This is a genomic window from Streptosporangium sp. NPDC023615 (assembly GCF_040640155.1).
In the GTDB taxonomy this organism is placed as follows: Bacteria; Actinomycetota; Actinomycetes; order Streptosporangiales; family Streptosporangiaceae; genus Streptosporangium.
In genome coordinates, this window is sequence record NZ_JBFABE010000037.1 from 30549 (window position 1) to 75469 (window position 44921).

Annotated in this window: 29 protein-coding genes; 15 read left to right on the forward strand and 14 right to left on the reverse strand. The window is 73.9% G+C overall.

What is annotated here, in order from left to right:
* The 8 genes from AB0G16_RS23945 to AB0G16_RS23980 form a co-directional block, all read right to left on the reverse strand.
* The coding region (locus AB0G16_RS23945; protein WP_362808870.1) for a condensation domain-containing protein at positions 1-1383 on the reverse strand (1383 nt) is incomplete at its 3' end.
* A complete protein-coding gene (locus AB0G16_RS23950) occupies positions 1380-3467 on the reverse strand; it encodes a non-ribosomal peptide synthetase (protein WP_362808873.1) in 2088 nt (695 codons plus the stop codon). The genes AB0G16_RS23945 and AB0G16_RS23950, both read right to left, overlap by 4 nt.
* Entirely contained in the window at positions 3464-4984 is a 1521-nt protein-coding gene (locus AB0G16_RS23955; protein ID WP_362808876.1) for a condensation domain-containing protein, read from the reverse strand. Before AB0G16_RS23955 ends, AB0G16_RS23950 begins: the two co-directional genes overlap by 4 nt.
* The gene (locus AB0G16_RS23960; RefSeq protein ID WP_362808879.1) at positions 4981-6525 is read right to left on the reverse strand and encodes a condensation domain-containing protein; all 1545 of its coding nucleotides are present in this window, start codon (positions 6523-6525) and stop codon (positions 4981-4983) included. The genes AB0G16_RS23955 and AB0G16_RS23960 overlap by 4 nt, the downstream gene beginning before the upstream one ends.
* Positions 6522-8234, reverse strand: coding sequence for a condensation domain-containing protein (locus AB0G16_RS23965; protein WP_362808883.1), 1713 nt, complete (start codon positions 8232-8234; stop codon positions 6522-6524). The genes AB0G16_RS23960 and AB0G16_RS23965 overlap by 4 nt, the downstream gene beginning before the upstream one ends.
* A 1-nt stretch (position 8235) precedes the next feature.
* Positions 8236-9885, reverse strand: coding sequence for a class I adenylate-forming enzyme family protein (locus tag AB0G16_RS23970; RefSeq protein WP_362808886.1), 1650 nt, complete (start codon positions 9883-9885; stop codon positions 8236-8238).
* Complete coding sequence (locus AB0G16_RS23975; protein ID WP_362808889.1) at positions 9882-10130, reverse strand: acyl carrier protein; 249 nt, start codon at positions 10128-10130, stop codon at positions 9882-9884. The genes AB0G16_RS23970 and AB0G16_RS23975 overlap by 4 nt, the downstream gene beginning before the upstream one ends.
* On the reverse strand, positions 10127-15973 hold the full coding sequence (locus AB0G16_RS23980) for an amino acid adenylation domain-containing protein (RefSeq protein WP_362808892.1): 5847 nt from the start codon (positions 15971-15973) through the stop codon (positions 10127-10129). Before AB0G16_RS23980 ends, AB0G16_RS23975 begins: the two co-directional genes overlap by 4 nt.
* A 505-nt stretch (positions 15974-16478) precedes the next feature.
* Between AB0G16_RS23980 and AB0G16_RS23985 the strand changes: the two genes are divergently transcribed.
* The 5 genes from AB0G16_RS23985 (at position 16479) to AB0G16_RS24005 (ending at position 21547) form a co-directional block, all read left to right on the forward strand.
* Positions 16479-17408: a thiamine pyrophosphate-dependent dehydrogenase E1 component subunit alpha gene (locus tag AB0G16_RS23985; RefSeq protein WP_362808895.1), complete on the forward strand. Its 930-nt coding sequence runs from the start codon at positions 16479-16481 to the stop codon at positions 17406-17408.
* The gene (locus tag AB0G16_RS23990) at positions 17405-18391 is read left to right on the forward strand and encodes a transketolase C-terminal domain-containing protein (RefSeq protein WP_362808899.1); all 987 of its coding nucleotides are present in this window, start codon (positions 17405-17407) and stop codon (positions 18389-18391) included. The genes AB0G16_RS23985 and AB0G16_RS23990 overlap by 4 nt, the downstream gene beginning before the upstream one ends.
* Positions 18388-19800, forward strand: coding sequence for a 2-oxo acid dehydrogenase subunit E2 (locus AB0G16_RS23995; RefSeq protein ID WP_362808903.1), 1413 nt, complete (start codon positions 18388-18390; stop codon positions 19798-19800). Before AB0G16_RS23990 ends, AB0G16_RS23995 begins: the two co-directional genes overlap by 4 nt.
* A gap of 122 nt (positions 19801-19922) precedes the next feature.
* Positions 19923-20516, forward strand: coding sequence for a copper resistance CopC family protein (locus AB0G16_RS24000; RefSeq protein ID WP_362808906.1), 594 nt, complete (start codon positions 19923-19925; stop codon positions 20514-20516).
* Positions 20513-21547 (forward strand): CopD family protein, encoded by a 1035-nt coding sequence (locus AB0G16_RS24005; protein WP_362808909.1) that lies wholly within the window; start codon positions 20513-20515, stop codon positions 21545-21547. Before AB0G16_RS24000 ends, AB0G16_RS24005 begins: the two co-directional genes overlap by 4 nt.
* On the opposite strand, the gene AB0G16_RS24010 is transcribed toward AB0G16_RS24005, so the two are convergent.
* Complete coding sequence (locus AB0G16_RS24010; protein ID WP_362808912.1) at positions 21505-22665, reverse strand: hypothetical protein; 1161 nt, start codon at positions 22663-22665, stop codon at positions 21505-21507. The genes AB0G16_RS24005 and AB0G16_RS24010 overlap by 43 nt on opposite strands.
* 242 nt (positions 22666-22907) lie before the next feature.
* On the opposite strand from AB0G16_RS24010, the gene AB0G16_RS24015 reads away from it, so the two are divergent.
* The 4 genes from AB0G16_RS24015 to AB0G16_RS24030 all read left to right on the forward strand — a co-directional run bounded on the left by AB0G16_RS24015 (position 22908) and on the right by AB0G16_RS24030 (position 29852).
* Positions 22908-25640: an alpha/beta fold hydrolase gene (locus tag AB0G16_RS24015; protein WP_362808915.1), complete on the forward strand. Its 2733-nt coding sequence runs from the start codon at positions 22908-22910 to the stop codon at positions 25638-25640.
* Positions 25637-26587 carry an ABC transporter permease subunit gene (locus AB0G16_RS24020; protein WP_362808918.1) on the forward strand — a complete coding sequence of 317 codons (951 nt, stop codon included), beginning with the start codon at positions 25637-25639 and terminating at the stop codon, positions 26585-26587. Before AB0G16_RS24015 ends, AB0G16_RS24020 begins: the two co-directional genes overlap by 4 nt.
* Positions 26588-26637: 50 nt before the next feature.
* The gene (locus tag AB0G16_RS24025; RefSeq protein ID WP_362808922.1) at positions 26638-27405 is read left to right on the forward strand and encodes a class I SAM-dependent methyltransferase; all 768 of its coding nucleotides are present in this window, start codon (positions 26638-26640) and stop codon (positions 27403-27405) included.
* Positions 27406-27752: 347 nt separating this feature from the next.
* Positions 27753-29852 (forward strand): glycosyl hydrolase family 28-related protein, encoded by a 2100-nt coding sequence (locus tag AB0G16_RS24030; RefSeq protein WP_362808925.1) that lies wholly within the window; start codon positions 27753-27755, stop codon positions 29850-29852.
* 130 nt (positions 29853-29982) lie between these two features.
* On the opposite strand, the gene AB0G16_RS24035 is transcribed toward AB0G16_RS24030, so the two are convergent.
* The gene (locus AB0G16_RS24035) at positions 29983-30147 is read right to left on the reverse strand and encodes a hypothetical protein (protein WP_362808959.1); all 165 of its coding nucleotides are present in this window, start codon (positions 30145-30147) and stop codon (positions 29983-29985) included.
* Positions 30148-30308: 161 nt separating this feature from the next.
* On the opposite strand from AB0G16_RS24035, the gene AB0G16_RS24040 reads away from it, so the two are divergent.
* On the forward strand, positions 30309-32417 hold the full coding sequence (locus AB0G16_RS24040; protein WP_362808927.1) for an ATPase: 2109 nt from the start codon (positions 30309-30311) through the stop codon (positions 32415-32417).
* A gap of 64 nt (positions 32418-32481) precedes the next feature.
* Here the strand turns inward: AB0G16_RS24040 and AB0G16_RS24045 are convergent, their stop codons facing one another.
* Entirely contained in the window at positions 32482-33483 is a 1002-nt protein-coding gene (locus AB0G16_RS24045) for a 4-epi-cubebol synthase (RefSeq protein ID WP_362808930.1), read from the reverse strand.
* Between the two features lie 460 nt (positions 33484-33943).
* On the opposite strand from AB0G16_RS24045, the gene AB0G16_RS24050 reads away from it, so the two are divergent.
* A complete protein-coding gene (locus AB0G16_RS24050; protein ID WP_362808933.1) occupies positions 33944-34852 on the forward strand; it encodes a PAC2 family protein in 909 nt (302 codons plus the stop codon).
* Positions 34845-35936, forward strand: coding sequence for a Gfo/Idh/MocA family oxidoreductase (locus AB0G16_RS24055; RefSeq protein ID WP_362808936.1), 1092 nt, complete (start codon positions 34845-34847; stop codon positions 35934-35936). Before AB0G16_RS24050 ends, AB0G16_RS24055 begins: the two co-directional genes overlap by 8 nt.
* Before the next feature lie 33 nt (positions 35937-35969).
* Here the strand turns inward: AB0G16_RS24055 and AB0G16_RS24060 are convergent, their stop codons facing one another.
* On the reverse strand, positions 35970-36815 hold the full coding sequence (locus tag AB0G16_RS24060; RefSeq protein ID WP_362808941.1) for a tyrosine-protein phosphatase: 846 nt from the start codon (positions 36813-36815) through the stop codon (positions 35970-35972).
* 157 nt (positions 36816-36972) lie between these two features.
* On the opposite strand from AB0G16_RS24060, the gene AB0G16_RS24065 reads away from it, so the two are divergent.
* Complete coding sequence (locus tag AB0G16_RS24065; protein ID WP_362808944.1) at positions 36973-37887, forward strand: hypothetical protein; 915 nt, start codon at positions 36973-36975, stop codon at positions 37885-37887.
* 18 nt (positions 37888-37905) lie between these two features.
* On the opposite strand, the gene AB0G16_RS24070 is transcribed toward AB0G16_RS24065, so the two are convergent.
* Both AB0G16_RS24070 and AB0G16_RS24075 read right to left on the reverse strand, forming a co-directional pair.
* Positions 37906-40506: a tetratricopeptide repeat protein gene (locus AB0G16_RS24070; protein WP_362808947.1), complete on the reverse strand. Its 2601-nt coding sequence runs from the start codon at positions 40504-40506 to the stop codon at positions 37906-37908.
* 186 nt (positions 40507-40692) lie between these two features.
* Positions 40693-42789, reverse strand: a complete 2097-nt coding sequence (locus AB0G16_RS24075) for a M6 family metalloprotease domain-containing protein (protein ID WP_362808950.1) — start codon at positions 42787-42789, stop codon at positions 40693-40695.
* A 165-nt stretch (positions 42790-42954) separates the two neighbouring features.
* On the opposite strand from AB0G16_RS24075, the gene AB0G16_RS24080 reads away from it, so the two are divergent.
* Both AB0G16_RS24080 and AB0G16_RS24085 read left to right on the forward strand, forming a co-directional pair.
* Positions 42955-44124 carry a hypothetical protein gene (locus AB0G16_RS24080; protein ID WP_362808953.1) on the forward strand — a complete coding sequence of 390 codons (1170 nt, stop codon included), beginning with the start codon at positions 42955-42957 and terminating at the stop codon, positions 44122-44124.
* A gap of 213 nt (positions 44125-44337) precedes the next feature.
* Positions 44338-44829: a nitroreductase/quinone reductase family protein gene (locus AB0G16_RS24085; RefSeq protein ID WP_362808956.1), complete on the forward strand. Its 492-nt coding sequence runs from the start codon at positions 44338-44340 to the stop codon at positions 44827-44829.
* The last annotated feature ends 92 nt before the right edge of the window (positions 44830-44921 follow it).

The window sequence follows — 44921 nt, forward strand, 5'->3', positions numbered from 1 at the left end:
CGGGACGACGTCCGAAGGGACCGGGACGACGTCCGAAGGGACCGGGACGACGTCCGAAGGGACCGGGACGACGTCCGGGGAGGCCGGGAGGGGGCCGGTCGCCAGGGTGTCGACGTCGGCGTGGTCGGCGCCGGTCCAGACCGGCAGGGCCGACAGCGGGGCGTCCGGCCGCGCCGCGACGGATCCGAGCAGGACGGCGAACCGTGCGGCCAGCCGGGCGATCTCCGCCGTGTCGAACAGGGCCGTGTCGTGGCAGAAGGACAGCTCCAGGCCGTTCTCGTCGGCCCACGCCTCGACGAGGAGGTCCACCTTGGCCTGCTGGAAACCGGCGTCGGCGTCGGTCACGGTCAGGTCGCCGAAGGGCCGCCGGGGACCGGTGTCCTGGGTGTGCAGGATGAGCATGGAGGGCAGCAGCGACTCGGCGGGGTGGCTGAGCTGCTCGAAGGGGACCGCCGGGTTGCCCAGCGCGCCGAGGACCTCGCCGCGGGTGCGGCCGATCAGCGCGGTGAAAGGCGGGTCGCCCGACAGGTCGCCGCGCAGGATCAGCGTCTGGGAGACGTACCCGACCATCGGCTCCAGCTCGACCCGGTCGCGGCCCGCGACGACGGTGCCGACCAGGACGTCGTCCTGCCCGGTGTGCCGCAGCAGCAGCGTCTGGTAGGCCGCCACCAGCACCGTGAACAGGGTGGTGCGGTGCTCGGCGGCCAGCGACTCCAGCCTGCGCGCGGTGGCCGCGGGCAGGCGGACGCGCTGCGTCTGGCCGCGTCCGCCGCCCTGCCCGCCGCGCCGGAACGGCAGCTCCGACGCCGGCGGGGAGGCGAGCTTCTCGCGCCAGTACGGCACCGCCCGCCCGGCCCTGCGCCGCTGCCACCGGGCGTAGTCGCTCGCCTGCACGGGCAGCGGGCGCAGCCGGGGCTCGGTCCCGGCCAGCCGGGCGGTGTAGCAGTCGGCCAGGTCGTCGAGGAGGACGTTGAGCGACCAGCCGTCCGCGACGATGTGGTGCATCGTGAGGCAGAGCACGTGCTCGTCCTCGGCGATCCGGATCACCGCGACGCGCAGCGGCGGCCCGTCCTCCAGGTCGAACGGGGCGTTGACCCGCTCGGCCACCAGGCGTTCCGCTTCGGCGCGGCCGTCGGCCTCCAGCCATCGCACCGCGGGCGGAGCGGGCTCCACCACGGCCCAGGGAACGCCCTCCTCCTCGGTGAACCGGGTGCGCGGGCTCTCGTGCCGGGTCAGGACGTCGCCGAGCGCGAGCAGCAGCGCGGGCCGCTCCAGCGGGCCCTCGATCCGGCGGACGAGGTACACGTTGTAGGAGGCGTTGCCCGGGTCGAGACGCTGCAGGAGCCAGAGCCGCTCCTGCGCCGGGGACAGGGGCGCCCTCACGAGCCCGGCGCCAGTTCGTCGAAGACGGCGGCCAGTTCCTCGGCGTCGAGCCCGTCGAGCTGGTCGCGCAGCGCGGCGATCTCTGCGAGGTCCAGGTCGTCGTCGTCCAGGTCGTCCAGGCACCGGGCGAGCCCGGCGACGGTCGGATGCTCGAAGAGGAGCACGATCGGCACGGCGGCCCCGAAGCGCGACTGCACCCTGGCGATGATCTGGGCGGCGGTCAGGGAGTGCCCGCCGAGCTCGAAGAAGTCGTCGTCGACGCCGATCGGCCGGTCCACCCCCAGCACCTCGGCCCACATCGCGGCGAGCTCGTCCTCGACGGGGGTCGAGGGCGCCCGGTAGGGGGTCGTCGGCGACGCCGCCCAGTCGGGCGCGGGGAGCGCCGCGCGGTCGAGTTTCCCGTTCGGGGTCAGCGGCAGGGCGTCGAGCGTGACGAGGTGCGCGGGGACCATGTACTCGGGCAGGCTCTCCCGGAGCCTGCCGCGAATCGCCTCCCACAGTCCCTCCGGCGCGGGCGCCGGGGCGGGCGCGGGGACCACGTACGCCACCAGCCTCGGCAGGCCGTCCGGGCCGTCGCAGACGCCCGCGGCGGCCTGGCGCACGCGCTCCGCCGAGCGCAGCACGGTCTCGATCTCGCCGAGCTCGATGCGGAAGCCCCTGATCTTGACCTGGCGGTCCGCCCGGCCCAGGTACTCCAGGCGGCCGTCCGGGGTGTTCCTGACCAGGTCCCCGGTGGCGTACATGCGGGCGCCGGGGCGACCGGCGAAGGGGTCGGGCAGGAACCGGTCCGCGGTCCGGGCGGGCATCGCGCGGTAGCCGCGGGCCAGACCGGCGCCGCCGATGTGCAACTCGCCCGCCTCGCCGCCGGGCACCGGCAGGCCGCGGTCGTCGAGGACGTACAGGGACGTCCGGGCGATCGCCTCTCCCAGGTCGATCCCGGCCGAGGGGGGCCCGACGATCCCGGCGGTGGACCACACGGTCGTCTCGGTCGGCCCGTACACGTTCCACAGGTCCGCGCCGGGGGCCAGGAGCGCGTCGGCGAGGTCGCGGGGCAGCGCCTCTCCCCCGCAGAGCCGCAGGCGGATCGTCTCCGGAACGCCCCCGGCCTCCAGCAGGATGCGCCAGGTCGCCGGGGTGGCCTGCATGACCGTGATCCGCTCGGCGAGCGCCAGTGCCCGCAGGGCCGGGCCGTCGGCGGCCTGCTCGGCGGAGGCCACCACGACCCGCGCCCCGCACGCCAGGGGCAGCAGCAGTTCCAGCACGGAGATGTCGAACGACAGGGTGGTGACGGCGAGCCAGCGGTCCCCGGGGAGGAGTCCCGGCCGGTCGGCGAACGAGGCGAGCAGGTTCGCCACCGCGCCCCTGGGCACCTCCACGCCCTTGGGGCGGCCGGTGGAACCCGAGGTGTAGATCACGTACGCCAGCCCGTCCCGGCCGGCGGCGGCGAGCGCGGCGTGCACCGGCCCGGACGGAGCGGGAACCGGACCGGACAGGGCCGGAACGGGTCCGGGCGGGGTGCCGCCACGCGATGCGGTCGGGGCGCCGTCACCGGCCGCCAGCGGGGTGGTGGCGCCCGCTGCGGGCGGGGCGGCTCCCCCCCGCGTGGGCGGGACCTCGCCGCCGGCCGTGAGGGAGAGCACGTGGGGGACGCCGGCCGTCAGTCGCCGGTCCACGCCGGGCTGGGTCAGCACCAGGCCGATCCCGGCGTCCTCGCGCATCAGGCGCAGCCTGTCCTCGGGGAAGGCCGGGTCCAGCGGGACGTAGGCGCCGCCCGCGGCCCAGACCGCCAGGAGCGCGACGACCATCCCCGTGGTCCGTTCCATGCACAGCCCGACCGGCACCTCGGGGCCCACGCCCCGTTCGCGCAGCACGGCGGCGAGGTCGTCGACCCGCCGGTACAGCTCCCGGTAGGTCAGCTCGCCCCCGGGGCCGCTGACGGCCACCGCGTCCGGCGCGGGCGCCGGGCCGGACCCGGGTCGCGGGGACCACATCGGGGTCGCCGCCGGGGTCGCCCGCGACGTCGGCTCCGGGGACGGGTTCGGGGACGGGTTCGGCGTCGGTGGCAGGGTCGGCACGGTCGTCACCACGGTGTTGTACCTCTCAGGTCGGACAGCCGGAGATCCGGGTCGGCCCCGGCACGCTCCACCACGCCGGTGAAGGACCGGGTCAGGCGCCGCGCGGTCTCGGCGGAGAACAGGTCACTGCTGTAGTCGAGGACACCGCCGAGGCCCTCGGGCCCCCGCCAGGCGTCCACGGACACCTCGGCCTTGGTACGGCCGACCGAGGGGACGGGACGGGACTCGGCCGACAGGTCGCCCATCGTGGTGTTCAGCAGGTGGCCCTTGGGCAGGTTGTGCAGGTTGAACATGGCCTGGTAGAGCGGCGGCCTGCCCAGGTCGCGGGGCAGGCGCAGCGCGCCGAGGATCCGCTCGAACGGCGTCCCGGCGTGCTGCAGCCCCCTGAAGAGCGCCAGCCGGGTGCGCTTGAGCAGCTCGCGGAAGGTGGGGTCGCCGGACAGGTCGGCGCGCATCACCATGGTGGTCGCGAAGTAGCCGATGAGCGGCTCGATCTCGGTCCGGTCGCGGCCGGCGACCGGCACCCCGACGCAGAAGTCGTCCTGCCCGGAGGCCCCGCCCAGCGTCACCTGGTAGGCGGCGAGCAGCGCGATGAAGAGCGTGCAGCGCGCCGCCCTGGCGACCTCCTCCAGCCGGGTGATCGTCTCGTCGGGCACGAGCAGGCCCTCCTGCGCGCCGCGCCCGCTCCAGCGGGCCGGACGCGGGTGGTCCGGGGGGATGTCGAGGGAGGGTACCCCGGCGAGCGTCCTGGTCCAGTGCTCCAGGTGCGAGGCGTCCTCACCGCGTTCGGCGCGGCGCCTTTCCTCCTGGGCCACCAGCGGGTACTGGGTGGGAAGCTCCTCGAGCCGCGGCGGCCTGCCCTCCCGGTGGGCGGCGTAGCACTCGGTCACCTCCCGCATGAGGACGTCCAGCGACCAGCCGTCCACGACGATGTGGTGCAGCACGATGCAGAGCAGGACGTCGTCCTCGCCCAGCCGCAGCAGCGCGACCCGCAGCGGCGGGCCGTGCTCCAGGTCGAACGGCCGGTTGACGAACTCCACCACGGCGGGGTCGGGGTCGCCGGCGACGTCCGCCCGTTCCACCGTCACCGGCGCGGCGGGCACGACGACCTGGACGGGGCTGTCACCGGCCAGCAGGTAGCGGGTGCGCAGCACGTGGTGCCGCTCGACGACGCGGGTGAAGGCCGCGGCGATCGCGTCGGCGTCGACCGGCCCGCGCAGCCGCACGCACCAGGGGGTGTGGTACGTGGTGTCCTCGGGATAGAACCGGCTGAGGAACCACAGGCGTTCCTGCCCGAACGAGAGCGGCCGGCTCTCACCGGCCTCGACGGTGCCGGCGGTGCCGGCGGTGCTGCCGGTGCCGGCGGCCGTGCTCCCGGCCGTGTCCTCCGCCGTCTCGCCGGGATCGTTCCCGCCCCGCTTACGGATCTCCCTCAGCAGCGCCCTGCGCCGTTCGGGGGGGAGCCGCACCAGCCGGGCGAGCAGCGCCGCGTGCGGGTCCTGCGGCGCCTGCTCCTCCGCGGTCACCGGCCGCCTCCCGGTGCCGCGGGCACGGCGGTCGCCCGCCCGGCCTCCACCGGACCCGCGTCCGGCGCGTCCGGGTGCTCCCCGGTCGCCGCGGGCCCTTCCCCGGTCGCGGCGGGACGCTCCCCGGTCACGGCGGGACGCTCCACCGGCGTGATGCCGCACAGGTCGGCGATCTCGGCGAGCGTGACGTCCCGGGCCACGGCGGTGACGAGCAGGGTCTCCATGCCGAGCAGCAGCGTGTGGGTCGTGGAACGCGGCACGTAGGCCGTGTCGACCAGCAGGTAGAGCTGGCAGACGTCGGTGGCGGGGCCGGTGGAGAACATGGCCGTGGCGTCCACCTGGTCCCAGGCGTCGACGTGGAAGACCCTGGTCCGCCCGGTGAGGGCGGCGATCGCGGCCGGATCGCCCGGCGGGTCCACCGCGGGCAGGTGCGGCCAGTCGGTGATGGTCCTGGCGTCGTTGAAGTAGGCCGACAGGTCCATCGGCCCGCCGCGCTCGCGGCCGATCTCCTCGCGCAGCGCCATCATCCGGTACGCGTCGTACTGGGCGTGCCGGTAGGCGGTCAGCGCCTGCCGGTGCCCGGCGCGGGTGGCGTCGGCGAACGTCCCCTCCGGCAGGTCGAGGACGAAGAGCCCGTCCTGCGCCGAGGTGCCCGCCATGCCCGACACCCGGGGGTCGTGCCGGTTGGCCACGACGAGCTGCATGACCATCCGGCGGTGCCCGGTGAGCGCGCTCAGCAGCACCGCGCCCGCCGTGGTCAGCACGGTGGACGTGCTCACCGACCAGCGCGCCGCCAGTGCCTCGGTCGCGGCCGCCGTGGCGGCCGACTCCATGCCGAGCCGGATGAAGCGCGGCTTCTCCGGCGTCGTACGGGGGAAGTCGAACATGGTCCTGGGCGCCCGCTCCAGTTGCGTGCGCCAGTACCGCAGTGCCCGCTCGCCACGGGCGGCACCCGCCCCCTCCTGTTCGAAGGCGGCCTGGTCCATCGGCTGCCACACCGGTCCGGGCGGCTCGTTCCCGGCCAGCAGGCTCCGCCAGTCGCGTGCCAGCACGTCCAGCGAGCCGCCGTCCACGGCCAGGTGACAGAAGGCGAACGCGACCATCCTGGGGCGCCCGTCGACCGTCACCACGGCGGAGCGGAACGGAAGCTCGGCGGTGTGGTCGAACGCCGTGGCGGCCAGGGCGGCGGCCAGGTCCCTGGCGGCGGCGAGCGGTTTGACGTTGGTGTCGAACACCTCGACGGTGAACCGGCCCCGGTCGGCCACGCGCTGGACCAGCCCCTCGGGCGTCTGCTCGAACGTCGTCCTCAGTGCCTCGTGGCGCTCGACGAGCGCGCGCAGGACCGACAGGACGGCGTCGAGGTCGCGCTTGCCGAAGACCGGCAGCACCCAGGCCATGTTGTAGAACGGGTCGTCGTCGTCCAGCCACCGGGCGAGCCGCCAGAAGGCCAGCTGGCCCCAGGTGGACGGTGACTCGCCGCCTCGCGCGCCCGTGAACTCCACCGTCCGGGAGGGCAGCGGCGCCGGCCCGGCCGCCGTCATCGGGACCGGCCGATCTCCTCGACGACGCCCGCGACGGTCGGGGAGTCGATGAACACCTCGAAGGAGAGCTCGACGCCGATCCGGTCCCGGACCCGGGCGATGATCTGGGTGATGGTCAGCGAGTGCCCGCCGAGGTCGAACAGGTCGTCCTCCGGTCCGACCTCGTCCGTCCCGAGCGCCTCGCACCAGATCTCCGTCACCAGCGCCACGAGCCCGGCGTCGGCCCCCTCGGCGGGCGCGGTCGCCGGGACCGCCGGGGACGCCGGGGACGCCGGGGACGCCGGGGACGCTGCGGCCTCCGGGGGGGCCGGGACGACGCGGGCGGGCAGGGGGAGCTCGTCGATCGGGGTGCCGGGGCGGGCGGCGACGCCCTCCAGCAGGACGCGCAGGTCCTCGGCGACGCTCTCGCAGGCGGCGCGGCCGATGGCCTCGGGGTTGAACCGCAGGTGGGCCCGCATCCCGCCGCCGCCGTCGGCACCGTCGACGACGTGCAGGTGCAGGGTGTTGCGGACCGCGCCGCTGAACGCCGACCACTCGACCGAGGTGTCGAGCCCGGCGAAGGAGGGGTCGGCGCCGGAGCGTCCCCGGTAGCTGAGCGAGACCGGCGTGAGCGCGGCGCGCGGGCTGATCCCGCCCAGGGCCCTGGCGAGGGGGACCTCCCGGTGGCGGTAGACCGCCCGCGCCTCCTCCCGCACCGACCGGGCGAACTCGGCGAACGTGCCCGTGGGGCGGGACACCACGGGCAGCTCGTTGACGAACGCGCCCACGTGGTCCCGCGTCTCCTCGGTCCTGGTGGACAGGTCCACGGCCACCGCGACCGTGGTGTTGCCGTACCCGTACAGCAGCGTGTGCAGGACGGCCAGCACCACCTCGAAGCGGGTCAGGCCGAGCTGACCGGCGACGGCGGCGACCTCGTCGCCGAGACGGAGCTCCACGGTGTCCCCGGGGGCGGCGCGCAGCGAGGGGCGGGCCGGGCCGGGCAGCGCCACCCGCTGCTCGTCGTGCCAGCGCGGGCGCCAGAACTCCGCGGCCTCCTCCAGCGCGGCGGCCACCCGCTCCCGCTCGGCCCGGACCGCCTCGCCGTACGAGATCGGCAGGGGGTTCTGCGCGGACCCGGCGTAGGCGGCGGCGAGGTCGCGGAGCAGGACCTCCTTCGACATGCCGTCGAAGACGGCGTGGTGGGCGACGATCTGCAGCAGGTGACGGCCGGGGGCGAGCCGGAACAGGGTGAACCTGGACGGCGGGCCCGTCTCCAGGTCGAAGGCGCGGGCCACCTCGGCCTCGAGGGCCGCGGCGATCCGGGCCGTGTCCGAGGAGGCGGCCGTGTCCGAGGGGCCGGAGGCCTCGGGGAGACCCGGAGCTTCGGGGAGGGCCGCGGCGTCGGGGAGGGCCGCGGCTTCGGAGAGAGCCCCGGCTTCGGAGAGGGCCTCGGCTTCGGAGAGGTCGGCGAACCGGATCGGGGGCGGTGCCTCGCCGGTGAGCAGCCGGATCTCGCCGTCCCGCTCCGCCAGGACCGCGGCGAGCACGGGGTGACGCCCGACGACGGCGGCGCAGGCGGCGAGCATCGCGTCCACGTCGAGCGGGCCGTCGAACCGCACGGTGAGCGGCATCGCGTAGGCCCGGCCGCCGGCCCCCGTCCGCTCGGTGATCCACATTCCCTGCTGGGCGAAGGACGCCCTTTCCCATCCGTCTATCAGCGGCAGCGACATTTCAGGTGCCCTCCGTACGGCCTGCCGCGGCGGCCTCGAACAGGCCCCGCAGCTCCCTTTTGATGACTTTTCCCGACTGGTTCCTGGGCAGGGTGTCGACGACGAGCACCCGCTCGGGGAGCTCGTGCCCGGCCAGGCGTTCCTTCAGGAAGGCACGCAGCTCCCCGGTGAACCCACCGGCGGCGGCGGGGCCGGCGGCGTCCTCGCCGGGACGCGCGGGCCCGGTGGGGCGCAGGACCACCGCGGCGGCGACGACGGTGCCGAGCACCGGGTGCGGGACGCCGACCACCGCGGCCTCGGCGACGTCCGCGTGCTCGTGGAGCGCCGCCTCCACCTGGAGTGTCGAGACCTTGAACGCGCCCGACTTGACCACGTCGCTCTCCCGGTCGACGAGGTGGAGGTAGCCGTCGTCGTCCAGGTAGCCGAGGTCCCCCATCCGCACCCAGCCGCCGCGGAACGTCCCGCCGCCGGAACGCTCGTCGCGGTAGTAGGAGCGCGGCGCGGTGGGGGAGCGCAGCCAGACCTCGCCGGTCTCGCCCCTGGGCAGCGCGCGTCCCTCCGCGTCGGCGACGTGCAGCGCCCCGCCGGCGGCGGGCCTGCCCAGCGCCCCCGGCCGGGACGGATCGAAGATCATGATGGTCTGGGCGGGGGCCGCCTCGGTGGAGGTGTAGTAGTTGGTGATCGTCGCCTTGGGGAAGGCGGCGGCCAGCCGCGCCGCCACGGCCGGGGGGAGGGCCGAGGCCGCCGAGCCGAGCAGCAGGACGCTCGACATGTCGTGCCGCTCGTGCAGGCCCGCGTTGAGGAACTCGATCGCCATCGCCGGCACCACGAACACGGTGCCCACCCCCCGCGACTCGATCAGCCTGGCGAAGCGGGCGGGGGTGAAGCGCGACAGGGTGAGCATGGCCGGGCGGGCGTCCAGCGCGTTGATCAGCATCGTCTGGCCGGCGTTGGTGCCGATCGGGAACGCGTGCAGCAGGTGGCGCGAGTGGCCGAACCTGCGGCGGTTCGGCCGGGTCTCGCAGCCGTACGCCAGGTTCGCGTGGCTGGCGCCCACCCCCTTGGGCAGGCCGGTGGTGCCGGAGGTGTAGAGGATCTGGGCCAGGTCTCCGGGCTCGACCCGCACGTCCGGCGGGGTGTCGGTCGCGCCCTCCAGGTCCGCCACGTGCGCGCTCCAGCGGTCACCCCCGGCGGCGCCCGCGGAAGGACCGCCGGAGGATCCGCCGGAGAGGCCTCCTGGGGGACCGCCGGGGAGGCCTCCGGAGGGACCGGGAGGGACGAGGCCGTTCCCGCACAGGACCGCCGAGGCCGAGCAGTGCTCCAGCATGTGCCGGACCTCGGCCGGGGCGAGCCGGTCGGACACCGGCACGGCGACCGCCCCGGCCTTGTGGACCGCGCAGAAGGCGACCGCGAAGTCGGCCCAGTCGCGGCTCCCGAAGAGCAGCCCGATCCGGTCGCCGGGCCGTACCCCCCGCTCCAGCAGGCCGTGGGCGACCGCGTTCGAGCGGCGCTCCCACTCGGCGAAGGTCAGCTCCTGGCCGCCCTCGACGATCACCGCCGCCCGCTCCGGCTCCTGCGCGGCGCGGAGCCGGAGCATCTCGGGCACGGTCCCCGGGGCCTGCGGGATCCCGGGGGCCGCCGGGGAGCTCACGCCGTCCTCTCGGCCACGTAGCCGACCAGCGACGGGAAGCTGTCCAGGTAGGCCGCCTCGCCGTCCAGGTCGAGCGGCACGTCGAACTCCTCCTCCACGGCGTCGATGAGCCGGAGCAGCCCCAGCGAGGTGACGCCCAGCGCGGACAGCGAGCCGTCCGAGGCGAGGATCTCCCCCGCGGTGGGCCGCCCGTCGCAGGCAGTGGAGATCATGTCGGCGATCCTAAGTGCCAGTGAGTCGGTCATGTCCGGACCTCTTCTGATTTCGTCTCTTCCGTACGGGTTCTGGCGCGGGCCCGGTTCTGCAGCGTCTCGAAGCCGACCAGGTCGTCGGGCACGGCGTCGGGGACGTCGAGGTCGAAACGGGCCAGGACCCGCACCCGCATGGCGACGAGCGCGATGAGGGCGATGGCCAGCCCGAAGCACGCGTACATGAAGCCGATGCCCCGGCCCTCGCCGGTGCCGAGCACCAGGCCGACCGTGCTCGCGAGCGGCCCGTCCGGCGCCATCAGCGGCTCCAGCACGGCGCTGCCGTACGGCGCCACCAGGCCGAAGCCGATCGGCAGGGTGGACCAGGCGACGAGCGTGTTGAGCGCGATGACCCGGCCGTGGAAGCGCTGCGGCACCTTGACCTGGATGATCGTGGCGTAGACGCCGTTGAGCATCGTGAGGCAGAACGACATGCCGAAGGCTCCGGCCCCGATCACGACGAGGTTCTGCTGCAGGCCGGTGAGCACGCAGAACACCGCGAGGGCGAGCGTGGCCAGCAGCACCCCGTACAGGCGGCGCCTGCGGGGCCCTCCCCAGATCGTCATGGACAGGCCGCCGAGGAAGGCGCCGAGCCCTCCGGCGAACGCGACCGAGCCGACGTCGTCGAGCGTGGCGAACGAGAGCACCAGCGGCGAGATCATCAGGAACAGCGGGGACAGGAAGACGTTCAGCACCGCGAAGAACACGAGCATGCCGCGGAAGCCGGAGTTGCCCCAGGAGTAGCGGATGCCGTTCGCCATCTCGGTCAGGACGCTCTCCCTGCGCCGCCACGGCATGGCGGTCGGGAAGCGGACGAAGAGCAGGACCAGCGTGGCGACCACGTAGCTGGCCACGTCGATGACGAGGATGCCCTCCAGCCCGATGGTGGCCATCAGGCCCGTCGCGATCAGCGGCACGATGAGCTGGGCGGTGCCGGTGGCCATCTGCACCACGCCGTTGGCGTGCCCGAGGAACCGTTTGGGGACGAGCTGCGGGATCGCCGAACCGTACGCGAACCGCTGGAAGGTGAGCGCGACCGACAGGCAGACCAGCAGCGGGTAGATGTGCCAGATCTGCAGGTTGCCGGTCCAGAGCAGCACGCCGAGCGCGAGCTGCGTGCTCCCGGCGGCGATGTCGCCGCAGAGCATGACCTTGCGCCGGTCGTAGCGGTCCACGATCGCCCCGGCGAGCGGCGCCACCAGCATGCCCGGCACCAGGCCGAGCACGGCGAAGAGCGCGAACCTCACCAGCGAGCCGGTGGTCAGGTAGATCCAGATGGGGATGGCGAACTCGGTCAGCGCCGATCCGGTGATCGAGACGAGCTGTCCGACCGAGACCAGCAGGAACCGCCGCATGTCGGGCGGGGGGCCCGCCGTTCCCGCTCGCGTGCCGGACCCGTCCGATCCCGCGGGCGAGCCGGGGACCAGGGACAGCGCGGGGGGCGGGGACGCCTCCGCGACCGGGGACGATCCCGCGACCGAGGACGGCCCCGCGGCCAGGGACGTCCCCGGGACCAGCGAGAGCGCGGGAACGGGCGGCGTTGCGGGATCCGTGGACGGCCCGGAGACGCCCTGGAGCCACCAGGTGGAGTCCTCGGTGCGCTCCAGCGGCGCGGTCCTTCCGGACGCGATGGCCGTGTGGGTGCCGGTGAGGATGTCGGCCAGCTCACGGGCGCGGTACTTCACGAAGAAGTGCCCGGCCTCGTCGAGCACCACGCAGGCGGCGGTGCCGGACAGGTGGCGCCACTCGCGGTAGCGCTCCTGGTAGAACTCGGTCGCCGGGTCCCGCTCCCCCACCACCGAGATGATCGGCGCCTGGAACGGGCGGGTCTCCTCCTCGAACAGCCGGGTGAAGTAGCGTTCGGCCGTCCGGGTGCCGTTGCGGCGGTTCTCGATGATCAGCTTGAGCTGGTCGCGTTCGAACTCCTCGACGTCCAGACCGGCGGCGGCCAGGGCGTTGATCCTGCCCTGGTCGCTGGTCAGGCGGTCCATCAGGGTGCCGAGCCGGCCCAGTCCCCTGCCGGGACGGGCGAAGGGGAACACCCCGCCGAGGTAGACGGCGTCGACCGGGCGGCCGGCCGCCTCCAGGTGGCGGGCGATCTCGGTGACCAGCATGACGCCGAGCCCGCAGTGCCCGTACAGGACCAGCGGTCCCTTGATCCCGGCGAGGATCTCGTCGGCGCAGTCGCGGGCGACCTCGTCGAAGGGGCGGGCCCGCTCGCCGAGCTCGTGCCCGGGGACCGCGACCGAGTACAGCGCCCAGTCCGCGGGCAGCTCGTCGGCCAGCGGCTGGTAGACGACGGCGCTGCCGCCGCCGAACGGGACGCAGACCATGGTGGCCGCGGCCGTCCTGGCCGGGGTGAGCCGGTGCAGCAGCCCGCCCGCGTCCTCCTCGCCGCTCTCCAGCAGCCGGGCCAGGTCCCTGACCGTGCGGTTCTTGAACAGCTCCAGCACGGTCGGCACCCGTCCTGGCCCCTCCTTGCGCAGCCGGGCGATCACCCGCATGGCGAGCAGCGAGTGGCCCCCCAGGTCGAAGAAGTCGTCGAGCGCGCCGACCCGTTCCACCTCCAGGACGTCCGCCCAGATTGCGGCGATCGTCTCCTCCAGGGGCGTCCCGGGCGGTACGAACTCGGCGGCCGGCGCCTCGGTGCCGGGGTCGGGGAGCCTGGACCTGTCGACCTTGCCGTGCGACTTGAGCGGCAGCTCCTCCAGCCAGAGGTAGCGGGCCGGGACCATGTAGTCGGGGAGCCGCTCCGCGAGCCAGGACCGCAGCTCCGCGCCGTCCGGAACCGCGCCACCGGGAGACGCGCCGTCCGGAGTCGTGCCGTCCGGAGTCGTGCCGTCCGGGGGCGCGTCGGCGGCGACCAGGTAGGCGGCCAGCCGCCCGCCCCGCAGTTCCACGACCGCGTGCGCCACCGCCGGGTGCTCGGCGAGCACCGCCTCGATCTCGCCCGGCTCCACCCGGTAGCCACGGATCTTCATCTGGAGGTCGCGGCGGCCGAGGAACTCCAGCTCCCCGCCGGGCAGCCACCGGCCGAGGTCTCCGGTCCGGTACATCCGGGCCCCGGGGGCGCCGTACGGGTCGGGCAGGAAGCGGTCGGCGGTGAGCCCGGGACGGTTCAGGTAGCCGCGGGCGAGCCGGTCGCCGCCGAGGAAGATCTCGCCGGGCACGCCCGCGGGGACGGGCCGCAGGTCGTCGTCGAGCACCCGTACCGTGGCGCCGGGCATGGGCGTGCCGATGGGCAGGACCGTTCCGGCCCCCACCGCGCCGCTCCCGCCCTCGCCCGCGACACCGACGGCCGCGTCGGAGGGGGTGGTGCCCCCCGGGTCGACCGGGTAGGTGGTGACGCCGACGGTGGTCTCGGTGGGGCCGTAGTGGTTGACCACCCTGCACCGCCCGGCCGCCGCGAGCCCGGTCGCCCAGGCCCGGGGCGCGGCCTCGCCGCCGAGGATCAGCAGCTTGCGCGGGAGCAGCTCGTCCGGGGTGGCGTCGGCGAGCAGCGCCGCCAGGTGGGACGGCGTGATCTTGAGGTAGTCGAGGCCGTGCCTGCGGAAGTAGGCGGCCAGCTCGGGTCCGGCCGTGCGGGAGGGGACGAGGTGCAGCGCGCCCCCCGTCATCAGGCAGAGATAGAAGATCGTGATCCCGAAGTCGAACGCGAGGGACTGCAGCAGCCCGTACACGCCGCCGGGTTCGATCTCCAGCCGTTCCCGCACCCCGGCCAGGTAGACCATCACCTGCCGGTGCTGCACGGCCACGCCCTTGGGCCGGCCGGTGGTCCCGGAGGTGTAGATGACGTAGGCCAGGTCGTCGGGGGTGACGCCGCTGTCCACGGGCCCCTCTCCGGAGGTGCCCGCGTGGTCCGGCCCGTCCCCGTCCGGTCCGCCGATCTCTCCCCCGCGCCCGTCGGGACCGGCGGCGAGGACCGCCGGCAGGTCGCCCGGCACGCGGTCGCGGAGCTCCGAGGTGGTCACGACGGCCCGCGCGCCGGCGTCGGAGAGCACGTACGCCAGCCGCTCGGCGGGGTGCTCGGGGTCCAGCGGCAGGTAGGCGGCACCGGCCTTGAGCACGCCGAGCACCGCGACGGCCGTCTCGGCCGACTGCTCCAGCAGGACGGCGACCCGGTCCCCGGCGCCCACGCCCCGGCGCCGCAGCAGGCGGGCGAGCCGGTCGGACCGCCGCTCCAGCTCCGCGTAGGTCAGCGAGACGTCGCCGGCGACGACCGCGACGGCGTCCGGGACGAGCCGGGCCCGCTCGCTCACGGCCTCGTGCAGCAGGCCGGGGCCCAGCGGCGTCACCGGTCCCGACTCGCCGAGTGCCAGCACCCGGCGGCGCTCGTCCGGCGGCAGGAACTCCAGCTCGGAGATCGGCGCGTCCGGGTCGGCGACGACGGACCTCAGCAGCCGCTCGAAGCAGGCGGCCATCCGCTCGATCGTGTCGGGCCGGAACAGCGCGGTGCCGTAGGTGAAGTGGCCGACCAGTCCGTCGGGGGTGTCGAACAGGTAGAGGGCGAGGTCGAAGCGGCTGGCCGTGACCGTGACCGGGAGCGGGGTCATGTTCAGGCCCGGCGTGTCCAGCGGCCGGGACCGGTAGTTCTGCAGGGCGAACATCACCTGGAACACCGGCGTACGGGCCACGTCCCGTTCCACGCCCAGCTCGCCGACCAGGCGGTCGAAGGGGAGCTCCTGGTGGGCGTAGGCGTCCAGCGCCGTCTCCCTGACCCGCTCCAGCAGGCCGGTGAACGTGGGGTCGCCGGACAGGTCGGCGCGCATCGGCAGCGAGTTGACGAACACCCCGACGACCCGCTCCAGCTCGGGCAGGTCCCGGCCGGAGACGGGCGAGCCGACGGCGAAGTCGCGCTGTCCCGAGTAACGCCAGAGCAGCACCTCGAAGGCGGCCAGCAGCGTCATGTACGGGGTGGCGCCGCGGGAGCGGCCGAGGGCGGTGACGGCCTCGGTGAGCTCGGGGTCGAGCGTCACGCCGCAGGCGGCGCCCCGCCATCCCTGCTCGGCCGGCCGGGGGTGGTCGGTGGGCAGTTCCAGCGGGGCCAGCCCGTCCAGGCGCCGCCGCCAGTAGCCGATGTCCTCGGCGTGGTCGCGCCCGCGCTGCCAGTGCGCGTAGTCGCCGTAGCGCACCCGCACCGCCGGCAGGTCCGCCTCGCGCCCCTCGCGGTACGCGGCGTGCAGGGTGAGCAGTTCCTCCATGACGATGTCGCAGGACCAGCCGTCGGTCACCGCGTGGTGCATGGTGAGCAGCAGCACGTGCTCGGCCGGTCCGCGCCGCACCAGCAGCGCCCGCAGGAGCGGGCCGGTGGCCAGGTCGAACGGCCTGGCGGTCTCGGCGTCGATCTCGGCGGGGTCGTCGGTGACCCGCAGCTCGATCCGCGGCCCGGCCCCCGGCCCGGCCGGGGACGCGCCGTCCGCCGGAGGCGTGCCGTTCGACGCAGGCGTGCCGTTCGCCGTGGACACACCGTTCGCCGGGAACGCGTCGCCCACCGGGGGCGCGTCGTTCGCCGGGGGCGCGTCGTCCACGACGGCCGCGGGGCCGCCCTCGTCGGTGGTGACCAGCCGGGTGCGCAGGCTCTCGTGGCGCCGCGCCACCTCGGTCAGGGCGCGGCCGAGCGCCGCCTCGTCGACCTCCCCCTCCAGGGTGGCGGCGAAGGCCACGGTGTAGGCGCAGGTGCCGGGGGCGTACTGCTCCAGGAACCACAGGCGCTCCTGAGCCGCCGAGAGCGGCGGTGGCGTGCCGGCCGGGCGCGGCGGGATCGACGCCGCGACGACGCGACCGCCCAGACGCTGGGCGAGCAGTGCTTTCTTGGCCGGTGAGAGGCCGGTTCGCGTCACGACACCTCCGTGCTGGCGAGAGGGACCACCGGAGCCCCCTCGCGGTGGAGAACGGGACCGCCCGAGCGGGCGGTCCCATGAGTGGCCGGCCGGATCGGCGCGTCCCAGGGGGACGGGCAGGTCCGGTGGCGGTGATGATCGGCGCGGACGTTCTCCGCCGCCGGGCGACGTGGGCACGCGAGCGGGACGAGACCGCCCCCCTGAGCGCGTCGTCCACCGTGCGGACACGGCTGCGTGGGAACGCTCCCACGGAGGAGGCTAGGGATGACACGCCAAATTCGTCAAGGTTTCCGGATCGTTTTCGAGACCAATAAAGCCTAATAGACAGGCTGTTAGGGCCCTTCGGTAGATAAAACCGACTTTTTAACTTTCCTGATTTTCTGTCATCTTCCCAGTCATTGACACTCACATCCCGGCCTCTTACCCTCCCGTATGGGAGCGCTCCCATGCCGTCCTCTCGCGCCCGGCCGAGCGTGTTCCCTCTCTCCCGATGCCAGGAGCACACGTGGTCGCCACCGTTTCGACATCCCATGACCTGCGGAGATCGCCGCTCCCGCCGGCCCAGGAGGATCTGGAGCTCCTCCTGCTGATCCGCCACTTCGAGCTGACCCTGCTCAGGCTCTTCGAGACGGGTGAGCTGAGCGGTACCACCCACACCTGCCTGGGGCAGGAGTACATCCCCGTCGCCCTCGCGCCGCTGTTCCGCGAGGAGGACTTCGTCCTCAGCAACCACCGGGGTCACGGCCACTTCCTGGCCAGGTACGCCGAGCCGCACGCGCTGCTCGCCGAGATCATGGGCCGCGAGGGCGCCCTCTGCGCGGGGGTGGGCGGCAGCCAGCACGTCTACCACCGCCGCTTCCTGTCCACCGGCGTCCAGGGCGAGAGCCTGCCGGTCGCGGTGGGCGTGGCGCTGAAGCTGGCCGGGACCGGGGCGCTCGCCTGCGTGTACGTCGGCGACGGCACCTGGGGCGAGGGCGCGGTCTACGAGGCGCTCAACATGGCCCGGCTCTGGCGGGTCCCGCTGCTGGTCGTCGTGGAGAACAACGGCATCGCGCAGTCCACCCCGACGCGGGAGCAGATGGCCGGGAGCGTCGCGGCTCGCGCCGCCGCGTTCGACGTCCCGTACCACCGCGTGACCTCCACCGAGGTGGACGAGATCCGCGCCGGGCTGGCCGCGCCGGTCGAGGCGGTCCGCTCGGGGCAGGGACCGCTGGTCGTCGAGTTCGTCACGCACCGGATCGGCCCGCACAGCAAGGGCGACGACAGCAGGAGTCCCGAGGAGGTCGCCCTGGCCGCCGGCCAGGACTGGCACGCCCGCTACGCCGCCGCCTTCCCCGACTCCTTCCCCGCGCTGGACGCCCGGGCCCGCGAGCGCGTCGCGCGGATCGCCGCCGAGGTCACGGCCCGGCCGCCGTCGGTGTGGGAGCGCGGGTGACGCGCGTCTCCGAGCACCTCAACCGCGCCCTGCACGACCTGATGGAGGCCGACCCCCGGGTGCATCTGCTCGGCGAGGACATCTCCGACCCCTACGGCGGCGCCTTCAAGGTCACCCGGGGGCTGTCCACCCGCTTCGGTCACCGCGTGCGCTCCACCCCGCTCAGCGAGGGCGCGATCACCGGCATCGGCGCGGGCCTGGCGCTGGCCGGGGACCGGGCGATCGTCGAGATCATGTTCGCCGACTTCGCCGCGCTCGCCTTCGACCAGCTCGTGAACTTCGCCGCCAAGTCCACCTCCATGTACGGCAGGCCGGTCCCGATCCCGCTGGTCGTGCGCTGCCCGTCGGGCGGCAACCGGGGGTACGGCCCCACCCACAGCCAGAGCCCGCAGAAGCACTTCATCGGCGTCCCGGGACTGTCGCTGTTCGAGATGACGCCGTTCCACGACGCCGGGGCGCTGTTCGCCGAGATGTTCGCGCAGGAGCGGCCCTGCCTGTTGTTCGAGGACAAGGTCCTCTACACCCGGCGGATGTACACCGGCGGCGTGGTGGACGACCTGTTCGCGTACGAGGTGCGCGACGGCGTCGCCCGGGTCTTCGTGGACGGGGTGTCCGAGCCCGACTGCGTGCTCGTCACCCACGGCGGCATGACGCACCGGGCGCTGGAGGCCGCGCGCGCCCTGCTGCTGGAGGACGACGTGGCCTGCGAGCTGCTGATCCCCTCCCGGCTCTACCCGCTGCCCGAACTCGCCGGGCTGGAGCGGGCCCGGCACGTGTGCGTGGTCGAGGACGGCTCGGCGGGCGGCACGTGGGGCGCGGAGGTGTCGCGGGTGCTCTACCCCCGGCTCTGGCCCGCCCTGCGCCGCCCCATCGGCCTTCTCAGCGCGGCCGACAGCGTCATCCCGGCCGCGCCCCACCTGGAGCGCGAGGTCCTGCTCCAGGCCGACGACATCCGGAACGCGATCGTGGAGGCCCTCTCGTGACCGAGGTCCGGGTGCCCAAGCTCAACAACAACGACGCCACGTACGTGCTGGTGGAGTGGGTGGCCAAGGACGGGCAGGCCGTGCGCGCCGGGGAGCCGCTCGTCGAGCTGGAGACCTCCAAGGCGGTCGAGGAGCTGACCGCCGAGCTGGACGGGGTCGTCCGGCACCTGCTGGCGGCCGGCGCCGAGTGCGAACCCGGCCAGGTGATCGCCACCCTGCTGGCCGAGGGGGCGGTCCCCGAGGCGGGCCCGGCGGCCACCGGGCACGACCTGCCCCTCTCCGGCGGACAGGACCCGTTCCTCCCGGGAGGGCACGGGCTCTCCCCCGCCGGCGGGTACGACCCGTCCCTCCCGGACGGGCGGAACGGGCACGCGGTGGTCACGCAGGTCACGCAGGCCGCCCCGGCGGCGCCGGGCGCGCCGGCCCCGCCGGTCACGCGGGTCGAGCCGGTCGCCGGCCGGGGGGAGCCCGTCGTCACCGAACCGGCCCGGCGCTTCATGGAGGAGTCGGGCATCTCCATGGAGCAGGTCCGCGCGCTCGGCAGGAAGGTGATCCGCCGGTCCGACCTGGACCCGCTCGTACCGTCGCCCTCCGGGGCGGGACCGGACGGCGTCCGCGCGCGCGGGGGCGGCGCGGAGACCGGGAACGCCGGGGAGACCGGGCAGGTCGAGGAGACCGGGAACGCCGGGGAGACCGGGAACGCCGGGGAGACCGGGAACGCCGGGGAGACCGATCTGATCGAGCCGTCCAGGGCGCAGCGGCGGACGGCCGAGGTGGTCGAGCGCTCCCACCGGGAGATCCCCGCCTCCTTCACCGCGATGCGGGTGGACGTGACCGACGCGCTGCCGTTCACCCGCGCCGAGTCCAAGCGGCTGCGCGCCCTGATCGGCCTGCCCGAGCTGCTCGTCCAGGCGACCGGGCGGCTGCTGGAGGACTTCCCGCTCTTCTTCGCCACCCCCCTCGACGGCCGCCGCGCCCGGCGCGCCACGACGGCGGAGGTGGGCGTGACCGTCGACGTCGGCAACGGCATGTACGTGCCGGTGGTGCGCGACGCCGGGCGGCGCCCGCTCGACGAGATCGCCCGCGACCTGACCCGCTTCCGCGGCATCGCGCTGAACGGGTCGTTCAGGGAGCAGGACCTGCGGGGCGGCAACATCATGCTGACCCTGCACACCGACGCCTCGATCACCATGGCCGTCCCGATCGTCTTCCCCGGCCACATCTGCGCGCTCTCCCTCACCTCCCCCCGCCCCGAGACGGTGGAGACCCGCGAGGGCGCCTTCGTCACCCGCAGGGTGATCTCCCTCGGCCTCTCCTACGACCACCGCTACGTCAACGGCCGCGACGCCGCCGCGTTCCTCGGCGCGCTCAGGACGTCCCTGGAGAAGCCGGTGCCCCCGGCGCAATGAACGGGGTACGGTCCCGGCGCCGGCTCCCACCGTGGAGGGCCGCGCTCCGCGGACGTGCTCCCCGGCCGCCGGGGATGGGAGCATGGCGGGGTCATGACGAACCCAACGGAAGGCCACGACCGGTGAGGCGGCTACTCACGGTCCTGCTCCTCGCGGTCACCGCGTCGCTCGGCGCGGTCACCCCGGCGCAGGCCCACAACGTGCTGATCGGCAGTGATCCCAAGGACGGGGCCGAGCTGGCGAACGGCCCCTCGAGGATCACGCTCGTCTTCGACCAGGCGGTCCGGCAGGGGTACGCGCGGATCAGCGTGACCGGCCCGGACGGCACCCGCTGGGAGGACGGCAGGACCACCGTCGACGGCGCGCGGGTGGCCGTCGGCGTCAGGCCGCTGGGCCCCGCCGGGACCTACGTGGTCGGCTACCGGATCCTCTCCTCCGACGGTCATCCCGTCTCCAGCAAGACCACCTTCACCCTGACCGCGCCGGGGCCGGGCGCCGCAGGGCCCGCCTCCGCCGTCCCGGCCACCCCCGCCCCGGCGGTCTCCGCCGCCGCGCCGCGGGAGCAGGAGCTCGGCCTGGGCGCCCAGGCCGCCGAGGCCGCGCAGAACGGCGGGGCGGGGATGGCCGTGCTGTGGATCGCCGGTTCCATCGTGCTGCTGGGCGGGGCCACCGTGGTGGCCATGCGCCGTACCAGGGAGCGGGAAGGCGCCCCATGACCGTGACCGCCGAACCGGTCCCGCGCGAGAGCGCCACGACCAGGAGACTGCTGACCGGCGGGCTGGTGTCGGGCGCGCTGGTGGCCGTGCTGGCCGCGACGGCCTTCACCGCCCAGGAGGCGGTGCCGGGCATCGACGTGCCCGGACCGCTGGTGGAGTACGGCCTGCCGGTGCTGCGGGTGCTGCTGGACCTGGCGGCCGTGGCGGTGGTCGGGCTGAGCCTGCTGCCGAGGCTGCTCGGGTTCGACGACCCGGAGCGGACCGAGCCGGTGATGCGCCGGGCGCGGCCGATGGCCGTGACCTTCGCGTGGGCGTGGGCGCTGCTCGCGCTGGTCGTCATCGTGTTCCAGACGGCCGAGCTCAACCCCGGCCTGTTGCCCACGCCGGGCATGATCGCCGAGTACGTGGGCGGCGTCGGCGCCGGTCAGGGCATGCTCTTCAGCGCGGCCTGCGCCCTGTCGGCCGCCGCGATCGGGCTGCTGGCCGTGCGCTACGGCGAGAAGGTCCCGGCCGAGTTGCGGATCGTGGTCGCCTTCTTCGGCCTGCTGCCGATCCCGGTGACCGGCCACGCGGTCGACTCGGTCTGGCACGACCCCATCATGATCTCGATGGAGCTGCACGTGATGGGGTCTGCGGCGTGGACCGGCGGGCTGGTCGCGGTCGTCGCGCTGGTCGCCTCGGACCGCGGGCTGCTGGCGCGGGTGCTGCCGGCGTTCTCCCGGCTGGCGACGCTGGCGCTGGTGGTGGTGAGCGTGTCCGGGGTGGTGAACGGCCTGGCCACGATGGCCCTCACGCCCGGGGTGGAGCTGCCCGGGGCGCTGCTGAGCGGCGAGTACGGGCCGCTGCTGGTGGCCAAGGCCGTCTGCGTCGCACTGCTGATCCCGCTCGCCGCCCACATCCGCTTCCGCCTGCTGCCGCACGTCGCCCGGGGACGGGCGACGGCGGTCGCCGGGTGGGTGGCGGCCGAACTGGTCGTGATGGGCGTGGCCTACGGGGTCGCGGTGGCGCTGACCACGGCCTCCCTGTCCTGAGCCCGCAGGGTGTGGCGGTCGAACGACCATTCGGCCGCCAGCCAGAGCACGGCCAGCCCCGCCCCACCGGCCAGCATGGTCATCGGGGGGACCAGCGGCGGTGACATGAACATCGCGTTCTGGAGGCGCAGCGCCTGGTCGACGAGGACGACCGCGCCCAGCGACCCGACCAGCGCCCTGACGACGGGGATCCTGATCAGGAACGCCAGGTCGACGGCGAGCGCCCCGGCGATCAGGAAGACCGGCACGGCCGAGCGCGGGAAGTCGGCGAGGGCCAGGAGCGGCCAGATCAGCATGCGGAAGGCGATGTAGGCGCCGATCACGGCGGTGGCGGAGAACATCCGGCCGATCATCGCGCGGGCGTAGACGGCGACCAGCAGCGCGGCGATCGCGGCGTAGAGCGGGTAGAGCGCGTCGGGCACGGGCAGCGTGAAGTGCAGCGCCACCGCCCTGTCGGTCACCGGCAGGCCGATCTGGTCGGCGGCGAACTTGATCAGGATGGGTTCCGCCTCCGGTGCGCCCCGGTCCCAGGCCGCGAGGCCGTAGACGCCGTACTCCTGGTGCTGCTCGGGGAACCAGACGTTCTCGAAGAGGAACACGAAGAGCCCGCCCAGGACGAGCGTGCGCGTCCGCCCCGGCACCGCCCGCACGAACCAGCCGCGGATGACGCCGCAGATCATGAAGAGCGTGCCGATGTAGAGCATCAGGTGGGACGGGCTCCACGAGGTGATGTCGAGCCCGTTGACCCGGTGGTTGATCAGGTCCAGCGGCACGGCGAGCAGGAAGATCCCCGTACCCCAGGCGATCAGGCGCTGCGCGAGCCTGTCGACGCCGTACCCGGTGTAGAGGTGGATGATCGTGAGCGCGAGCGCGACGGCGGTGCCGACGCTGTTGAGCAGGTGCGGCGGGGCCAGGTCGTCGCGGAGCCACTTGAAGTGCCAGGAGACGTCCCAGGAGGCGCCGAGCACCTTGAACGAGAAAGCCACCAGCCAGCCGAGGTAGAGGAGCCTGAACAGATCCTCGGGGGTCTCCCTGCCCGCCTCTCCCCGTGTCCAGTAGGGCAGGGCCCATTCGATGACGGGGGTCGCTCTTCTTCGGAGGCTCTCTACTGGCTTCACGCGCGAAATGATGCCGCCCTGCGCCTTGCTCCGCAATCGGGGAGAACCCTGAGGCATCGGGGCGACCACCTCCTCTCCGCCCACGACGGGCGGTCCGTGACGCCGGATGCCGCCGCCGTACAGCCCAGACGATCCCAGATGGGCACATATGGCCATTGACCAGCTCAGATCCACCCTGACCGGCACTACCAACCTGAGAACGGTCTCAGGGGGAAGTTGGACGGGGTCAGTAGGCTCGCGCTATGAGACGTGGGGGAAGGCGGGCCGTCTGGGTCGCGGTGGTCGCCGTGCTGGCGATCGGTGTCGTGACCTGGCTGGTGTGGCCGTCCGCGCCGCAGGTGCGGGCGCACAACCAGATGATCGCCGTGGTGGACGGCCCGCGGGACGACCAGCGCGTCACGCTGGACACGAGCTTCTTCCCCCCGGCCGGGGGCGGCCGGGCCCCGGTGGTGCTGCTCGCGCACGGCTTCGGCGGCAGCAAGCAGAGCGTCAGGCAGTCCGCCCTGCGGCTGGCGCAGGACGGTTACGCGGTGCTGACCTGGTCGGCCCGGGGCTTCGGGCGCTCCTCGGGGCAGATCGCGCTGAACTCCCCCGACTACGAGGTCAAGGACGTGCGCCAGCTCGTCGACTGGGCCGCGAAGCGGCCCGAGGTCCTGCTGGACGCGGCGGGCGACCCCCGCGCGGGCATCGCCGGCGGTTCCTACGGCGGCGCCATCGCGCTGATGGCCGCCGCCCACGACCCCAGGATCGACGCGATCGTCCCGCAGATCACCTGGTACGACCTGGCCGACGCGCTGTTCCCGAACGCCACCGGCGACGGCCCCGAGAGCGGGGTGTTCAAGCGCATGTGGGCCGGACTGTTCTTCAGCCGGGGCGGTCCCGCGTCCGGCGCGGGCGGCGCCGGCGGCCTGGCCGCCCTCGGCGGCGGGAACGGCGGCGCCGGCGGTGACGACGGCGACGAGGGCAGCGGCGAGGGGGCCGACGGCGGCGCGGCACGGCCCGGGACCGACCGGCCGCTCACCCCGCAGGAGGTGCGGTGCGGCCGTTTCCTGCCGGAGATCTGTGAGATGTACCAGGGGATCGCGGAGAGCGGCCGGGCGACGCCCGAGGCCGTGAAGACGCTCCGCAGGTCCAGCCCGGTCTCGGTGGCCGGCAGGATCAGGATCCCGACGCTGCTGCTGCAGGGGCGGCGCGACTCGCTGTTCACGCTCGGCCAGGCCGACGCCAACGCCAGGGCCGTCGCCGCCACCGGCGCCCCGGTGGAGGTCGCCTGGTTCGACGGCGGGCACGACGGCGGCAACGGCGAGGCCGACTGGCTGCACGACAGGACGCTCGACTGGTTCGACCGTCACCTGAGGGGGACCGGCGCCGGGCGGGACGGCGAGCAGAGCGGCGAGCGGGGCGGCGCCTTCACCGTGACCCGTGACGGCGGGCGCGACCCCGGCACCCGCCGCCCGGTCCAGTTGCACGCCGTCGCCCGCGACTATCCGGGGCTGTCGGGCAGCGGCCGGGTCTCGGTGCCGCTCAGCGGCCCCGACCAGCCGGTCGCCAACCCGCCCGGCGGCTCCCCGGCCTCGATCTCCGCGGTTCCCGGCCTGGGCGGCCTCGGCGGCGCGGTGAACATCTCGGCCGACATGGCCGGGCAGAGCGCCACCTTCGAGTCCGCCCCGCTGACCGCGCCGCTCCAGGTCACCGGCAGCTCGACGGTCCGGGTGCGGGTCTCCTCCCCGCCCGGTTCCGCGACCGTCCCCTCGGGCGACACGGAGAACGGGGCCGCGGGCACCGGGACCACGGGCGGCGCAGGGGGCACGGGCGGCGGGGCCGGGCGTGAGGTGACGCTGTTCGCCAAGCTCTACGACGTCGCGGGCGCCACCCAGGCGCCGATCCTGCCCGAGGGACTCGCCGCCCCGGTGAGGATCGCGCTCGGCGCGGACGGCTCCGGCGAGGCCACGGTGACGCTGCCCGCCGTCGACCACGGGTTCGACGTCGGGCACCGGCTGCGGGTCGCGTTCACCACCACCGACCTGGGCTACAGCACCCCCACCGCCCCGGCCGTCCACACCGTGGGCCTGGTCTCCCCCTCGGTGACCGTCCCCACCCACGCCGCGCTGCGCACCCCCTCCACCGGTCCCGCCTGGTGGATCTGGGCGCTGCCGCCGGCCGCCCTGGTCGTCGCGACGGCCCTGCTGCTGGCCGGGCGGCGCCGCGCCGCCGACGAGCACGACCCGGAGCTGGCCGCCGTACCGCTGCGGATCAGCGGCCTGACCAAGGCGTACCGCAACGGCGAGCTCGCCGTGAACGATCTGTCGTTCACCGTCGAGCAGGGCCAGGTGCTGGGCCTGCTCGGCCCCAACGGGGCGGGCAAGACCACCACGCTGCGCATGCTGATGGGCCTGATCCGGCCCGACGGCGGCGAGGTGCGGATCTTCGGCCACCGGGTGGTGCCCGGCGCGCCGGTGCTGTCGCGGCTGGGCTCGTTCGTCGAGGGGCCGGGGTTCCTGCCGCACCTGTCCGGGCGCGACAACCTGGAGCTGTACTGGAAGGCCACCGGCAGGCCCGCCGAGGACGCCCGGTTCGCCGAGGCCCTGGAGATCGCCGGGCTCGGCAAGGCGCTGGACCGTGCCGTGCGCACCTACTCCCAGGGCATGCGCCAGCGCCTGGCCATCGCGCAGGCCATGCTCGGCCTGCCCGACCTGCTCGTCCTGGACGAGCCCACCAACGGCCTGGACCCGCCCCAGATCCGCGAGATGCGCGAGGTGCTGATCCGCTACGCCGAGGGGGGCCGTACCGTCATCGTCTCCAGCCACCTGCTCGCCGAGGTGGAGCAGTCGTGCAGCCACGTGGTGGTCATGCACCGCGGGCGCCTCGTCACGGCCGGGACGGTGAGCGAGCTGCTGGACAGCCGCACGCCCGTCGACGGCTCGGGCACCCGCCTGGAGGACGTCTTCCTGGACCTGATCGGAGAGAAAGCGTGAGCGACGTCTCGCCCGCACCCGCGTCCGCGCCCGTGCCGCCCCCGACCGGCGGGCCCGCGGACGGCACCGCGGGCGGCACCGCCACGGCGGGCACGGCCTCGACCGGCGCGGCGCGCGGGTACGCCCCGGGGCGCACGCTGCCGCTCGGTGTGGAGGTCGTCCGCCAGTTCAAGCGGCGCCGCACGCTGGTGATGTTCGGCCTGCTGCTCGCGCTGCCGTGGATCCTGGTGATCGCCTTCACGTTCGGCGCCGGGTCCGGTCAGCCGGCCACCACGCTGCGCATCTCCGACCTGGCCACCGAGGGCGGGCTGAACTTCGCGGCGTTCGCCCTGTCGGTCTCGGCGACGTTCCTGCTGGTCGTCGCGGTGGCGCTGTTCTGCGGCGACACCGTGGCCGTCGAGGCGAGCTGGTCGTCGCTGCGCTACCTGCTGGCCGCCCCGATCCCCCGGGACCGGCTGCTGCGCCAGAAGCTGATCGTCGCGCTGGGCTACTCGGCGGCGGCGGTGATCTGCGTGCCGGTGATGGCGCTGCTGGCCGGGACCCTCGCCTTCGGCTGGAACGACGTCCGGGTGCCCGGGACCGGCGAGACGATCGCCGCCCTGGACATGCTGCCCCGGTTCGCGGTGGTGGTCGGCTACGCCATGGTCAGCCAGCTCGTGGTCGCCTCCCTGGCCTTTCTGCTCTCGGTCGGCACCGACGCCCCGCTGGGGGCGGTCGGCGGGGCGGTCGGCCTGGTGATCGTCAGCAACATCCTGCAGGCGGTCGAGGAGCTCGGCTTCCTCAGGGAGTTCCTGCCGACGTTCTGGAACACCGCATGGCTGGACGCCCTGGCCCCGCAACCGCAGTACGACGGCATGCTCAAGGGGGTGGCCGTCTCGGTCACCTACTCGGTGATCCTGATCGCCTTCGCCTTCCGCCGCTTCCGCGCCAAGGACGTGGTCTCCTAGCGGTCCCCGGCGGGCCCCGGCGGGCCCCGCCTCGTGTCAGGATGCTCGGCATGTCTGAGCGCGCACTGAGCTTCGGAGCGATCGCGGAGGCCTACGAACGGTTCCGGCCGGGCTATCCGGAGGAGCTTCTCGGCCTGGTGACGGCGTACGCGGCGCGGCCGCTCCGCACGGCCCTGGAGATCGGCGCCGGGACGGGCAAGGCGACCCGCCTGTTCGCCCGGCCGGGGGTCGAGGTCACCGCGACCGAACCCGACGAGGCGATGCTCGCCGAGCTGCGCCGGCACGTACCGGCGAACGTCAGGACCGTGCGGGCCGCGTTCGAGGACCTGCGGCCGGACCGCGGGTACGGGCTGGTCTACGCGGCGGCGGCACTGCACTGGACCGCACCTCGGGGGCGGTGGTCACGCGTGGCCGCGCTCCTGGAGCCCGACGGCGTGTTCGCCTCGTTCGGCGGGCCGTTCCGTCCGGCCGACCCGGCCGTGGAGGAGGCCGTGCGCGTGGCACGGTCGCCGTTCCTGGCCGACGACGACGTTCCCTCTCCCGACGGGACGCCTCCGGGGAGCGACATGCAGTGGCCGGGTACGGAGCTGCGGCGGTCGCGGTGGTTCACCGACGTCCGGCAGGCGGTGGTCGAGCGGCGCCTGCTCCTGAGCGCCCGTGACTACATCGGCCATCTCTCGACCGTCTCGGCCTACCTCGTCCTGCCGGCCCCGGAGCGGGAGCTGGCGTTCGACCGGATCGCGCGTGTCCTGCCCGAGACGGTCGAGCTCACCGCCGACATCACCGTCCATCTCGCGCGCCGGCGCCACGAGCGGTAGCGGCCCCCTTCCCCGCCCCCGGCACCCCCCGGCGCCCTCGGCGCCCTCGGCGCCCCCGGCGCCCCCGGCGCCCCCGGCGCCCCCGTCTCTCGCGTTCGCCCGGATCCCGCGTCCCTCCGCGCGCCCGTAGGGCGCCGCACGCGCCACGGTCGCGCTCCGAGGCCGGTCACCCTGACAGGAATTTGCAAGAAGATGTAGAACCAACGCAGAGATGTAGCAACGTTACGAAATTATTTCACAGAACTCTTGTGGAACGGTGTACGCGAGTCCTACTGTCACCTCACCCTCATGGCGTCCGCCCCCCGAGCGCCCTCAGGTGCCCACCCCCCGAGAGAAACGAGCGTCCGATGTCGCGCAGCATCACAGGAGCCATGGCGAGGTGGTCCGGCAGGTCGGCGCGGAGAGCGGCGGTGGCGGTCACGACGCTGGCCGTCACCGTCGCCGGGCTGGGCGTCGCGCCCGCGGGCCCCGCCCTCGCGGCCCTCGCCGACCGGGCCGCGGGCGGCACGGGCGGCACGACCCGCGCCGCCGCCCCCGTCGTCACGCGCGCCGCCCTGAACCCGGCGCTCGTCGCGGGCCGGGGCGCCGACGTCCGCTTCGCCGAGCAGGAGGCCGAGAACGCCGTCACGAACGGCACCGTCATCGGCCCGGACCGGACCGCGTACACGCTGCCGTCCGAGGCGTCGGGCCGCAGGGCGGTCAGGCTGACGCCGGGCCAGCACGTGGAGTTCACGCTGCCGGCCACGGCCAACGCGATCACGGTGCGCTACAGCATCCCGGACGCGCCGGACGGCGGCGGCATCACCGCGCCGCTCGACGTCACGGTCAACGGCGGCGGCAGGAGGGCGATGACCCTCACCTCGCAGTACTCCTGGCTGTACAACCAGTATCCGTTCACCAACGACCCGAACGCCGACCTGCTCCACCCCGACTGGTGGATCACCGAGTGCGCCTGTGTGCCGTCGGCCACGACACCGGCCCCGGTCGTCACCAAGCCGTTCCGCCCGACCCACTTCTACGACGAGCAGCGTCTGCTGCTCGGCCGCGTCTACAGGGCGGGCGACCGGGTGCGGCTGACCGTCCCGGCCGCGAGCAAGGCCGCGTGGACGGTCGTCGACCTGCTCGACTCCGAGTTCGTGGGCGCGCCGCGCGTCCGGCTCGTCGCGGCGAACGTGGTGGTGTTCGGCGCCGACCCGTTCGGGCGGCGCGACTCCGCCGGCGCGTTCGAGGCGGCCATCGCCTTCGCCAAGCGCAAGAACCTCAAGGTGTACGTCCCCCCGGGCGTCTACCGGGTGAACCGCCACATCATCGTCGACGACGTGACGATCGAGGGCGCCGGGAACTGGTACACGATCATCAAGGGCAGGCAGGTCGCCCTCCCGGCCCCCGCCCCCGACGGCTCGACGCACACCGGCGTCGGCTTCTACGGCAAGGACGCGTCGGCGGGCGGCAGCAGGAACGTCCACCTGTCCGGCTTCGCGATCGAGGGCGACGTCCGCGAGCGCATCGACACCGACCAGGTGAACGCGATCGGCGGGGCGCTGAGCGACTCGACCATCGACGGCCTGCACATCCGCCACACCAAGGTCGGCATGTGGTTCGACGGTCCGATGACGAACCTGAGGATCACCAACAACATGATCGTCGACCAGATCGCCGACGCCCTCAACTTCCACGGCGGCGTCACGAACTCGGTCGTGTCGAACAACGTCACCCGCAACACGGGCGACGACGGCCTCGCCCTGTGGTCGGAGAAGATCGCCAACACCGGCAACACGTTCGACCGCAACACCGTGCAGACCCCGACGCTGGCCAACGGCATCGCCGTCTACGGCGGCACGGACAACACCGTCTCGAACAACCTGGTGGCCGACCCGGTCCGCGAGGGCAGCGCGCTGCACGTCGGATCCCGCTTCGGCGCCGAGGCGTTCGCCGGGAAGCTGTCGATCAAGGACAACACCACGGTCCGCGCCGGCACGTTCGAGCTGAACTGGAGGATCGGGCTGGGGGCCATCTGGTTCTACGCGCTCGACAGGAGCATCGAGGCGGACGTCCGGGTGACCGGCAACCACTTCCTCGACAACACCTACAACGCGATCATGCTGGTCAGCGACTGGGGTGTGAAGGACCTCTACTCGATCACCGGCGTCCACTTCAAGGACATCAGGGTCGACGGCACGGGCACCTCGGTGGTCAGTGCCCGCGTGAAGGGCTCGGCGACGTTCGAGAACGTGGACGCCCGCAACGTGGGCGCGGTCGGCGTCAACAACTGCGGGTCGTTCGGCTTCCCGCCCACCGGCTCGGAGTTCTCGCTGACCGACCTCGGCGGCAACGACGGGGGCGGCGACGCGGGCGGCTCGTGGCTCGCGCCCTGGCTGCTGCCGAACACCGTCACCTGCGACGACCGCCCGCCCGTGGTGGCGCCGCCGGCGCCGGCGCCGTGGTGATCGCCGCCCGGAGCGGGCCGCCGGCGATCCCGGCGGCCCCGGCGGCCCCGCCCCGGACGGCACGGGCCTGACCGATCCCCGCCGGCCCGGTGTTCGCGGAGGGAGACCTCGCGGGCGCCGGGCCGGTCGCCTACCAGTGGGGCGGGCGGTCCTCGATCAGGCGGGCGTCGTCGTCGGCCTCGCGCCACTCGCTCCAGCCGAGGTCGGTGTCGTCCAGGGTCTGGTCGGGCAGGATCGGCAGGCCGTCGTCGGAGAGGTCGACGGGGCGCAGGTCATCGGGTTCTGGCACTGTCACAGCCCCATGCTAGCCACCCGCGCGGGGTGGGCGCCCGGGAAAGGCCGCCCGCGCCCGGCGACGCCGGGGAAAGGCCTTCCGTGCCCGGCAACGCCGGGGACAGGCGGCAAACCAGGCGGTACGATGCGGTGGCAGGTTTCAGCTACCCCCCGTGAGGCGCCATGACAACGCCATCAGGTTGGCGGCGAGACGGCAATCTCCCCAACGAGCTGACCAGCTTCGTGGGGCGCACCAGGTTGCTCACCACGCTCCGGCAGCGGCTGGGCGAGCACCGCCTGGTCACCGTGACCGGCATCGGGGGCGTCGGCAAGTCCCGTACCGCCCTGCGGATCGCGCACGAGATGCGGACCGGCTTCAGGGACGGCGTCTGGTTCGCCGACCTGGCCCGCCTCCAGGACTCCGGCATGGTCCGCCACACGATCACCTCGGCCCTCGGCATCGCCGACCAGTCCGCCCGCTCGGCCGACGAGACGCTGATCGAGTGGCTGGGCGACCGCGAGCTCCTGCTGATCATCGACACCTGCGAGCACCTGGTCGACGCGTGCGCCGCGCTCTTCGAGGATCTCCTCACCGGCGCCCCTGGGCTGACCATCCTGGCGACCAGCCGCCAGTCGCTCAACGCCAGGGGCGAGCACACGGTCGCCATCCCGCCGCTGACCGTCCCGGGCGACTCCCCCGGCGAGGACGTCTTCACCAACGAGGCGGTGCAGCTCTTCGCCGTGCGGGCGAGCGCGGTGGTGCCCAGCTTCCTGCTGGACGAGGACAACATCGGGCCGGTGGCCGAGCTCTGCCGCCGTCTGGACGGCATCCCGCTCGCCATCGAGCTGGCGGCGGTCCGGATGCGGGCCCTGTCGGTGGAGCAGATCCTCGGCCTGCTGGCCGACCGGTTCAGCCTGCTCGCGGGCGCCAGCCGCACGGCGCTGCCCAGGCACCAGACGCTGCGGGCCGCGATCGGCTGGAGCCACGAGCTGTGCGAGCCCGCCGAGCGGCTGCTGTGGGCGCGGCTGTCGGTCTTCGCCGGGGACTTCGAGCTCGACGCCGCCCGCTACGTCTGCTCCGGGGACAACCTCCCCTCCGAGGACATCATGGACCTCATCTCCAGCCTGGTGGAGAAGTCGATCCTGCTGAGCGACGGCACGCCGTCCGGGCACCGCTACCGGCTGATCGACACCCTGCGGCAGTACGGCGAGGAGTGGCTGGAGAAGCTCGGCGAGACCGCCGCGATCAGGACGCGGCACCGCGACTACTACCTGCAGCTCGCCAAGCGGAGCGAGGAGGCGTGGTCGGGCGCGCGCCAGGTCTACTGGTACGTCAGGATGCGCCACGAGCACGACAACATCCGCGTCGCGCTCGACCACTGCCTGCGCACCCCCGGCGAGGTGCAGTCCGGGCTGAAACTGCTGTCCTCGCTGTGGTTCATGTGGGTGGCCTGCGGTCTGGCCCGCGAGGGCAGGCTGTACCTGGAGAAGACCCTGGAGCTGGCGACCCAGCCGACCCCCGACCGGTGCAAGGCCCTGTGGGTGCTGTCCTACATCCACAGCGCGCAGGGCAACATCACCGGCGCCGTCGAGGCGGCCGAGCAGTGCAGTTCCGACGCCGTCAGGGTGGGCGACTCCGGCGCGGTCATCCTGGCCACCAAGATGCTCGGCACGGCCGCGTTCCTGCAGAACGACCTGCAGAAGGCGAGCGCGCTGCTGGGGGTGGCGATCGAGTTCCACAAGAGCGGGCGCGAGCTCAACCCGGGCCTGCTGCCCTCGATCGTCGAGCTGTCCATGGTGCTGCTCATCCAGAACGAGCCCGCCGAGGCCGAGGTGCTGCTGCGCGACTGCATCGCGGTCTGCACCCAGCGCGGCGAGCTGTGGCTGCGCTCGTACGCCATCTACGCGCTCGCCAGCGTGTACCAGGCGATGGGCCGCTCGGCCGAGGCCATGTCGAACGCCCGTGAGGCGCTGCGCCTCAAGCGCTACTTCCACGACGTGCTCGGCATCGGCCTGGCGATCGAGGTGGTGGCCAAGCAGGCGCTGGAGGACGGGCAGCCGGAGCTCGCCTCCCGGCTGATGGGCGGCGGCCAGGCCAACTGGCGGACCTTCGGGATGCCGCAGCTGGGTTCGCCGTTCTTCAATGTCGAGCACGAGCGCTGCGTCAAGGAGTGCAGGCGCCTCCTCGGCGACAAGGCCCACGAGGAGGCCTTCGGCCAGGGCAGGAAGCTGGACCTGGAGGAGTTGATCATCCTCGCGCTCGGCGACCACGAGGACGAGCGACCCCTGTAGGGCACCGGCCTCCGCGGGACGCGCGGGGCGCGCCGCTCTCGCGGGACGCGCGGCCTGTGACCGGTCAGCCGGTCGCGGGCCGGCCGCCGGCTCCCACCCGCTCCCACGCCGTCGTGTAGCGGGTGCTGGTCAGCGAGTAGTCGACGCTGCCGCTGATCCAGAACTCCAGGCCCCGCACGTAGGCGAGCACCGCCTCGGAGCCGAGCGCCTCCAGGGCGGGGCGCAGCTCCACCATCTCGGCGATGGCCCGGTTCCGCATGGCGCCGATCGCCTCCATGGCGTGCTGGCGGGAGTGGCCCCGGTGGGTGGCCAGCACGTTCACCAGGTTGTTGCGGGAGTTGGCGCCCTCGCTCTCCTTGGCGTACGAGATGAGATCGTTGTCCCAGACGACGACGTCGTTGGCGTTCTCGGTGACCGCCCTGACCGCGGGGTGGCGCCACTCCTCGGGGGAGAGGCGGCGGCCGCTGGCGACGTCGATGAGGGCGAAGACGGTGAGCATGGCGCCGGTGCGCCGCCGCATGAAGATGTAGTCCCCGGGCTGGGGCACCACGTCGGCCTCGCGGTTGGCCGCCTCCCACACCTGGGCGAAGAGGTAGTCCTTGGTGACGGTCCTCCAGCGGTCGAGCTGGTCGGGGTCGCCGTACCTGGCGATCCTGCACTTGATCTCCAGCAGCGCCCGGGCGAAGGCGTCGTCGGGCTTGTCGTCCTCGTCCAGGTCGTCGAGGACGGCGAGGAACCGGGGAAGGGCGCGGCTGATCTCGCCCGCGCCGCGGTTCTCCTCGCAGAAGGCGTCGTCGAAGGCGAACAGCCAGACGCACCAGTCGGTCGCCAGGCGCAGGGTGTGGTGTTCGGCGTACGGGTACGTGCGCGCGCTCAGCCAGCCGTACTTCGCCCGCCGGTATCGCTCCAGGGTCTCGGTGTCCTCCAGCAGGCCCGTCTCCGCGAGCCAGTCGAGGGTCTCGGTGTTGACCCTCTCGACGTACGGGCTGACCTCGCTGGGGAAGGGGCAGGGCAGAGGAGGGATGCGGAGAGGTAGGCCGGACCTACGCGGAGTAGTAGTTCCCACTCCCCCAGAATGACCGAAGGAGGGCCGTTTTCCTATACGCCGCCAATCAGATTGATGCCACAATCTCGGGCATTAACGGCTGAACATTTCGGGTGTTCGCCCTGGCCGGGCATCCGGGCCGTGCCCGCCGCCGCGGGCCCGGGAGGCCGGAACGCCTCTGACCTCCGGTAACACCCCGATCACAGCGTGTTCCTCCCGGACCTCGCGCCCGTCGGCGGTACCCGGCGACCTCCGGCGGCGCCCGGTGATGTCCGGCGGCGGTCGCCGTCCCCGCCGCCCCCGCCGGGCCGGTCCGAGCGGCCGGACGGGCCGGACCGGTCGCGTCCCCTCAAGCTCAGGCCAGGCTGCGTGTGACCCCTTGTGTCCCGGTAGGGTTCCCAGTGATCGGCGAGAACCTGCGGAATTCGGCGGCCCCCCGGCGGGTTGAGCTGAAGAGAAGACCGACGAAAGGCTGGAAACGGTGTCCGACCCGACGGATCTCTACCGGCTCAGCGGGGATGTCCCTGAGCTGACCGATCCGGTGCTGCTCTACCACTTCGACGGGTTCGTGGACGCTGGCGCCGCCGGACGGCTCGCCATCGCCCACCTGCTCGACGAGCTGGAGCACCGGGTCGTGGCGACGTTCGACGTGGACCGCCTGCTGGACTACCGGTCGCGGCGTCCCGTGATGACCTTCGACACCGACCGCTGGGTGGCCGTGGAGAGCCCCGAGCTCGTGGTGCGCCTTCTCCACGACACCACCGGCACCCCGTTCCTGGTGCTCACCGGCCCCGAGCCGGACCGGGAGTGGGAGCTGTTCGCCGACGCCGTGGAGACGCTGGTGGCCCGGCTGGGCGTCGGCAGGCTGGTGACCACCCACGGCATCCCGATGGCCGTGCCGCACACCCGGCCGCTGGGCGTCACCGGCCACGCCAGCCGCCCCGAGCTCGTCGCCGGCCAGACCAGCGCCTTCGGCAAGGTCCAGGTGCCGGGCAGCGCGGCCGCGCTGGTCGAGTTCAGGCTGGGCGCCAAGGGCTACGACGCCCTCGGCTACGCCGTGCACGTCCCGCACTACCTGGCCCAGGCGGAGTACCCGACGGCCGCGCTCGCCGCCCTGGACGCCGTCACCCGGGGCACCGGGCTGGTCTTCCCGCTGGAGGGCCTTCGCGAGGCCGCCGAGAGGACCGACGCCGAGATCGCCGAGCAGATCCAGGCCTCCCAGGAGCTGTCCACCGCGATCACCGGCCTCGAGCAGCAGTACGACGCGTTCGCCGCCGGCGCCGAGCGGGAGAGCCTGATGGCCGAGAGCTCCGAGATGCCCACCGGGGAGGAGCTCGCCGCCCAGTTCGAGGCGTTCCTGGCCGAACGCGACGAGCAGCGCGGTGACTGACCTGCGGGTCGGCCTGATCGGGTACGGGGTGGCGGGGGCGTTCTTCCACGCCCCGCTGATCTCGGCCACCCCCGGCCTCCGGCTGTCCGCGGTGGTCACCCGCGACCCCGCGCGAGCCGCCGAGGTGGCGGAGAGGTACGGCGCCCGGGCGGTCCCGGACGCCGCCGCGCTCTGGGACGCGTCCGGCGCGACCGGTCCCGCGACCCCCGGCGCCCCCAGCGGCGCCGTCGGCGCCGTCGACCTGGTCGTGATCGCCTCCCCCAACCGCACCCACGTCCCGCTGGCGCGGGCCGCGCTCGGCGCGGGCCTGCCGGTCGTGGTGGACAAGCCCCTGGCCGCCACCGCGGCCGAGGCCCGCGACCTGGCGGCGCTCGCGCGGGAGCGCGGCCTGATGCTGACGGTCTTCCAGAACCGGCGCTGGGACGGCGACTTCCTGACGATCGGCCGGCTGGCCGAGGCGGGCGAGCTGGGCGAGGTGACCCGGCTGGAGTCGCGCTTCGAGCGGTGGCGGCCGGTGCCCAAGGGCGGCTGGCGCGAGACGGGCGGCGCCGAGGAGATCCCCGGGCTGCTCTACGACCTCGGCAGCCACCTCGTCGACCAGGCCCTGCGGCTGCTCGGCCCGGCCGTCGACGTCTACGCCGAGACCGACGTCCGGCGCGGCGGCGTGAGTGCCGACGACGACACCTTCATCGCCCTGTCCCACGCGGGCGGGGCCCGCTCCCATCTGTGGGCCGGCGCGCTCACCCCCAGGCTCGGCCCCCGCTTCCGGGTGCTGGGGACCCGGGCGGGCTACCTGAAGTACGGCCTGGACGTGCAGGAGGAGCAGCTGCGGGCCGGGCTGACCCCGGCCTCGCCGGGGTTCGGCGAGGAGCCCGGGGAGCGGTGGGGCACGATCGGCACCGAGGGCGAGACCCGTGCCGTGCGCACCGAGCCGGGCGGCTACGGCGGCTTCTACCCGGCGGTGCTGGCCTGCCTGCGCGACGGCGCCCCGCCGCCGGTCGAGCCCGAGGAGGTCGCCGCCGCCCTCGCCGTCCTGGAGGCCGCCCGCCTCTCGGCCGCCGAACGCCGGGTCGTCACCCTCTGACCGTTCCCCTCAGTCACCCTCTGACCGTTCCCCTCAGTCGCGCAGGCGGGCGCGGAGCAGCCTGGAGTCGGACTCGGTCCAGCCCTGCGAGGCGAGCCAGGCCAGCGGTCCCCCGAAACGCTCGTCCAGGACGCGCAGGAACTGCTGCATGTACTCGGCCCGGGGACGGTGGTCGTCGGCCGGCCGGGTGTCGAGGTCGACGCGGTAGGTCTCGCTGGCGCGCAGCCTGGCCAGGATGTCCTCCAGGCGGTCACCCGTGGCGACGTAGTCGTCGATGATCGCCTCCCGGGTGGCGCCGGCGACCTCCAGCGCCAGGGCGCTGAGAACCCCGGTGCGGTCCTTGCCGGCCGCGCAGTGCACGATCGCGGCGCCGTCGTCGCGGGCCATGGCCCGCAACGCCGCCAGGACCGAGTCGGGACGATCGCGGATGTAACCGTAGTAGTACCCGGTCACCCGCAGCTCGGCCATGCGCTCCTCGTTCTCCTCGCGCACGGCCCAGGGCAGCACCTTGTCGCCCTCGATCGTCTCACCGTCGGCCGTGTCCGCCGTGTCGGCCGTGTCGGCTGTGTCGGCCTCGACGTCGGTGTACCGGCCGCCCTCGGCGAAGAGCGTGAGGTGGTGGATGCTCACCTGCGGCACGGCGGTGAGCGGGCCCGGCCCCTCCAGGCGCACCTCCGGCCCGGAGCGCAGGTCGACGACGTTGCGGAGCGCACGGTCGCCGACGAGCACCCGCACGTCCCGCTCGGTCAGTCCCTGCAGGTTGTCCGACCGGTAGATCCGGCCGAAGCGTGTTGTCCCGCCGTCCACCGTGGCGAGCCCGCCCAGGTCGCGAACGTTGACGGCACCTTCGAGTTCGATCCAGCGCGTGAAGTCTCTCATCGCCCCCGAGCCTATACGCCGCTTTGTGAGCGGGCCGTTAACAGGGGACGCCTGCTTCCGTAATTACCAACACCCTTGGACGTTCCCGACAAGTGCGTCTTAACTCCTTTATGAGGCCCACCGAAGGGCCGACCGTGCTCCCCAGCGAGGAGGCCGCGTGGATTCGAGGAGACGTCCTCACATTCTGATCGATCCCTCCCTGCCGTCCGCCGTCGCGTCGGCGCTGCGCGCCGACCCGCAGGCGCTGCGCGCGGCCCGGCTGGGACAGCTCCCCCGGCCCCGGCTGCCCAGCGCGTCGAGGGTGGGCGCTACCGTCGCGTTCCTGCTGTTCCTGATGGGGCTGAGCGTCACGGCGGGCCTCATCGTCATCACCGTCGTGGTCGTCGTCTCCTCGATGTACCGCCTGAGGGGTGAGCCCGAGAGCCGCAGGGAGCGGCACCGCGTCCGGACCGCCATGGAGCACCGCGACCGCTTCATCCTGCCCGAGGATCTCGACGCCGGGTGCGGTGACCTGCTCCGCCGCGCGCAGGAGGCCGTCGAGGCGGTGCTCGGCTCCGAGATCAACCGGGCGAGCCTGCTCGACACGATCGACAACGCCGTGACGCTGCCCGAACAGACCTGGCAGATCGCCACGGGACTGAAGCGGCTCTCGGCCCTGAGGACCGACCACCGGCGGCTGGTGCCGGTCCCGCCCCCGCCCGAGGTCGCCGGGGCCTTCGCCCCCTACACCGGCGCGCTGGAGACCGCCGAGCGCTCCCTGGAGGGGCGGGTCCGCGCGCTGGAGGAGTACGCCGGCCAGGTCCGCAGGGCCGACGACGTCTACCTCGCCCACCTCCGGCTCCAGGCGCTCGCCGAGCAGGCGCCCCGGTACGAGGCGCTGGTCGCCGAGACCGCCGAGGACGCGCCGGCCGCGTCCGGGCTCGACCACCTGAACGAGCAGGCCCGTCAGGTGGAGAGGCTCTTCCACGAGAGCGTCGACGAGGCACGCCTGGCCGCCCGCCACCTGCTGGCGCCCCCGGTCCCGGACCCCGGCCCCGATCCAGGGACCCCGCCCCCCGTTCCCGGTCCCTGACCGCGGGCAGGCGGGGGTTCAGCCGCCCGCGCGGCGCAGCAGTTCCAGGGTGAGGTCCATCCCGGCCCGGTTGCCCAGACTGCGGTAGACGTCCAGGGCCGGTCGCAGGACCTCCGCCGCGGCCCCCTTCTCCCCCGCGTCCAGGTGCGTCTTCCCCAGGTACCGCAGGCTCCTGGCCGTCCACCAGCGGTCGCCCAGTTCCTCGAAGTCGCGCGCGGCCCGCCGCAGCGACTCCAGCGCCTCGCCCGTACGGCCCAGTCTGCCCAGGGCGCGCCCGGCCGACAGCTCGGTCCTGGCGACCCCCCAGGTGTCGCCGAGCGCGACCAGGATCTCCGCGGCGCGGCGCACGTAGGTCAGCTCGCGCAGCGCGTTGGAGGGATCGCCGACCTCGCCGGCCGCGCGCAGGCACCGGGCCTCCTCCCAGAGCTCGCCGCGGAGCCGGAACATCTCCGCGGCCCGGTCCAGGCTGAAACCGGCCCTGGTGAAGGTCTCCCCGGCGGCGTGGTGCTCGCCGCCGGCGAGCAGGGACCTGGCGGTCGCGCCGAGCACCTCGCCGTAGGCGCGCAGCGTCTGCGCCTCGGAGTAGCGGTTGCGGTCGCGCTCGAACACGCCGAGCGCGTCCTCCAGCAGCCTCCGCGCCTCGGCGGGCCTGCGCTGGGCCAGCCGGAGCTCGGCCAGGTTGCGCCGGGTCCTGGCCGCCCACCAGCGGTCGTCCTCGTCGGTGAAGACGGTTACCGCGCCGGCCAGGTAGTCCTGCCCGCGGTCGAGGTTGCCGTCGTTGAACAGGGTCATGCCGACCGCGCGCGTCGCCCGCGCCGCCCACCAGGACTCGCCGAGCCCCTCGAAGATCTCCAGTGCCCGTTCGGCGTCCCGCAGGGCGCTGCGGTGGCCGCCCTGCCCGCCCGCCACCGCGGCCCGGTCCAGCAGCGCGATGCCCAGCGCGCGCGGGTCGCCCATCCGCTCCGCGGCCTCGCAGAGGATCTCGGCGACCGCCCGCCAGTCGGACCAGTAGGCCCGCAGCGAGTGGCAGAGCGAGCAGAAGGCCCTGCCCAGGCCCCAGGCCAGCTCCCACATCCCCATGCTCCTGGCCTGGCCGATCACCGCGACCAGGGTCAGCCGCTCGGCGTTGAGCCAGTCGGCCGCCGAGACCTCGGCCGGCGTCACCGGCTCCGGTCCCGGCTCCCGCCCGGCGGGCCTGGCGCGTCCCCAGTCCTGGGGCCAGCGGGCCACGGCCGCGGCCTCGGCCCGGCGGCGGTAGCCCGACAGGACCCGCTCGATGGCGGCCCGGCGGTGGGCCTCGCCGTCGGCGAGCGCCGGCTCCCGGGCGAAGATCTTCACCAGGTCGTGCAGCCGGTAGCGCATCGCCCCGGACAGGTCGGTGCCCGAGCACTCGGCGAGCTGGGCGTCGATGAGCGCCTCCAGCTGGTCGGCCCCCTCGACCTCGGAGGTGGCGAGCAGCTCACCGGCCACCCAGCCGGGCGCGTCCGGGGCGTCGACCAGGCTGAGCAGGCGCAGCAGGCCGGTGCAGTCGTCGTAGCTGAGCTGGAGGGAGGCGCGCACGCTCTTGTCGAGGCTGCGGGCGATCTCCAGCTGGTCCAGGCGCCGGCGCTCGTCCAGCAGCCGGTCGGCGAGCCGGCGCAGGGTCCAGTTCTCCCTGGTGGCCAGGCGCCCGCCGCAGATGCCGATGGCCAGCGGCAGGTGGTCGCACATCCGCACGATCTCCCTGGCCGCCTCCGGGTCGGCGGCCACCCGGTCGCGCCCGGCGAGCCGGGCCAGCAGTTCCACCCCCTGCGCGTCGTCGAACACCGACAGCCGCTTGTCGTAGGTGTTGAGCAGGAAGAGCGGCTGCCGCGACGTGATCATGACCGCGCAGCCGGGCTCGGCCGGGATCAGGTCCTTGACCTGGTCGCCGTCGCGTGCGTTGTCCAGGTAGACGAGGACGCGCCTGCCCTTGGTCCAGGTCAGCCAGAGCGCGCGGAGCTCGGCCAGGCCGCCGGGGTCGGTGGTGAGGCGCACGCCGAGCGCGCGCAGGAAGCCGATCAGCACCTCGGCGGGATCGACCGGGGCCTCCACCTGACCCCGCAGGTCGGCGTACAGGCGGCCGTCGGGGAAGTCGCCGGCGACGTCGTGACCGAAGCGGGCGATGAGCATGGACTTGCCCACCCCGCCCCTGCCGTACACCGAGACGACCAGCGGGGCGGCGGGCGCGTGGTCGCGGGAGCGGCGGCGCGCGGCGAAGACCTCGCGCAGTTCGGCCAGCGACCCGGTACGCCCGGTGAAGTGCGCGGAGACCGGGGGCCACTGGTCGGGCGGGCGCCACACCGTCCCGGCCGAGGCGCCGCGCTCCTCGGCCCGGCTGCCGGCCGTCGCCCAGGTGAGCAGGCCGACCAGCAGGCCGGCGACCCCGGTCACGCCGACCTTGGCCTCCAGGGGCAGGTCCCACACGTCCAGCGAGGTGGCCAGGACGCTGGCCACGGCGGCGGCCAGCCCGGCCGCCGCGGGCGCGGCCAGCCGGATCCGGCGTCCCGGCCGCTGTCCCGGCCGCCGTCCCGGCCACCGGGCGGGCAGGCGGGCAGGCGGCCGGTCGGGCTCGTCAGGCACGTTCTGCGCCCCGGTCATCCACACCCCTCGCACGCGGACCACGGCACGCCCGCGGCCCCCGCGCCGGTCGGCATGTCCCTTGATTCCTGGAAATTGAACCAGACGGCCACCCGGCGGCGCCGCGTCATCCGGGCGGTCACCCGGGTGACGCGGACGGTGAGGCGGCCGGCGGCGTCACCGGCGGCGTGGGGGTGGTGGCGCTCCTCAGCGTCCCAGCACGTGGCAGGTCGCCTTCGCCTTCTTGGACGGGTCGCTCTCGGAGACCGCGGTCAGGGTCACCGTGGCGAGGCGGGAGCCTCCGGCGGCCCTGCGGGCGACGGCCGTGACCGGGGTGCTCCGGCCCGCCTCGGCGGTGGCGAGCCCGTTGGGCAGCGAGGCCGTCCAGCCCCGTCCCGAGACCGTCGCCGAGAGACGGTAGACGTCACCGGCGAGGTAGGCGCTCACGTCCTCGGGGTGCGTCCCCCGCGCCGGCGCGGTCCTGCCGGTGTTGAACAGCGGGAAGCGGCACGTCGAGGCGCCGCCCTTGGACGGCAGGCCCAGGGCGGGCAGCACCCTGACCCCGCGCCGGCTGGGCCCGGCGCCGTCCAGGGAGCGGACGGCCACGGTGTAGGAGAGCACGCCCTTGCGGTCGCGCTTGAGGTCCAGGACGTAGAAGTGCAGCCTGTTGGCCTGGTCCACGTACTCGAACTCCGATCCCGATCCGGTGCCGGCGTGGAAGAGCGCGTCCGAGAGCTGGCGGTAGTCGCCGATCGTGATGGGCACGGCGGTGCCGTCCGGCAGGACGTAGTCGGTCATGCCGATGTCCTGGGGGTTGGCGTCGATCACCCATTCGAAGGGGGCCTGGTCGACGTTCTTGGTCTTGGCCAGCAGCACGCCGGAGTCGGGCGTGAAGGAGTCGGCGCCCATCCGGTCCACGACCTCGATCGTGTAGTTGTCGTAGCCGCCGCCGTCGCAGAACGGGTCGACGCTCACGTCGCAGGCCGGGGCGCGGTCACCGCCGGTGAAGGCGATGTTGACGCCGGACAGGTCCTTCGGTCCCGGCTGGACGACCCGGGCGGTGACCTTCGCCACGACCAGCCCGGACTCGGCCAGCGCCTCCCTGGACAGGCGCAGCACGTTGGCCTCGTCCACCATCTCCAGCTTGATCTTGTTGCGGAGCATGTGCTGGGCGCCCATCGAGGCGCCCGCGGTGGGCGGGATCAGCCAGCGGCTGTGCGGGCCGCCGGGGCCGTTGAAGCTGCCCCGGCTGAGCATCTCCCAGATGCCGGTGTAGGCCCGGCGAGGCGGCACCCCGAACGGGTTGTTGTAGTTGTCGCCGATGCCGAGGATGTGGCTGAGCTCGTGGGCGTAGACGCCCTGCCCGGAGCTCTCGGCCTGGGTGGAGGAGCCGCCCCCGGCGTTGGGCCAGATCGAGGAGGCCGCGGCCCAGGAGGTCCACTCCACGTAGCGGGTCCTGGCCCAGTTGGGCAGGTTCTCGTCGGGCGGGCCGAAGGCGTCGGTCACCGCCTCCTTGGTGGGGAACTTGATCGGGCCGAACTCCTGCCAGGTGGCCGACTCGTCCTGGCCGGCGCTCAGGTAGAAGATGAAGTCGAAGCCCGCGGGCACCTCCGGGCCGGCCGCGCCGGTCCAGGCGGCCCGCGCGTCGGTGCGCAGGTTGCGGTTGCAGGTGTCGCCGGCCGGGCAGGCCGTGCCGCCCTGGAACTCCATGGCGTACTCGTGCGACTTGCCGGGCATCTCGTACGGCCCGAACGCGGTCAGCTCCACGCCGTAGCGGCCGCCGGAGTCCTCCATCCAGTACTCGTGGATGGTGTGGCCCCGGTTGAGGGCGCCGGGGGTGTTGAGGAAGTCCCGGTAGAAGCCGGCGACCCGGTCGCGGGGGATGTCGTGGGCCTCGGCGCTGGGGTTGCCGAAGACCGTGGACCCCTTGGGCTGGGTCACCACGAACGGCCGGCCGGGGTAGTCGGCCAGGACGAGGGCGCCGCGGAAGGTCCGCTTGGAGCCCTTGACGGCGGGGTCGGCCCAGTTGGTGCCGGGGGGCTTGCGGTAGTCGGCCCACGTCATGTGGTCCGGGTTCTTCCAGTTCTGCGGGTCGATCGGGGCCGGGGCGCCGGGCTCGGCGCGCCGCGCGGTGTCGGCGTCGGCGTCGGGGGTGGCGGGGGCGTCCCGCTGCCAGGGCTGGGTCCTGGGCCACTGCTCCAGGCGCCAGGGGTGCTCGGGGTCCTGGACGGGGTCGGCGGCGGCGGGGAGGGAGGTGGCGAGACCGGCGAGAATCAGCGTGATCGCGGCGATCGACGCTTTCATCAGCCTAGGGGGACGAGTCACGATAATTGACGCTATAGATCGCTTACAGCGGGATCAACAGGGTCCTGTCAGGAAGCGCGGAGGCGAGACCCGCCGGAGACCCGTTTGAGATCGGGGGCCACTCCCCTTAACCTCTCCGGAGGGGACGAACACACAGGAGCGCCTATGCCCACCCGTGCCGGTCGGACCATCGGCACGCGCGCGAGGGCCACGGTCTCCGTCCACTGCGCCCCCGTCGTGCTCCCCGTCTGCGGTCCTCCCGTCCACGACGGCGCGATCGTCGTCCGCAACGACCGGATCGCCAGGGTCGGCCCGCGCGCCGAGATCGTGGCCGCCCACCCCCTGCTCACCCCGGTCCACTGGCCGGGAATGATCCTGCCGGGCCTGGTCGACGCGCACCTGCGGCTCGACCGCGCCGCGGCCCCGGTCTCGGTGTACGGCGTCACCGCCGCCGGAGGCATCGCCGCCGACCTGGACGCGGCCTCCACCCTCGGCGAGGCCGGGCTGGGCGGCGTCACCTACCTGGAGACCCGCTGCGAGGACGAGCACCGCTGGGAGGACGAGGCCCGCGACCGGCTGATCACCGCGATCCGGGAGGTGGACCACCCGGGCGCCATCGGCATCGCCGCCCACTCCTCCGACCCGGTCGTCATGGAGGACCTGACCGTCCTGTCCAGGACGTTCGGGCTCCGGCTGCACGTCGAGCCCGGACGTCACACCGTCGCCTTCCTCGACGAGGTCGGGGCGCTCGGCGCCGGTTGCCACATCGCGATCTCCGGCCCGCTGGACGAGGCGGACCGCAAGCTCCTGCGTGCCCGCGGCACGGTCATCGCGATCTCGTCGCCGTTCGCCGCCGAGGGGCTCCTGGACGGCGAGAGCGCGATCGCGATCGGCACCCGTACCGGCGGCGACCCGCTGGCCGTCGCCCGCGCCCTGTCGCACGCCCCCGGCCACGACCGGCTCCTGGTCGAGGCCGTGACGGCGGGCGGCGCGCGGGCGCTGGGAATGGACGAGGGCCCCGGCCGCCTGGGCTGTCTGGAGCGGGGCGGCCGCGCCGACTTCGCGGTCTTCGCGGTGGACGCCCGCGGACGCGACCCCTACACGGTCCTGCTGCACGAGGGGCCGGGCCGGTGCGTGGCCACGTTCGCGGGCGGCCGGGCGCGCTGGCGTCTCGACGGGACCGGCCGGCTCGGCGCCCCCGGCGGCGCCGACGCCGACGGTGACGCCGGTGGAGCCGCCCGAACCGGTGGCGGGGACCTCGGGAGCGGCGGGGACGCCGGGGACGCCGGGGACGCGGCGGGCGCCGGTGACGTGAAGGGCAGGCGCCTCGCCTGAACCGGCTCCTCTCACCTCGCCCACAGACATCCTTTCATCCCATGTTTCATCGCCCCGGGTCCCGCCGCCTCACCGGTCGGCCGCCGTGTCCCGCCGCCGGGTTCGCCCCCGGCCCCCTTGCCCCCGCCCCGCCCCGCTCCATTCCGTTCCGCTTCGCCGGGCGAATCGGTCCGCACCCTTTTTTAAATCCACACGAAGATGAAACAATGGGTCATGGCGGAAAACACGACTCATGCGGTGACCATCAAGGAAACGCCCATCATGATGAAATTCATGATGCGCCTGTTCAACCCCATGATGCGTAATCAGGTACGCAAGGGGAAAACGAGCTCCGTCGGCAACGTGATCCTTCTTCATTTCACCGGCAGAAAGACCGGCAAGCGGTACGAGATTCCCGTCATGAAGCAGGACGAGAGCGGCAGGCTCTGCGTCTACACCGAGGCCCGGTGGAAGGTGAACCTGCGCGGCGGCGCCGATGTCGAGGTGACCGACATGGGAAGGCGCACCCCCATGCGGGCCGAGCTGATGGACGACCCCGAGGCCATGGCCGCCGAGATGGACGAGCTGGTCCAGAAGATCGGTCTGGCGGAGGCGAAGCAGCGGCTCGGCATCGTCGTCCACGTCGACCGCATGCCCACCAGGGAGGAACTGGCGGAGGCGATCCGGCGGCGCAACCTCGGGGTCATCTACCTGACGCCGCGCTAGGGAACCGCCGGGGCCGCCCGCCGGGCCGGAAGGCCCAGGGCGATCCGCTGCAGCAGCAGCGAGCGCTCCTGGAGCGCCTCCCTGACCAGGTC

Coding starts and splice junctions, on each gene's coding strand:
- AB0G16_RS23960 (WP_362808879.1), bottom strand. CDS start 6,525: ATGACGGCGGCCGGGCCGGCGCCGCTGCCCTCCCGGACGGTGGAGTTC.
- AB0G16_RS24040 (WP_362808927.1), top strand. CDS start 30,309: ATGACAACGCCATCAGGTTGGCGGCGAGACGGCAATCTCCCCAACGAG.
- AB0G16_RS24025 (WP_362808922.1), top strand. CDS start 26,638: ATGTCTGAGCGCGCACTGAGCTTCGGAGCGATCGCGGAGGCCTACGAA.
- AB0G16_RS24015 (WP_362808915.1), top strand. CDS start 22,908: ATGAGACGTGGGGGAAGGCGGGCCGTCTGGGTCGCGGTGGTCGCCGTG.
- AB0G16_RS24085 (WP_362808956.1), top strand. CDS start 44,338: ATGGCGGAAAACACGACTCATGCGGTGACCATCAAGGAAACGCCCATC.
- AB0G16_RS24080 (WP_362808953.1), top strand. CDS start 42,955: ATGCCCACCCGTGCCGGTCGGACCATCGGCACGCGCGCGAGGGCCACG.
- AB0G16_RS24060 (WP_362808941.1), bottom strand. CDS start 36,815: ATGAGAGACTTCACGCGCTGGATCGAACTCGAAGGTGCCGTCAACGTT.
- AB0G16_RS24005 (WP_362808909.1), top strand. CDS start 20,513: ATGACCGTGACCGCCGAACCGGTCCCGCGCGAGAGCGCCACGACCAGG.
- AB0G16_RS23975 (WP_362808889.1), bottom strand. CDS start 10,130: ATGACCGACTCACTGGCACTTAGGATCGCCGACATGATCTCCACTGCC.
- AB0G16_RS24030 (WP_362808925.1), top strand. CDS start 27,753: ATGTCGCGCAGCATCACAGGAGCCATGGCGAGGTGGTCCGGCAGGTCG.
- AB0G16_RS23965 (WP_362808883.1), bottom strand. CDS start 8,234: ATGTCGCTGCCGCTGATAGACGGATGGGAAAGGGCGTCCTTCGCCCAG.
- AB0G16_RS24070 (WP_362808947.1), bottom strand. CDS start 40,506: ATGACCGGGGCGCAGAACGTGCCTGACGAGCCCGACCGGCCGCCTGCC.
- AB0G16_RS24075 (WP_362808950.1), bottom strand. CDS start 42,789: ATGAAAGCGTCGATCGCCGCGATCACGCTGATTCTCGCCGGTCTCGCC.